Annotated in this window: 32 protein-coding genes (1 of these 32 running past the window's edge); 13 read left to right on the top strand and 19 right to left on the bottom strand. The window is 49.0% G+C overall.

Features of this window, described 5'->3' with window-relative positions:
* Positions 1 to 117: IS3 family transposase (locus L1285_RS23985; RefSeq protein WP_442960521.1), on the top strand; the 117-nt coding region annotated here is incomplete at its 5' end.
* Positions 118 to 426: 309 nt separating this feature from the next.
* Here L1285_RS23985 and L1285_RS18685 read toward each other — a convergent pair.
* Genes L1285_RS18685 through L1285_RS18695 form a run of 3 tightly spaced genes read right to left on the bottom strand, consistent with a single transcriptional unit; the run spans position 427 to position 5,462 of the window.
* Positions 427 to 1,083 (bottom strand): hypothetical protein, encoded by a 657-nt coding sequence (locus L1285_RS18685; protein WP_235413672.1) that lies wholly within the window; start codon positions 1,081 to 1,083, stop codon positions 427 to 429.
* Positions 1,083 to 4,712, bottom strand: coding sequence for a DUF637 domain-containing protein (locus L1285_RS18690; RefSeq protein ID WP_235413673.1), 3,630 nt, complete (start codon positions 4,710 to 4,712; stop codon positions 1,083 to 1,085). The genes L1285_RS18685 and L1285_RS18690 overlap by 1 nt, the downstream gene beginning before the upstream one ends.
* 12 nt (positions 4,713 to 4,724) lie before the next feature.
* Complete coding sequence (locus L1285_RS18695; RefSeq protein ID WP_235413674.1) at positions 4,725 to 5,462, bottom strand: hypothetical protein; 738 nt, start codon at positions 5,460 to 5,462, stop codon at positions 4,725 to 4,727.
* Positions 5,463 to 5,931: 469 nt separating this feature from the next.
* On the opposite strand from L1285_RS18695, the gene L1285_RS18700 reads away from it, so the two are divergent.
* Positions 5,932 to 7,764 (top strand): PKD domain-containing protein, encoded by a 1,833-nt coding sequence (locus L1285_RS18700; RefSeq protein ID WP_235413675.1) that lies wholly within the window; start codon positions 5,932 to 5,934, stop codon positions 7,762 to 7,764.
* Positions 7,765 to 8,029: 265 nt separating this feature from the next.
* Here the strand turns inward: L1285_RS18700 and L1285_RS18705 are convergent, their stop codons facing one another.
* From L1285_RS18705 to L1285_RS18730, 6 genes are all read right to left on the bottom strand, one after another.
* On the bottom strand, positions 8,030 to 10,888 hold the full coding sequence (locus tag L1285_RS18705) for a TolB family protein (protein ID WP_235413676.1): 2,859 nt from the start codon (positions 10,886 to 10,888) through the stop codon (positions 8,030 to 8,032).
* A 163-nt stretch (positions 10,889 to 11,051) separates the two neighbouring features.
* On the bottom strand, positions 11,052 to 11,291 hold the full coding sequence (locus tag L1285_RS18710; protein WP_046004159.1) for a hypothetical protein: 240 nt from the start codon (positions 11,289 to 11,291) through the stop codon (positions 11,052 to 11,054).
* 97 nt (positions 11,292 to 11,388) lie between these two features.
* A complete protein-coding gene (locus tag L1285_RS18715) occupies positions 11,389 to 12,684 on the bottom strand; it encodes a sensor histidine kinase (RefSeq protein ID WP_235413677.1) in 1,296 nt (431 codons plus the stop codon).
* Complete coding sequence (locus L1285_RS18720) at positions 12,674 to 14,038, bottom strand: sigma-54-dependent transcriptional regulator (protein ID WP_235413678.1); 1,365 nt, start codon at positions 14,036 to 14,038, stop codon at positions 12,674 to 12,676. Before L1285_RS18720 ends, L1285_RS18715 begins: the two co-directional genes overlap by 11 nt.
* Before the next feature lie 736 nt (positions 14,039 to 14,774).
* Positions 14,775 to 15,629, bottom strand: coding sequence for a D-hexose-6-phosphate mutarotase (locus L1285_RS18725; RefSeq protein WP_235413679.1), 855 nt, complete (start codon positions 15,627 to 15,629; stop codon positions 14,775 to 14,777).
* 107 nt (positions 15,630 to 15,736) lie between these two features.
* Positions 15,737 to 17,695, bottom strand: a complete 1,959-nt coding sequence (locus L1285_RS18730; RefSeq protein ID WP_235413681.1) for a methyl-accepting chemotaxis protein — start codon at positions 17,693 to 17,695, stop codon at positions 15,737 to 15,739.
* Positions 17,696 to 17,935: 240 nt separating this feature from the next.
* Here L1285_RS18730 and L1285_RS18735 point away from each other — a divergent pair, with 240 nt between their 5' ends.
* Together L1285_RS18735 and L1285_RS18740 are read left to right on the top strand one after the other, a co-directional pair.
* Entirely contained in the window at positions 17,936 to 19,207 is a 1,272-nt protein-coding gene (locus L1285_RS18735) for an OprO/OprP family phosphate-selective porin (protein WP_235413682.1), read from the top strand.
* 243 nt (positions 19,208 to 19,450) lie between these two features.
* Positions 19,451 to 19,849, top strand: a complete 399-nt coding sequence (locus L1285_RS18740) for a YbaN family protein (protein ID WP_046004154.1) — start codon at positions 19,451 to 19,453, stop codon at positions 19,847 to 19,849.
* Positions 19,850 to 19,864: 15 nt separating this feature from the next.
* Here L1285_RS18740 and lspA read toward each other — a convergent pair whose 3' ends face one another.
* Positions 19,865 to 20,371, bottom strand: coding sequence for a signal peptidase II (lspA, locus tag L1285_RS18745; protein ID WP_235413684.1), 507 nt, complete (start codon positions 20,369 to 20,371; stop codon positions 19,865 to 19,867).
* Between the two features lie 194 nt (positions 20,372 to 20,565).
* Here lspA and L1285_RS18750 point away from each other — a divergent pair, with 194 nt between their 5' ends.
* The 7 genes from L1285_RS18750 to L1285_RS18780 all read left to right on the top strand — a co-directional run bounded on the left by L1285_RS18750 (position 20,566) and on the right by L1285_RS18780 (position 34,737).
* On the top strand, positions 20,566 to 21,327 hold the full coding sequence (locus L1285_RS18750; protein ID WP_235413685.1) for a substrate-binding periplasmic protein: 762 nt from the start codon (positions 20,566 to 20,568) through the stop codon (positions 21,325 to 21,327).
* 276 nt (positions 21,328 to 21,603) lie between these two features.
* The gene (locus tag L1285_RS18755; RefSeq protein WP_235413687.1) at positions 21,604 to 22,917 is read left to right on the top strand and encodes a tetratricopeptide repeat protein; all 1,314 of its coding nucleotides are present in this window, start codon (positions 21,604 to 21,606) and stop codon (positions 22,915 to 22,917) included.
* Positions 22,907 to 24,169 (top strand): FecR family protein, encoded by a 1,263-nt coding sequence (locus tag L1285_RS18760; RefSeq protein WP_235413688.1) that lies wholly within the window; start codon positions 22,907 to 22,909, stop codon positions 24,167 to 24,169. The genes L1285_RS18755 and L1285_RS18760 overlap by 11 nt, the downstream gene beginning before the upstream one ends.
* 11 nt (positions 24,170 to 24,180) lie before the next feature.
* Entirely contained in the window at positions 24,181 to 29,991 is a 5,811-nt protein-coding gene (locus L1285_RS18765; protein WP_235413690.1) for an Ig-like domain-containing protein, read from the top strand.
* A 33-nt stretch (positions 29,992 to 30,024) separates the two neighbouring features.
* On the top strand, positions 30,025 to 30,843 hold the full coding sequence (locus tag L1285_RS18770) for an MBL fold metallo-hydrolase (protein ID WP_235413691.1): 819 nt from the start codon (positions 30,025 to 30,027) through the stop codon (positions 30,841 to 30,843).
* Positions 30,840 to 33,068 (top strand): CHASE2 domain-containing protein, encoded by a 2,229-nt coding sequence (locus tag L1285_RS18775; RefSeq protein WP_235413692.1) that lies wholly within the window; start codon positions 30,840 to 30,842, stop codon positions 33,066 to 33,068. The genes L1285_RS18770 and L1285_RS18775 overlap by 4 nt, the downstream gene beginning before the upstream one ends.
* A gap of 10 nt (positions 33,069 to 33,078) precedes the next feature.
* Positions 33,079 to 34,737, top strand: a complete 1,659-nt coding sequence (locus tag L1285_RS18780; protein WP_235413693.1) for a GAF and HD-GYP domain-containing protein — start codon at positions 33,079 to 33,081, stop codon at positions 34,735 to 34,737.
* Between the two features lie 972 nt (positions 34,738 to 35,709).
* On the opposite strand, the gene L1285_RS18785 is transcribed toward L1285_RS18780, so the two are convergent.
* From L1285_RS18785 to L1285_RS18800, 4 genes are all read right to left on the bottom strand, one after another.
* Complete coding sequence (locus L1285_RS18785; protein WP_235413694.1) at positions 35,710 to 37,896, bottom strand: winged helix-turn-helix domain-containing protein; 2,187 nt, start codon at positions 37,894 to 37,896, stop codon at positions 35,710 to 35,712.
* 454 nt (positions 37,897 to 38,350) lie between these two features.
* A complete protein-coding gene (locus tag L1285_RS18790) occupies positions 38,351 to 38,521 on the bottom strand; it encodes a hypothetical protein (protein WP_235413695.1) in 171 nt (56 codons plus the stop codon).
* Positions 38,522 to 38,607: 86 nt separating this feature from the next.
* Positions 38,608 to 39,648, bottom strand: coding sequence for a ribosome small subunit-dependent GTPase A (gene rsgA / locus L1285_RS18795; protein WP_235413696.1), 1,041 nt, complete (start codon positions 39,646 to 39,648; stop codon positions 38,608 to 38,610).
* Positions 39,649 to 40,055: 407 nt separating this feature from the next.
* A complete protein-coding gene (locus tag L1285_RS18800; RefSeq protein ID WP_235413697.1) occupies positions 40,056 to 40,955 on the bottom strand; it encodes a response regulator in 900 nt (299 codons plus the stop codon).
* Between the two features lie 99 nt (positions 40,956 to 41,054).
* On the opposite strand from L1285_RS18800, the gene L1285_RS18805 reads away from it, so the two are divergent.
* Together L1285_RS18805 and L1285_RS18810 are read left to right on the top strand one after the other, a co-directional pair.
* A complete protein-coding gene (locus L1285_RS18805) occupies positions 41,055 to 41,825 on the top strand; it encodes a chromosome partitioning protein ParA (protein ID WP_235413699.1) in 771 nt (256 codons plus the stop codon).
* A gap of 85 nt (positions 41,826 to 41,910) precedes the next feature.
* Positions 41,911 to 45,789 (top strand): two-component regulator propeller domain-containing protein, encoded by a 3,879-nt coding sequence (locus L1285_RS18810; protein WP_235413700.1) that lies wholly within the window; start codon positions 41,911 to 41,913, stop codon positions 45,787 to 45,789.
* A gap of 327 nt (positions 45,790 to 46,116) precedes the next feature.
* Here L1285_RS18810 and L1285_RS18815 read toward each other — a convergent pair whose 3' ends face one another.
* The 5 genes from L1285_RS18815 to L1285_RS18835 all read right to left on the bottom strand — a co-directional run.
* Complete coding sequence (locus L1285_RS18815; protein ID WP_235413701.1) at positions 46,117 to 47,016, bottom strand: hypothetical protein; 900 nt, start codon at positions 47,014 to 47,016, stop codon at positions 46,117 to 46,119.
* Positions 47,010 to 51,779 (bottom strand): RHS repeat-associated core domain-containing protein, encoded by a 4,770-nt coding sequence (locus L1285_RS18820; RefSeq protein ID WP_235413702.1) that lies wholly within the window; start codon positions 51,777 to 51,779, stop codon positions 47,010 to 47,012. The genes L1285_RS18815 and L1285_RS18820 overlap by 7 nt, the downstream gene beginning before the upstream one ends.
* A 57-nt stretch (positions 51,780 to 51,836) precedes the next feature.
* A complete protein-coding gene (locus tag L1285_RS18825; RefSeq protein ID WP_235413703.1) occupies positions 51,837 to 54,353 on the bottom strand; it encodes a hypothetical protein in 2,517 nt (838 codons plus the stop codon).
* Positions 54,354 to 54,957: 604 nt separating this feature from the next.
* Positions 54,958 to 55,380 (bottom strand): hypothetical protein, encoded by a 423-nt coding sequence (locus tag L1285_RS18830; protein WP_235413704.1) that lies wholly within the window; start codon positions 55,378 to 55,380, stop codon positions 54,958 to 54,960.
* A protein-coding gene (locus L1285_RS18835; protein ID WP_235413705.1) for an RHS repeat domain-containing protein crosses the window boundary here: on the bottom strand, positions 55,381 to 57,671 show its end. It continues 2,551 nt past the right edge of the window; only the last 2,291 of its 4,842 coding nucleotides appear in the window; its start codon lies beyond the right edge, outside the window; it ends in the stop codon at positions 55,381 to 55,383.

The raw sequence follows: 57,671 nt of genomic DNA on the forward strand, positions 1-57,671 counted from the left end.
TCCGATGTAGAGAAATACATCAGGTATTACAACAAGATCAGACTGCACAGCTCACTGGATGATATGAGTCCAATTGAGTATGAAAATTACAAAAAGAAAGTGTCCGGTTGGACTTGACCAGTACACATCATAGCAATAATCAGGAGTTTGAATTCGCATATCCAAATTTATGGGATCTTTAAAAACTCTAAACCCTTCAAGATCTTCGGGTAAACGAGCTCCCAAGAAAAGACCTTTCAAAAAGACGTCTTGCGTGTAAACCTGTTGAACCAAATCCAGTTCTCGTTTTACTGAATCAGAGCCTATTTCTTGATAATTGAGCAGCATTGCTGGCTTTCCTTACCCTGATTCACAAGTGATAAGTTGGTCAAATCGAAAGGTAATAACCCAAATCTACTTACCACCAGTGACGCTAAAGTGATTATGCTATTCACCGAGATGATATAGCTCCATGCATTGCTCTGGTGTCCCGCCATCTTCAGGTAAAGGGCCAACCCAACCGCCCGGCATACCACCAAGCCGGTAGCAATCGAGCAGCCTTTTGCAAATAGGCGAATTGTCTAAGCCTCCAAATATTACGGCATCCACGATCGTTACGAAATGTTCATCTACAATATCAGGTATTAAGTGGTGAAATATATACTCAACATTAGTGCTGGTTAATGAGAATGCGTGTTGCATTACCCGGTCATGTTCTTTGGTGCGCAGAGCTGATATTCGCTCATGGAAAAAGTCGCCAAAGCAGTCACTAAGTACTTTTTTATACTTTTTCTTTCTAGCAACTCTTGTATTGAAATCAGAATACACTCCCTCGTACATAACCCGGCCTTGTTCTTCGTCGAGAATATGTGGAAGGTTCTTAAAATCCCATTTTTCCGGTTCATCGTTACAATAGTCAGGTGTCTGAATGCGAAAATCCAAATTAATCGGGTCTTTAAATATTCGAAACCCCTCTAAATTCTTCGGTAAAGATGAACCTAAAAAAAGCCCTGACAGAAACAGGCCATTTTCACAAACATGTTCGATACGTTCCAGATCTTCTCTAATAGACTCCAAGTCTATACTTTGATAATCAAATAGCATTAATTACGCCTTCTATCTATTGCAGGTCTAAGAACCTTTATCCATTTATCTTCTGTTGCACCATGCTTTTTCATTAATGGCGGTTCATTCATCTCAAGATGAATCTTAGCACGTTCAATCACCTCTATTAGCATTTCCCTCTTAACTTCTTTGCTGTGATTGGAAGCATGAATTTCATCTAGTATTGATGTCATTGCTTTGTTGTACCTAGGATGAGCACCATGTAACTGTTTATCTGATTTGAGGTCCTCTTTATAGGCTCTATTTGCCTTTATTACTTTGCCATTGATTGAGTCACTTAAGTTGAAGTCTAGGTCTTTAATGAGCTCATGTTTGTTACCAGCAGTCCATGGTATAACGTGATGGACATCCTCATCAGACTTTCTGTTAGGAAAGTGTTTTTTCAGGTCGTCATGTACACCTGTATTCCCACTAAACGCCTTACTTGTATCCACCCCTTGCAGCCAGGGATCGATAGGGACATCTGATTTTGGGGCTGAGTATTTGCCGGGTTCCAGCGTGCCTTTTAGTTTTCCGCCGGGAGCATTCTTTGCATAATGTTCTAAGTCGTCGGCCCAAAGGTGCTTGCCTTTTTCTCTGAGCTTCTGAATGGCTTTCTCAAAATGCTTATTGCCAGGGATCAGCCTGTCGAGTGTTAAGTCAATTAATCCGTCGGTTGCCAGCTCGGCCAGCATGTCAGCAGCTTCGGCTTTGTTGCCTTTTTTAAGTGCTTTACCAAATTTAATCAGCGCCCTGCCGGTATCCACGGTATCAACGATGCGCATGCCAACAACAATGCCAGCCCCAACCTTGCCAAGTGCTTTAACTAATTTATCAACAGCGCCCAGCGCGTTATGTTCTGCAGCATTTTCAGATGCATTGGCAGCGATATTAACATCGGCATTGAGTAATAACGCAGACAGGCCACCCATCAGCTTGGCGATATCAATACCCGCAGCTCTTAAGTTCAATATCTCCGCTTGTTGAGTCTGCCAATAGCTAAGAATGTCTTCCTGTGTTAAATCGGGATCGTTGGCGTAATTAAGTGACGTACCCAGCGTTCTCTTTACTTTCTCAATTCGAGCATCAATTTCTTCGCGAGTGAGTTCACCAACATATTCTCCAACCACGCCACCCAGCGCGCCTGAACCGCATGATTTTGAAGAGCCCGACTGGTTCTGGGCTTCAGCGGTTGCCAGCCCAATAACGCAACCCGCAGCTGCATGGGCGACATACTTTATTGCGGTATCAAAATCAGCAGCCTTGATCTGCTCAGCCATCGTTTTACTGAGTTCATTTACGGCAAATGTGCCCAGTGAGCTTACGAACTGATCTTTGAAGCTGGCCAGATCGCCGCCATTAATAATGGTCGATATTCCTGCCCTGACAGTGGACGTCACCAATGCTTGTGTCGCCTGATTGGCGATATCAATGGCTTGCTGACTTTCAAAAAACACAGACCCTACATCCGCGTTGCCGAAGAATGGAGAGTTAGTGAACGCTTCGCTGTTCAGAACACCCGCGGTTGCCATTGAAATAGCCAGAGATCGTAGGCCTTCACTGGAATAGATTTTCTTCATCGCGCCATCGAGGCCTTCACCATTGGCGATACTGGTTGCAGCCTGAGTGGCCAGAGTTACTGCACCGGCCTGCATGGCGGCGCCTGAGATCATACCATTTAACGCAGGACCAATCGCATTAGTGCCAGTACCAATCCACCCTGCACCAGCCGGCCCCATCGCCACAGATACCGCAATGGCTATAATGGCCATGGCTGCGGGGCTGAGGGTGCTTTTGTTTTCATGCTTGTGAATTTCAACCAGCTTTTTATAAGCAAGGTCGATGTTCCCCGCAAACTCCGGATCGTTATGCAGGTCTGACATCCAGCTTAGGCTTTCATCACCGCTAAATGCGTTCAATGTATCCTGGAGTGTCTCTCCTTCATACTGCCCCAACTCCAGCGTCACGCCATGCGTTGCATGAACCTTAACCCCGCCAATGATTTCGTTATATACCGCTGTATCGACCGTATCCTGTATGGTTTCGGTCTTGATTTTCCAGGTGCCTTTTTTGACCTTGTTATAGAAGTAATGGTCCTGCTCTGTGGCCAGTAGCAGATTTACCCGGCCGTTGCGGGCATCAATACTGGTGCCGGTGCCTGAGGTTATTTGTGTGGCCTTTAGGGTGATATCACCAAATTCAGAGGCAATTCGAACACCTTTACCGGCCTCCAGCGCTGAGCGGATAGCAATGGTCTGGAACTCTTGCTCTTCTTCTGTGGTTTTACCCCACTTGCCACTTTTGCTGCTCTGTGACTGGTTGAACTCGTTCAGAATATACACACCCTGACCCGCCAGAATATCAATCACGCCCTGATCGGCATGCAGCTCTGCGGCTTTAAGCTCAATCGCACCAGAGGCCATCAGGTAAATGCTGTCGTTGGCGGAGAGTTTGGTGGTCAGGTGTTCAATTTCACTGCTTGTGTGGTCGTATTTGCCAACGGGCGCGTTGTTCACGTAGCTGGTTTGCTGAGAGAGCAGGCGAATATTGCCATCGGCACGCAGGCTGATGTTATTGCCACTGATGGTGCCGCCCTGAACAACAAGGTCGCCCATACTGTAAATGCTGATGTTCTCACCATTCACAGACGCTATCTGGCCAAATCGGGTGCCTTGCTCATAGCGATTTGAAAAGCGGTGTACCAGGGTTTTTTGTTCATACTGCCCGGCAATAATCCGTACATTTTGTGCGGCGCTGAGGTTACCGGAGTGGTTTCTGAGCGTGCCGCCAACAAACAGGTTTAGGTCGCCGTCTGAGGCCACTTGTGCGCCTGGGTTGACAGTTAAATCGCGGGCGGTTCTCAGATAGGTATTTTTGCCAATGCGTAAAGTACCGCTATTGACGGTAATATCTCTGAAGTTGACATCACTACCGGTAAATTCGGCCAGGTGTCCGTTAACAGAGCGCGTCTCTATCGTCGTTGCACTGAGGTGAACAACCGGAGACAGCACTTGTTCTCCGTTAATTTCTCTCAATTCAGGCCAGATAAAATCTTTGCCAAAGCTGTCATAAACAGATTTGGAAACTTTCTCACCAAAGATTATGCCACCTTTGCCAGCCAGCTCGTAGGCATTTTGATAGAGCTGGATTATCTGGTCGGTTTCATCAGCATAGGCCGATGAGATCAGGTTGCGGCCCAGCTCAGCATAGATTTGGGAGCGGATCAGGCGCGTCTGTACAAAGCGGTCACCCACTTGCTTTGCCAGTGGGTAATTCGGCAAGATAACTTTGACGCGACCATTCATTATAGGAATGTACTGAGGTGCAGGCAACGCGTGCTTTCTGTTTTTAAGCAAGGTCTGATGGAAACCAGCAATGGTTTGAGCTGCCTGAGCCCGGGCCTGCTCAACAATATGCTCTGACTTCACATACTGAGTCTGGCTGCCAGAGGTTTTTGTGAATGTTGGTGAGCTATTGAGCACATGCGCCGCATCTAGCTTGTCAAACGCGTTATAGGCGTAAGCCAGGGTTGGTAAGCTCATCTGCCCCAGCAGCATAAAAATGTTCACATAGGCTATTGCCTTTTTGTAAAAGGGGACTGGTTTATCTGGTGTCTCATTTTTGTTCATACTGACCTCCTTTTACTGCGCAGACATGAGTTCTGTTACATTGACCGTTAAACTGTGTGTGACCGCGATAGTCGTACGCTTGTTGTCACATTTCATGTCACACGCTTTTTCAATATAAATTTGGTAGTGATAACGAATGGCCACTTGATCACCGTCGCCAATCACCACAACATCCTGATAGCTATAATTTTGTGGGGTACAGGAATACAGATCGTCACTACCGGGTTGTGTGTCACATCGAGAGTCTTTGGAGCGGGTTGGCAAACGTGTACTGGCATAACGTTCGGCGGCTTCGTTCAGTGCCGTAAAGGTATGTCCAGTGCCGCCAAAATCTGAGTCGGAATTAAATCCTATCACTGTCGACAGTGGCACCCTCAAGGTGTCATATGTATCGCAATTTCTTTCTTCAATCAGACCATGCTCAACCATTCGATACCCGTCACATCGATACAAATGCACCAGAACCACCGTGCCCTCATCAATGATCCGTGGTGCGTAATACCCCTCATAAGTATCTTCATCTGTTCTGCTGACATATTGCTGAAAATATTCGTTAATTTTGTCTCGGAGGTTGCAATCATCAGAGTCCACGTTGGTCTGTGAAAACTGGCTTTGCGTGTCTACATTCGGGTTAATACCGTATACATTGCCATGTATCGATAGCAGCGTTTCCCCTTCTACTGAGGTGGTTGCATGAGTATTGGACTGCCCGCCGTCACAAATACGATGAGCAACGCATGTTGCAGTCACTGACCGGGCAATAGGCACAGCTACTATGTGCAGCGCCAATAAGTGCGCTGCGGCAATGCAACTCCAGCATGGTTACCTCACGGTAGTACTGTACAGGTCTCCCCCTCTCGAAGGTGTAAACTCTTCGTTAAATTTATCAGTCGACCCCTGAAGCACGAACACAGCGGCTGACGCAACCTGAAGAACACTAAACCTTGGTGCTTTTTACCTATAAAACACCGAACATCATGTCTTTTAGTACCTATTTAAAGCCAGATTTGTCGTGACAGTCCTCCCAAAATAAAAACTTTGAACCCCATGGTACGACGCCACACAGCCTGAAAAGCGAGTGATGGTTTACTTATTTAATTTTTTATTATCACTTTCTTTACAATACTGTTTTTTGTGATTACCTTTGTACCTGTGCGAAATTTATTCAATAACGTTTTATTCTAAAAATTATTCAACAACAAGTGAAAAAGGAACAGCAATGAAACTCACCTATCTTGTCTCTGCGCTAGGCTTACTCTCTACCGCGGCACTGGCTCAAAACACCGCGCCACTGACGGAAGCACAAATGATGCAATACACCAGCAAGGCCAGTAAGGCCATCATTGGTGCCCGTGCCGATGCCAATATTTCGCTCGGTCAGGAATTTGCCACGCTGAGCAGCACAGGCAGCACGGTTATTACCCGTACTATCAGCCACCCGGATGCCAGCTACATCAAACTGCACTTCAAAAATGTCAATCTGGCCAATGGCGGCAAGCTGGTTGTGCGCTCGGTTGATGGCAGTGAGCGTTATGAGTACACCGAAGCGAATATGCGTGCCGCAACGGTTAACAGCAAGCTGGGCGATGACGGCGTAAGCAGCTTCTCGGCGATGTCTATCTCTGCCGACACCGCAGTAGTTGAATATACTCCGGGCAGCGCGTCTGGCTCAGAGCAGATTGCGACCCAGGCGATGATGCCAGCCGTTATTGACTTCTACGACCACGGCACCGAAAACACCCCGATGATGGAAGCCATGAATACGTCAACGGATGTGGGCATTGAGTCGACCTGTGGCGTGAATGAACGCCGTGACGTACAGTGCTGGGCAGGTTCAAACCCAACAGAGTTTGAGCGTACTCGCCCGGTTGCTCGCCTGCTGATGAACGGCAGCGGCCTGTGTACCGGCTGGCGTGTTGGCCCGGACAACCGCATGTTCACCAACGAACACTGCGTGGGTTCGGCGTCTGAGCTGGCGAATACTGAAGTATGGTTCAACTATCAGCACACCAGCTGTAATGGCTCAAACCTTGAAACAGTCGTGAAAGTCACAGGTAAAGACTTCCTGTCTTCTGACTACACGCTCGACTACACCCTGTTCACCATCAACGAGTTCAACAAAGCCCAGCCGTTTGGTTACTTTGGCCTGGATGTTCGCGATGCCACTCAGGGCGAGCGCATCTACATTCCTCAGCACGGCGCTGGTAACCCTAAAGAGCTGGCGATTGAATCTGATCAGAACAGCAACGGCCTGTGTCAGGCAGACGTGGTGACAGCGAACGGTCGTGGCACAGGCACAGACATGGGCTACTACTGCGACACCATCGGCGGCTCTTCTGGTTCACCGGTACTGGCGGCGGCAAGCAACAAGGTCATTGCACTGCACCACTTTGGTGGCTGTACTAACCAGGGCGTTAAGATCAGCAAGATCTGGCCTCAGGTATCTAGCCACTTCAATGGGATCCCGGATGGCGACAACAACAGCGAGCCAACTCCCACCGCAGACTTCACAGCCAGCTGTACTGAACTGGCGTGTAGTTTTGACGGCAGCGCTTCAAGCTCACCAAACGGTGCTATCTCTCAGTATGAGTGGAGCTATGGTGACAGCGGCACTGGATTCGGTGCAACCGTCAACCACACGTATGCCGCAGCGGGTAACTACACCGTCTCACTGACTATCACAGACAACACCGGCGCCACTGCAACCACAACGAAAGAAGTGCCAGTGTATGGCCCGGGTGGTGAAGATCAACTGCAAAAAGGCGTTGCCAAAACAGGCCTGTCGGCAGCACAAGGTGAAATGGTATATTTCTACTTCGATGCACCAGCTGGCGCAACCAACATCACCTTTGATATTTCAGGTGGCAGCGGTGATGCAGACTTGTACGTACGCAAGGGTGAGCAACCTACAACACAAGCCTATGACTGCCGCCCTTATCGCTGGGGTAACACGGAAAACTGTACACGAAACGACGGTGCTGGCCGTTACTGGGTCGGTATTCGTGCCTATAACGCTTATTCAGGCCTGAGCCTGGTTGCAAATTACCAGTAATACTGCGTTAAACTTTTCTCCCCAAAAGGCAGCCTCCGCTGCCTTTTTCGTTATACCAATTTGCTTGATTAAGTGTTCTATTTTGAGGCGAGAAAATAGGGTCGATAACACCGCTCACGCGTCCTGCTATCGCTGAGGTACCTACGTCCATGTAGGCAAGGCAAAAATTTTGCTATTTAGTTGTTCTAAATGAGAAATTTTTAACACAGTTAGCGTCATATTTGCTCCTTCAAATTGAACAGGTATTAAGTGAAATTGGTATTAATTAAAGCGCATACCACAGCCCCAGCCAGGCGCGTAAGGTATCGTCGGCCAGGTCGCTTTCTACCCGGGCAATACCCAAATCAAAGCGCAAGTCGGTCACCCCGGCAGGTGCAAACCAGTTTGCCCACCCCAGCGCCTGCTGGCTCAACTCGAGCTGCCACTTCACGCCGTAACTTTTAGCAATGCGCTGACCATCAAAACGGTGATGTTTGATAAACACTCTGGGCTGTCCGAGCTTCCAGCTGGATGCCAGCTCATAGCCATAATAATGTCGGCCCGTTGCAAACTGAAACGGCAGCTCAGGGCTTAATACCAGATCGCTGCGTGTACGCCCGCTCAGCAAGTTGTTATCAAATCCGCCAAGCCGCATGGCCTGCGAGGTACGATACTGAGACTGCACACCCACAAACCAGGGCCAGTCCCAGGCTTTGCCAAACCCCTGCCAGTCATAACCATGCCCTGTGGCATCGCCACTGAGCAACCCACCCTTTACCCGATACCCCAGCGCAAAATCCTGGCGGTAGTTATGCCACCCGTGATCTAACCCGGCCCACTGTGTGGTGTTGGCCTGCTGGCCGTCATCATCGTAGTGGGTGATCGCGGCAAAAGGCGCAATGGTCAAGGTATCAAAGCGCCATTCATGACTCAGGCGGCTACTCATTCCCATGCCATTTAATCTTGCCAGCTTCGCCTCACCGTGCTGACGGTGGCTATCAAAACGATAGTCGCTCAGGTGGGCATCAAAACGCCAGTCTCCCGAACGGTAGCGCAGGGCCGCAAAGCTGCCATTAAGCACATTATCGCTGCTCTGGGCCAGCCCCAACTGCCAGGACAACTGTTGTAACAGATCGCTGCCTTTTAGACCGACACTCAGCAGCTCACTGCTGGCCGTACTGGCCTGGGCTGATATGGCCGCCGACGCGTTTTGCGCCAGCCATTGATAGTCACTGTGCGTCACAGCCGTATCATCGGGTTCATAGATCTGCGCATCGGGTAGCACCACCGGATCTGTCTTACCCAGCGGCACCGCAAAATCCTCGCTGAGCGCGGTCACTCGCTGCTCACTGACCTGGCTATCCAGTGCATGTAATCGGGTACCCACAGGCGTAGAGTGGGCATAAAGCAGCGGCTGCGCGGCACGCACTACCAGCTGCTCAAAAACGGCTTGCCCGGAGGTCACCTGATAGAGGCGATTGTGTGTTAAATCGTAACGATAGATGCCAAGCTGAGCGTCCAGCCCGGCGATAAAGTAGATCCCCTGCCCGTCTTGCTGCCAGGCAGGCGCGGTCAGATACTGATATCCCTCAGGCATTGGTACGCGGCGTGTTTCAGCCGATTGCAAGTCTTGTATATACAACTGCCAGTTGCCATTGAGCGCGGTTTTGAGATAGGCCAGCTGACGTCCATCCGGGGCAAGCTGAGGATAGTCGTAAACCGTGCCCAGGCTGCGCTCGCTCAGGGGCGTCACTGTCTGACTGCCTAGCTCAACGCGTACCAGCTCAGAAAAACCATCGCGCACCTGCTCGGCATATAGTGTATCGCCATCAAGCAAGGTAAATCGGCGGATCCCCAGCTCCCTGGTGAGTCGGGTGACCTCGCCTGTCGGGATATGCCAGCGATAAAGATCGTTAACCCGGTTGCCCCGCGCTTCGTTCACCCGGGCACGGGCCACAAAATATAAGGTCTCTTTATTCTGCCACTGCGGATACTGTGCCCCGGCAAAATCAATAGCGGCCAGCTGTGCCACCCGTTCACGCTTAAACACAGCGGGCGGCTTATCTTTTATGTCTTGGGGATCGGCATCTATAATCGCTTGCTGTGCGCTCTCAAAGGCTTTTTTTGCTGCGCTATTTTCTTCGGTTTTATACACTCTGAGCCAGCGCTCGCCATCCCGATTGCGTTCAGTGACTGCCAATTGCGTCCCATCGGGGGATAACACAGGGGAGCTTGCCGCGTAGTCAAATTCGAGCCATAAGGGGCTGTTCAGCACGCTCAGCGAGCGCTCTTCGGTCATCGCCAGATAGGTGTATTCGGCAATAAAACGACGATACAACTGCGCCGCACTTTGCCCAAATACGCCTTTAAAAGCACTTTCAAAGCTGCGCTTGTGCACCCCGTGTACACGCGTCCAGACGCCGTCCAGCGTTTCTTTACCGTGATTATCCTCCAGCCAGGCCAGAAAGCGCACGCCCAGCAAATAAGCCATGGCACTGGAGCGATAACTGCCATCCCCATTGCTCAGCGCGCCGTAAGACAACAGCGCCCCCTGGCGGGCAAAGGCGCGCAGTAATGCCTCGCTGTAGTTATCGTAAAGACGGCCACGCCCCGTCAGTCGTGATTCCAGCAAAGTGGCATAGCCTTCGGCCACCCAGCGGGGCAACACGGCACTGGACAGGTCATAGATATCGAACCAGTCACGCAAATGCTGACGCCAGCGACTACGACTGGGCTGAGACAAGTGCACCAGATGGATATATTCATGGAGGATCAGCAATTGCTGCCAGCCGGGGCTATTCGCAATGACGGAGTCCGACTGAGGCGGCGTGGTAAACAGCGCCATTAAAGGGCTGTCGGTACTTGGCAGGGCAAACCCGTTGGCGCCATTGATGGGATCAAACACCACTACATCGGCAATGCTATCCAGCGCCCGACCCTGCTGCTGTAGCACCAATGTTCTGACCAGTTCCAGCTCTGTGGCGGCAGAGCGCGCCCAGGCCTGCTGAGCCGGGGTATAGTGCACTCTGAAATGCTCGGTATGAAGTGTTTGCCAGTCACTGGCACGCGTGTGGGTAGTGAATATCAGTAACAACAATGTAGCGTACCATGCCACAAAGTGGGTCGTCGTCAAACGCACAGCCATGCTCATCCTCGATTGAGTGATCCTAAACAGACTTAAGTATGACAAACAATGTGCTTGAAAATCAGTAGGTATTTATCTTTTGAAACACTTTAAAACAACTTGGGTTAGGCCTTGGGTTAGGCCTTGGGTTAAACCTTAGGTACGCCTTAGGTTATGCCTTAGCTCAGGCATCTGTGTGCTTATCCGATGAGCCTATCATGTGCAATATCCCCCCCGCCACAGCAAACACCGCCAGTGCGGCGGGCAAACTCAACCCGGCGTAAATCTTAGCCAGTGCCAGGATGCCCGCGCTGCTCCAGGCAAGCAATACCCTGAGTTTGGCCGTCATCAGACTGGCCAGCCTGAGCTGGCTGACACACGCAGTCGCGATAATAAATAGGATTAAAGGAATTAAAACCAACACAGTCCACTCCCGGGTCAGGGTTTGCTGGCCTTATAATACGGCGTCAGCGCAGGTTAAGATCAGTCTGATCTTCATTATACGCAAATGATAACTATTATCAACTAGGTAAAGTCATCTTGATCACCGCGCCTGATCGCTCACCTTCGTTGACATTGGCCACCTCGAAGTGGCCATCATGGCATTCGATCACGTGCTGGCTGAACGTCAGGCCGATACCCTGACCATCGACCTTGGTGGAGTAAAACGGTGTCAGGACATTGTCGAGATTGGCAAATCCGCCCCCTTCGTCTGCAACTTCAATCACCACCGCCGGGCTGAGATAATAGCTGCGCAGGCTCACCCTTTGACCCGCCGGACTGGCCGACTGATTCGCCTCAATGGCATTTTTAACCAGGTTGATCAGCACCTGCTCAAGCAAGTGAGGATCGCAGTGACACTGATGGGCCTGACAGTCCAGATCAATCTGCTGTGTGGGGTGTTGCGTTGTAAACAAATCGCGGACCGACTCAAACAAGGGCCCCAGCTGAGTATTTTGGAGCTGCGGTTCTATGGTTTTGCTTACCTCACCATAACGTGCCACAAAGTGCTGTAAATGCAGGCAACGCTGCTCAATCACGCTCAGTGCCTGTTGCTCTCTGGCGGATGTTGCACGCTCTGCCAGGCTCTGCGCCAGCGAACTGACCGGCGTCAGTGAGTTACGAATCTCGTGGCTGATCACCCGGATCAGCTGTTGCCAGGCCGCCAGCTCTTTCTGCCGTAACGCCTTGGTGATATCGAGCGCCACCAGCAGACTGTGACGGGCCCCCTGCTCGTAAAAGTAGCTGCTGTGGAGCTGCCAGCGGGCCACCTGGGCATGACTGATAAACTGCCAGCCCTGCTGTGCTTCTTCCAGCCCAAGCGAAGTGGCCGTGGCGCCTTTATAGTGTTGCCAAGGTTGTCTATACAAGCTTTCAAATGCTTGATTTGCATAACTTAACCGAGAATCCTCGGTAAACACCAGAATTGGTGCATTGAGCTTGTCGATAAGCTGATAAATCACGAATATCTGTGAGTTATAACGCGATTTCTGATGATGTAACTGCTCGCCCAGGGCAATCAGTTGCTGTTCAAATGCCGCCACCTGGCCGGACTCAAAATGTGGCCGCAGCTGCTGGCTAAAATCCGCCTGCAACATGGCTTCTAGCTGCCAGTGCGCGCGGGAAAAAATACGCTTCAGCTGTGCCAGCCGCTGTTTATGCAGACGCCACAATACCCCGCTGACTGCGCCACTAAAGAGCACAATCTGCCACCAGGGCAGCGCCAGTTGCCACAACAGCCCGGACAGCAAAGCCACGATTGTCAGCCCCAGCATGGCCAGATACCAGTGTAAGCTGCGCTCAAAGTTAGCTTTCACTGCGTAACCCGTATTTGTCCAGACGACGATATAAAGAGGACTTGGTTAGCCCAAGTGCTTTAGCCGCCTCGCTGACCTGCCCCTGATGGAGCGCCAGTGTTTGCTCAATCAGTGCTTTCTCGACCTCGGCCAGCGTAGCGCCTGGCGCGGGTGATACTGGGTTATGCGCCTGCTCGGGCTTGGGACTGGCTAAACGCAACTGACAGTCGGCAGCACAGATCTGTGCCCCTTCGCTGAGCAATAAAGCCCGCTCCATCACATGACTGAGCTCACGAATATTGCCGGGCCAGCGATACGCCAGCAATGCGGCCTGCGCCTCGTTGTCGAGTGGCTTGGTAGCAAGCTTATAACGCGCCGCATGACGCGCCAGCAGATGCTCTGCCAGAGGCACAATATCATCCAGTCGGGCACGCAGTGGCGGTAATTCAAAGGTAAAAGTATTGATGCGATAAAACAGATCGCTGCGAAAACGCCCTTGTGCCACATCCTGCTCAAGGTCGCTGTTTGTCGCACAGATAAGGCGAATATCGGCACGTTCGGTACGGCTGCTCCCGACCCGTTCATATTCACCGCTTTCCAGCACCCGCAGCAGTTTGGCTTGCTGGGTCAGGGGAATGGTCGCCACCTCGTCGAGGAATAAGGTGCCGCCACTGGCCAGCTCAAAACGGCCACTACGCTGTGACTTGGCGTCGGTAAAGGCCCCTTTGGTGTGACCAAACATTTCACTTTCGAATAAGCTTTCCGGGATCGCGCCCATATTGACGCTGATCAGCGGCCCGCCACTGCGTGCCGACTGTTGATGGAGCGTTTCCACCAGATGGCTTTTACCACAGCCACTTTCGCCACACAGCAACACACTGGCATCTGTGGCCGCGATCCGCTGCAGCTTGCCAAGCAGCGTTTGCATTGCTGCAGAGCGCCATGAATAAGTGGGTAACGCTACTTCAGACTCCAAAGTGTTACTGCGCTTTGCCTGCAATACACTGAGTTTACTCTGCTTGCGGATGGCATCCAGCAGTTGCGAGTTTTGCCAGGGTTTTTCAATAAAATCAGCAGCTCCCAGACGCATTGCCTCGACAGCCAGTGTCACGCTGCCCCAGCCGGTCAGGCAGATCACCGCGGGTGGCCGGGGCTGAGTCTGTAGCCAGCTCAGAAAGGCCAGCCCTTCATTACCGGATGTGGTGTCCCGCGTGAAGTTCATATCCAGCAAAATGAGTGCTATCGGTTTACAGCTCAGAAATTGCTTAGCGACCTCCGGGTGCTCGGCTTCAAACACTTCAAAACCATGATCTTCTAGCAAAAATGCAGCGCTTAGTCGCACCTCTGGGTTGTCATCAACAATCAGTACTGCCATCGTATTCCCTGTTCGTTTATCACTGTGTGCAGAATACGGGAAATTGGCAAAGACGAAAAGCACCTGACAGGCGCTTGTCTTCTCTGTGGCTTGTATTGGTAAGTTGGGGGCGCCGAGCTGGGGGCGCCGAGCTGGGGACGCCGAGCTGGTCACTGCTGACTGACTTGTTTGCTGAGCATTCAAACAGCTATATGGCTTTAAGTAGTTCCCGTGTCGAGCACGGGATGACGAAGTGTCGAGTGTAAGATGGCAGTGTAGGGTTTCATCGCAAACGGCGCTACACTCGATAAAGAAGCCCATTTCATCTCACGCAAAGGCCGCGTAAAAACATGATTTTACAAGGTATCTGCGAAGCACACTGTCATCCCGGCCCGCGAGCCGGGATCTGCTCACCCGCAACTTAGATGGTCATTCAACCTAAATACTGAAGTCATTTCAAACTCGGGGTGGTAAATATCGTTCATACTGAGTGGCGCAGCGTTCCAATGTGGTATCCACAAAGACGTGTCATATAGCGACGAGTGGATGCACATCCATGTGGGAGGCGTCTGGTTCGGCCATCTCGATAATTGCTCCTGCATTATTCTACTTCCCCACATATATGTGGGTCCACGGCCTCACGTTCGCAACTAATCTTGCTGCGCGCACTCGCAAGACTCGAGACGTTGCTCACCCTTGCGCAAAGGCCGCGCTAAAGCACGACTTTGCACGATCGCTGCGAAGCGTTGCTTCGGTCTTACTGAAGCCAACAGAGTTTGGTGGTTAGGGTGTGGGAGTCACCCGGGGCCAGGGTGACGGCGTCGTCCATCACATTAGCCGCTTCAAGGCACAGCATAGTGTGATATTCGTCATCACGGAAGTTGCTCAAACGTTTCGACTTTTCTATCCAGGGGTTCCACAACACACAGGAGCTTGAGTGCTCGCGGCCGACGTGAATCTTACCATCGGGCGTTTCAATGACTTGTACTTCAGGTGCCTGGGTGTAGACCATATCGGTTTCGCGGGCAAAAGTGACCACTTCATCCTGAGTAAAGGGTCCTTCACCAAACTCGATATACTTTGCGCCCTGTAAACCATCCACTCGGGTTTGCGCAATTGCCGGGGTTGGAAAGTAAGTATGCAGCGCCTGAGTCAATGAGAAGGTTTCGCTGCCGGTGTTGGTATTAGTGAGTTTGACTTCAAGCTGATCGCTGAGCACAAACTCGACCGTCAAACTGGATTCATGGGGCCAGAAGGTGCGATCTATGCTGACCATTGGTAAAGACAAGACAATGCGGATAGCCGACTCGTCTTCTTCAACCCGCTCTGCACGCCAAACCTGCTTGCGCGCAAAACCGTGTGCCGGCCAGTCGGGCTCAGCATGTACACCAAACCAGGGCCAGCAAATCGGGATACCGCCACGAATAGACTGACCTTCGAGATAGGTTTCGTCCTCGGAGACCCACAGCAGGTTTTTCTTCCCTGCTGGAATAAATTCGGTGATCTGTGCACCCTGAAGATAAATTTTGGCCTGACACAGCGGTCCGTTAACGTCAAAATACTCCAGGCCGGACTCGGTACGTGCCAATTTTACTGAGGCAGAAAGTTCCATATAACACCTATTTTTAAACTAAAACTGGCACTACCTTACCTAAAATGTCTGGGCGGCGTAAGAGCCACCCAGCGAATATGAATGATATTCATCACGTGGGGCTGCCATCACACTTTAAACTGGCCAACCAGCTGGGTTAATTGCTCGGACAAACGCTGCATTTTATCGCCATTTTCGCTGGTGTTATTCGCCACATCGCTCACGCTGTCTGCAGCATTTTTTATTTCAATTACATTGCGGTTAATGTCTTCTGCAACGTGCTGTTGCTCCTCCGCTGCGGTGGCAATTTGCGTGTTCAGATCACTAATGGTCTGAATAGACTGAGTGATTTCGCTAAACTGACTTTGCGCAGAGCCGGTCAGCTCGACCGTTTTGTCTGTGCGGGTCAAACTGCTGCGCATATCCTGCGATACGCCTTCTGTCATTTTTCTCAACTTGTCGAGCTGCGAAGCAATTTCTTCGGTCGACTCTGAGGTGCGCTGCGACAACGCCCTGACTTCGTCGGCAACCACCGCAAAGCCACGACCATGCTCACCCGCCCGGGCAGCCTCAATGGCAGCATTCAACGCCAATAAATTGGTTTGTTCGGCAATCCCCCGGATCACGCTCAGGATCGACATAATGTTCTCACTTTCACTGTCCAGCTGGTTAATGTCTGACGTGGCCCGTTTGATCACATCCGACAGCGCCGCCACACTGTCTACCGCTTCCGTCATCACAGACTGGCCCAGCTCCGAGGCTTGCTGGGTTTGCGTTGCTAAGTCGGCGGCATTGGCACAGCTGGACGCCACTTCGTTAGCAGTCGCCGCCATCTGATTAATGGCCGTTGCTGCCATTTCCAGCGCCTGTTGCTGCTGGGCGGTGGAGCTGGTCAGCTCTTCCGACTCCGTCGCCGTCGCACGCGCGGTTTGATTGAGCTGCTGGGCACAGGCGTTAATGTCAATCACCAGTTGCGCTATCAGGTTGAGAAAGCTGTTAAAGCTATCGGCCAGCTTGCCGGTTTCATCTTTGCTGTCGACTTGCAAACGCTGGGTCAAGTCTCCCCCACCCTGAGAAATGATGGTCAGGCCATCGCTGACTTCTACGATAGGACCGGATAATACATGCGCAATGTAATTCGCCAGCACCACAAACAAGGCCACCAGCACCACGCTGAGGACCACCAGCGTCCAGGTCATGGCATTGGCTGCGGACATCACTTCGCTTTGCTCCACGAAGGCAATGAACTTCCAGCCCAGTTTCTTTGAGGTATAAATGCTGGCAAAGTAGTCGACGCCTTCAATCTGGATTTCATATAAGCCAGACTGATTGGCAGCAAGGGTCTTGTACAAGCCATTCTCGACCTGTTTTACGTCTTTAAAGCGGTAGTCGCTGTGTTTGGCATCAACCAGTATTTTACCTGTGTCTTCCACCAGCATTAGGTAGCCGGTTTCGCCCAGTTTAACCTCTCGAATTATCTTGGTCAGCCCCTGCAAAGACACATCCATACCGGTCACGCCAATCTCCCGGCCATTCGATCTAACCGAGCGCACCGTTGATACAATGGCCATGTCATCGGGGGCCCAGTAATATGCATCGGTCATGGTGGTTTTACCACCAGCCGCTTGTCCGCTGCGATACCAAGGCCTTGGCCGCGGATCGTAGTTTGCGCTTACCTCACCCTGTGGCCACTGGATATAGCCGCCTTCGGTGTTACCAAAATAGATATAAGCAATGCCCGGATGGGTATCACCAAAGCGCTCAAATAGGTCATAGGCTGCTTGTTCAACCTCACTGCCTGCGCGGGAGTTCAGCTGACTGGCGGTGCTTTTATTGGTGTAAACCTGCACCTCGCTTTGTGCCCGGGTAAGCTTAGGATTAGTGGCCAAAAACTCCACATTTTTGGCTATCTCATCGAAAAACATGCCAATCCCATTATCAACCTGCAAGGCTTCCCGGCTGCTCATCTCGACAAACTTATCGAGCGCCAGTTGTCGGGTTTGGGTCACAATCAAAACGGCAATAATTAAAATAGGCGAGACGATGGCAACGATAAAAGCCAGCCTGAGCTTTTGCGAAATGGTCATAGGGTGGATTCCTCACTGGGCTAATTAACTGCGCCAACACGCTGAAAATACACATACCGACTGTTGCTAATTAAAGCGCACAATACTAGTCAAAAATATAGTTGATAGTTACGCAACTATCCAAAGATTCAAGGAAATTTCCTTCCACGCACGGCCAATTACTTGGAACCTGGGCTCGAATAGTCTAGGCTATTCAGAGATAATTTATTCTCACTAACTCAAACAAACGGGTGTCCTCCCATGCTAAAACTCTCTCGACTCATGACGGCTCTGTGCGGCGCTATGATGTTGTCTTCTGGCCCTGCCATTGCCAGCGAAGATGAACTGGCACAGCTAAAGAAGCAGCTAGAAATGCTCCAGCAGAAAGTTCATAAAATGGAACGTGAGCAAGCACGTGAAAAAGCACAAGCAAAGGCCGATAAAAAGGCACAGCAGGCGGCGCCTGCCAAACCCAGTATTAAAGTGGGTGGAGCGGTGCGCACCAACCTCAGCCACACCTCCTACGATGACGACAACAAAAATCGCGGCGGTGACTTTGACTTCGATATTTTTCGGCTTAACTTTTCGGGCAACGTAGGCGGCTTTGGCCTCAATGCCGAGATCCGCTTTTTCGACTACATGACCGCCGTCAAATATGCCTATTTACATTATGACTTTGCCAAAGACTGGCAGGCTCAGGTGGGCATGACCAAAGTGCCTTTTGGTAACTGGCCCTATAACTCTCACAATTACTTTTTTAACACCACTTATTATATCGGGTTAGAAGATGACCACGATATGGGTGTGCTGTTTAAGCGCAAAGTTGCCGACAACTGGCAGCTGGACTTGGGCTTTTTTAAGAATGACGAACTCGGTGGTGTGGATGGCTATGTCGAAGATCGCAGCGATCGCTATTCCTACGACATCGTCGGTTTTCGCAAAGCAGGAGACGGCGTATACGATGACCCCACGCAGCCGCTGGGCGAATACAATACCTTTGCGGGTCGTTATGCTTATCACTTCAAGCACAAAGGCGGTACCACAGAAGTGGGTGTGTCGGGCCTGAGCGGCGGCCTGCATGACGGCACCGACAATGCCGGTGATTATATGGCCTGGGCAATTCACCTGAACGGTAACTATGGCCCCTGGAATTTACAATTGCAGCACGGTGAATACGAGTATGACGTCGACACACCAGCCACACGCATGGCGGTTGGCGCGTATGCATTTTTCGATTCTATTGCAGCCGAAGCCACCATGAGCAATGCCAACCTAGCCTACAGCCTGCCGGTGGAGTTTGGGCCTATCACAGGCCTGCAATTCTACAATGACTACGGCATTATCTATGATAAGTCGGACGACAGCGAAGACACCTGGATGAACGTGACTGGCGTGTCACTCTCTGCCGGTGCCTTCTTTACTTATATCGATTATGTGCTTGCGAAGAACCAGCCGTTTGTGGGCGGCTCCATCGCGGGTAACAGCGATGAGACGGAGCGTCGTTTTAATATCAATATTGGTTATTACTTCTAAGCGCCCGCATAGCAGCGGCCCATCGGCTGCTGCTTCCCCCTGCGTTTTAACACTCAGCAACACTACCAGATGTGACCACTGCAATCCTGCCCTGAGATACAATCCGATTCACCCTGCGCAAATTGGTTAAATATTACACGCAACGCAGAAATATTACAGTGGCTACTCGTGCGTGCGTTTTTGGCTATAATGAAAAAAGTAACAGCTAGATAAACCCATGGGATAAAACCGGGAAGGACAGCGATGAAAAAACACGCTCAAAAACTCTTTAACCGTTGCTTCTGGTTGCATCTTGCCGGGATCTTATGCGTCGCACTGGGCTTTATTGGCATGGCCCTGCCGGTCATGCCAACCACCATTTTTTTTATCCTGGCACTGGCCTGCTTTACCCGTTCGAACCCTAAGCTGGCCAACTGGTTACTGGCTCACCCTAAATTTGGTCCCACACTGCATGCCTGGCACACCCATCAGGTGGTACCGGTCAAAGGCAAATGGGGCGCAGGCCTTGGAATGTTGTTTGGGTTCATACTATTGTGTATGACTACAGCGCCCTGGTATGTGCTGCTTGGTGTGGCGCTGACCGAGTTGCTGGTCATGGCCTATCTGCTCAGTAAACCTTCCGAGTTACCTGTCAGCCAATGAAGCAGGTGACTGATGTCAGGTTTTCTGCGTGGCCACATGTTGATTGTGGCTGGTGAAGAGGATCACCATCACTGCACCGCACAGGATCGCAACATCGGCAATATTGAACACCCCCGTTCGCAACTCACCAAGCCCTAGATTAAGAAAGTCGATCACCGCACCATTGTTCAGCACCCGATCAATTAAATTACTTACTCCGCCTGACAACACCAAAGACAGGCCCGTGACTTGATTGCGGTTTAGCTCAGCACCTTTTAGCGTGTACATTAATATCGCTACAAGCAGCAAACCTATCACCCCAATAAACAAGACGCTGCGCAGTGGCGGCGGTAACTCACTGCCCAGGCTCAGAAACACCCCGCTGTTTTCCCGATATCCCAGGCGCACCAGATCAAACCAGTAGCTGGTCATCTGCCAGCCATTGAGGTAATAGCTGGCAAACCATTTGCTAAGCTGATCCAGGCACAGACCCGCTCCGGCTATCAGTGATACCCAATATATACGCTGTTTTGTTGTCATCATGTGTTGTCTTTGTTTGTTGGCCATAAACCAATATAAAACGCCCATTGTGACATCCCCATGACGGGCAAAGTGAAATCTACATTGTTTAGCAGATCCGAAACACAAGATTACAATTACGCCTAATACTTGCCAGTGCATATCAATTGAGGCAATTTCAGCTACACTAAAACCAGTCTGTAAGTAGGGAGGTTGTTGTGCGCAAGTTGATATTCATGGCACTGTTTTTATGCCTGCTTAACGCCTTCCCGCTCGCTGCAAAACCTATGCTGCTGGGAAGTCATAGCGTGTGGCCACCCTATGTGCACAGCGATGATAGCGGCCTCAGTTATGAGATTGTTGCCGCCGCCTTTGCGCGCAGCGGCGAAACCTTTGCCCTGGAGGTTGCCCCGTTCAGCAGGGCAATGCGGCTAGCGTTAAACGGCGAGATAGACCTGATCCCGGCGCTTTGGTATACCCGCGAAAGATCGGAGCAATTCCTGTTCAGCGACGTCTACTTACACAATGAGCTGATATTTATCTCGCGCGCTGATCAGGCTCTGTCTTTTTCCGGACTAAGCTCTCTGGCTGGCAGACGGGTATGCATGATCCGTGGTTTTGCCTATCAAAACCTGCTTAGCGGACACCCAGATATCAGTGTTATCACACAACTGCATTTAACTGAGTGTCTGCGCCAGCTGGACCTTGGCCGGGTCGATGGTTTACTCGCCGATCGCATTGCAGCGGCCTATGCCATCAGCCATCATTTTCAGCGTGACACCTTTACCTTACACACTCAGGTGGTTGCATCCTGGCCACTGCATATTGGCATTGTCAAAAGCCACCCGCGTGCCCGTCAGCTTATCGCACAGTTCAATCAGGGCCTCAGCGATATCATCGCGGATGGCACCTACCAGAAACTGCGCGCACACTACCCCCTGATCAAAGCAGACCAGCCAGGCAGCACTCAGCCTCAATAAACTCAAGTATTCACACAAACATGTTTTGTACCCGTAACTTCGAGTGAATTATTGCAAGCACTGTCTATAATTTAATCACACTCTCTTGGTCCGTTAACTTAAAACTGATAGAGGTTAAGCGGTTATGCCTTTACCAGTGATACTGTGGCGCGTTGTCGGTGGCTTTATATATGGCAACTTAAGGTCGCCGCTGCACTGTGCCTGAGTATTAAATAATGCTTACAAACAAAGTTGACCGGCAGTACCAGAGAATAATCGAACCTTGGGTGATCTGTTATGCAGCTATTACTTCATCGCGCGTTTATTCCGGTCGTTTTACTGGTTGGACTGCACAATAGTGCCGCTCTGGCCGCAGCGACGCCGCTCACACAACTCAAATCAGCACTGGATCAGGGCCAGTTTGAACAAGCCTACGCACTGGCGCAGTCACACTTCGAAACCGCCGCAGGCGATGCTGAATTCGACTTTTTGTACGCCAGAGCCGCGCTCGAAACGGGCCATTATAACGAGGCCGTTTTTGCCCTTGAGCGCGTGCTTGCTGTCAAGCCTAACCACCAGTCGAGCCTGTACTTGCTTGGCTTAACCTATAACAAGCAAAAGAACTACCCACAAGCAGCCAGCACATTCAACAGCCTGCTCGCGACCTCACTCAGCGATGAATTCAGACAAAGAGTTGAGCGCGCGCTGGATGCCATTGAGGACAATCAGGCCAGTATGGCGCAACAGCTCAAGCATCGGGTATCACTGGCGTTGGGTCACGACAGTAACGTCAACAGTGGGACCACCGATGACCGTATTGTGATTGGCGGCCTGCCAATTTTACTCGATGACAGCAGTCGCGAAGCCTCAGATGCCTTTGCCCGCACCAGCTACCGTTTTGATGGCCGCTGGCAACAAACTCAGCACCAGGCATGGCGGGCCAATATACAACTGTCGGATCAACGCCATCAGGACAGTGATGAATTCGACAGAACCCAGCTCAGCGCCAATGTCAGCTATGTTCAGGATATCGATGACCTGCAGCTTCATGTAGGCGCGCAGTTGGGTGTAATGTCACTCGATTCGGCAACTTATCAGCAGGATGCCGGCGTGTTTGGCGCTCTCAGATATGCCATTGATGAACACTGGGCAGCCACACTGAATATCAGTGCGTTTAACCTCAATAACGTCAGAGACAGCGAGCTCGACAGTCGTCTTTATACCTCCGGGTTCGCCATCAGTCGTGCGGCCCGCAACTGGCTGGTCCGTGTCAGCGCAGGATATACCTGGCAGCCAGCAGAAGAGCCGACAGCAGAGCACTATGCGCGCGATTACGCTCATATAAGCGCCGCTTTGGTATATCGGCTCAATGATGCACACCGCCTTAACGCCAGGGTGCAGTACCGTGATATAGAGCATCGCGCAGCACATCCCTTCTTTTTACAGGTGCGGGACGAAACGCTCCACATCGCTCACCTGGGCTGGGTATACCAGATCACCCCCGCCTGGGGCCTGGAAACCAAGCTGGCTTATTACGACAAAGACAGCTCACTGCAACTGTACAGTTATGATCGCACTGAATGGTCTTTAGGAGTACATTATGATTTCTAATCCTCGCATCCGCTGGCAGCCACTCAGACACGCCACACAGTTGACTTTGCTGCTGTCCAGCTTGCTAACCGCTCATACCAGTATCGCAGCTCCGGCGGGCAAAACCCTGATGTCACGGGGGCAGGTAGTAGCGACCGCCAGCGACAGCGCCGCGCAGCGGACGCTCAAACGCCGCAGCCCGGTATTTGATGTTGATGTGGTCAATACCGGCCAGCAAAGCAATGCGCAGCTGCGTATGCAAGATGGCGCCCTGATCGCGCTGAAAGAAAACACCCAGCTCATTATCAATGAATATACCGGCGCTTCCGAGGAGGATGGCTCGGTGGTGATGGAGCTGGTAACAGGCGGGTTACGCACCATCACGGGTAAAATAAAAGGCAATAAAGACAATTACCAGCTACGCACCCCGGTGGGCAGTATCGGGATCCGTGGCACCCACTATGAAGTGGAATGGCAGGGCGATACCTTACTGCTGGCTGTCTGGGATGGCACCATTGAGGTGGATATCAATGACGAACCATTACTGCTGGGCCAGGAAGGGAATTTCTCCTTTGCCACGGTCAGCCAAAGTGGCGAAGTCACTCCGCTGCTCGCGCCACCACAACAACTGTCACGCCTGACACCCAGCGCTCAGGCAGCCGCCGGCGGCAGCGATCCGGATGCACAAGACGATGCCGCTAATACGTCAGACACCAGCGAGTTGGATGATGCCCCTGGCGAGACAACTACACTGGCCATAGCACAAGCTCCGGTTGCCACGGCTCCCGCCTCTGAAGCTGCTTTTGAAGCCGCCTTACCGGATGTTGGCCGTGATATCTCAGAAAACAGCTTTATCACTGAGGAAAACCTCGACACAGTGGGGATTGATCCACTCGAAGATCTGCTGGCCGAACGTACCGGAACTGCATTGTATTCACAGCTGGAGCGCGCCGAGTTTAGCGCTTCCGCAGGTGCCGTCAGCAATATTCAGATGCAGATCAACGTCGACTTTGACAACGGGACTGTGCCACAAGGCGTTTTGTCTTTTAACGATCAGCAGGGCGAGTGGTTTGCCGCCTTTAACGGCCTGATAGACGCCAACGGCATGACCTTAGGGGTGAACTTTGCGTCACACGGGCAAAACCTCGCTGAAGGCACGATCGACACTCAGTTTAGCGATGAGCTGAACAAGTTACGTGGCAACTTTAATTTGAATGAAATTGATGAGCCGAGTGTCACCGCTTCGGGCTTGTTTATTTTGAGTCAACCGTAGGGGGATGGGGGATGAAGCGCTCGCAATTACACCAACTGGGCATTCTGACACTACTTTGCGCCGGGCTGTTAACGGGTTGCTCAGGCGATGGTGACAAGGCAACCACCACATCAGCAACCCCTGATGCAGGCACACCACCGACACAAGATCACAGCGATCAGCAACCAGATGCGCCATCAGGCCAGGCAAACCTGATCCCTTTTGACTACCAGGCCAGATTTGCTAACCGTAACCTTGCCGCCCGCCAGGTAGTCAATACGCAATTCGTTAATGGTACCGGCACTGTGCTTTTCCCGGAAAATCAAAGTACTTACCGGGGCAACCTGACCGTCTCTCTGGATGCCATTACCGATCCCGATGGGGTGAGCCGGGTGCTACTTGGCTTTGAAAACGCGCAACAGGCTCAGGTTTTGTGCGATGGCAATTGCAGCGATCCATTCGCGTTTACGGAAACAGGGATAAACCCGGCCAACTTCTCACAACAACCCGGCAGTCTGCAATTACAGGTCTGGGTAGAAGACAACGGCGGCAATCTGAGCACCGTTGCCACCCAGCAAATCACCTGGTTACCACGCAGCATCGCATTTAACAGCACCCCACGCAGCGACGGCAACGCAGCGCTCGACTGGCAACCATTGCCCAGCTTTTTACGCTATAACGCGTATCTGGCAGAGTCGCCCATTGATGATGTACGCACCATCACTACCTTGCCGGGCGCTCAGCGGGTCATTGCCCTGACCGACTCCACTCATACCTTCAGCGGCTTAGACCCCCAAAAACACTACTACACCCGGATCACCGGCATAGATGGCAGCGGTGAAAGCGCTTTTAGCGAATCACGGATGCTGGCAGCCACCAATCTAATCACCCCGGTGGCCATTGCTGACAGCTTTAGCGGCGTACAATTTGAATCTATTACAGGCAACCTGCTTAGCAACGATAACGCCAATGGCCTGACGCCACTGACACTGGTCACTACCCCAGTGCGGGTCCCGCAAAACGGCACCGTAACGCTGTTTGCCGACGGCCGCTTTACCTATGTCCCCCGGGAGGCCTTTTTTGGTAGCGACAGCTTTCGCTACCGTATCGTGAACAGCCAGGGGGTGACTGCCGAGGCCGAGGTGAGCTTGCTGATTGAACGCGTCAATCAGGATCCCATCGCCTTTGACAATCACTACGCACTGGCACAAAACAGCGTGCTGACCATCAGCGGCACAGGTTTACTGGTCAATGACTTCGACTTCGATGGCGATGCACTCACGGTGAACACCACACCAGTGACGGATGTGCAACATGGAACGCTGACACTCAATTCGGATGGCAGTTTTAGCTACCAACCCGAGCCGGAGTTTATTGGCACAGACAGCTTTGAATACCGCGTAGAAGATGGCAATGGCGGCTCAAACACGGCCACCATCACACTACTTATCGAAACCGAAGTCAGTAACTTCCCTCCGGTTGCCGTGAATGACAACTACCAGACCAATGAAGATGAGCAGCTGTTTGTTGAGCTCCCTGGCGTGTTGGAAAACGACAGCGACGCCGATGAAGATCCGCTCACTTTATCAATTATTGAACAGCCCAACATGGGCACGCTGGAACTCAGCGAAACAGGCAGCTTTCGCTATACCCCGCAGCAGAACAGTTACGGTCAAGACTATTTTGTGTATCAGATAGACGACGGCACAGCCAGCGTACAAGCGTTTGTGATAATTGAAGTTATTGCCGTGAATGACGCGCCGCTGGCCAGCGACGACAGTGTGACCGTGGCACAGGGGCAAGCCATCAGCGTTTTAGTCGCAGCCAATGACCAGGATATTGATGGCAGCCTGGACCTGACCAGCCTGGCCCTGGTTGAAGGGCCCAGTCATGGCAGCGTTAGCCTGAGCAGCGACAATACCCATTTTATCTATCAAAGTGACGCCGACTATCGCGGCAGTGACAGTTTTACCTACCAAATTAAGGACGATTTGGGTGCCGTTTCTAATATCGCGAATGTGTTTATTGAAGTGACGGGAGACAATATCGCCCCGGTCGCCGCAGATGACAGCGCAACAACACAGCAAGAAAGTCCAGTCACCATAGATGTGCTGGCCAACGACAGCGACAGCGATGGCAGCCTGAATTACAACAGCCTGAGCGTGGCGACGGCACCTGCAAATGGCAGTGTGGCACTCGATACGGTGAGTCTGGGTGGCTTTATTTACACCCCAAATAATGGCTTCTCGGGCAGTGATACCTTTACTTATCAGGTACAAGACAATGAAGGCAGTGTATCTAACGCAGCAACGGTGACTATCACGGTTGAGCGACTGAATATGGCCCCCGTAGCCGGCAACGACAGCGCCTCCGTCGAAATTGCCCAATCCGTTACCATCGCAGTACTAGATAACGACAGTGACACCGATGGCACAGTGCAAGCTGGCACTGTTGAGATAGTGCAAAGTCCGCTAATGGGCAGCACAGAGATCAGTAGCAACGGGGCAATCACCTATATGCATTCCGGCACTTCTGAAGGGGAAGACACCTTTACCTATCGTGTCCAGGACAACCTAGGCGCGTTCTCTAACACCGCCACTGTGACCATCACTATCACGGCCCCGGATACCACCCCGGTGGCCGTGAATGATAGTGCGCAAACCGACAAAAATGTCGCCGTGGATATCACCATATTGAATAATGATCAGGCCCAGGGGCGCGACCTGCTGATCAGCAGCATTGCAATAGTGACAGCGCCCAGCCATGGCAGCGTGTCAATCGATAGCAGCAGCGGCGCGGCACAGTACAATCCTCAGTTTAACTTTGTCGGTGATGACAGCTTTAGCTACACAGTGAGTAACGATCTGGCCGAAACATCCAATGTTGCCACCGTGACTGTTACCGTCAATAACAAAAACTACGCGCCTTCTGTGGAGCCCGGCTCGGCAGAGATAGAAACCAATATCAGCAACGGTGCGCAGGTTTTGCAGATCAGTGCCTCAGATCCGGATGGCGATACCCTCAGCTATCAACTCTCTGGTACCAATGCGGCGCTGTTCTCAGTTGATAGCGCAGGTAAAGTCACCGTTGCCGATGCAGAGCAACTTGCCAGCAATGGCGCACAAACCTATGTGCTGACGGTCACCGTCTGTGACTTGGGCACACCCCAGCTCTGCGCCGAAAGCGAGATCAGTATTTTTGTTACCCAGTCCGCACCGCGTTACATTGCGACTAAGCGCAGTGAATTTGGCAATGATGGCAGCTTAACATTAGCGCTAAACGCCAGCCTTGAGTTCCATAGCCCGGGGCAGACAATTTTACAAAGCGATGGCAAGTTAGTCAGTGTCGGAGCCGTGGGTCATTATAATGATACAGCCAAACGCAATATCCATCGTGCGTACGTCAGCAGACAGCTCAGTAATGGCCAGCCGGATAATGGCTTTGCCGTATCGGGTAACTTTGACAGTGACTTCGGTATCGTCATTGACGGCATACCTCATGATGTTTGGGCAAAAGTTGCAACCATCGACGATCAAGGGCGTATTTATGTCGCCGGGTATGTCAGCTTCGCAGAACCAAATGAAACGGTCAGTTCGCAGCAGTTATTGCTGTTCCGTTTACTGGGTAACGGTACTTTGGATACCAGTTATGCCAATGGTAATGGTTATATGACGTTACCGCTGGGCAGCAATGTCTTTGTGACCCCGGTTGCCATTGCGCTGGAAGACAATGAAACAGTCACTGTCCTGAGTAATATCAGCGCCACCAGCACTGCCACCTCAGGCACAGTCACGCTATCCAGGATCACGGCACAAGGCGAAGTCTCTGCAACCCAAAGTCTGGCAGAAACACCCACCAAATATGCACGTGGCATGGTTACCTTACCTTCCGGGGACTATCTGGTGTTTGGTGAGATCACCTCAGATACAACTGCCGAGGACGTCATGCTAATGCGCTTTACCCAAAGCTCGCTAGAACCAGACACGACCTTTCAAAATAATGGCTTATTACAGATAGATGTAACTGATTTTACCGGTGTGAAATACAAAGACACAACCCAGCAGGTACTGATAAAAGACGCAAACACGCTCCTGGTGACCGGTGCTACAGAACTGGGGAGCTTAGGTGAAGTGTCTGCCTATATACTGCAACTCAGTATGGACGGCGTACTTGATAGTTCTTTTGCCGGTAACGGTAAACGTGTTTACCAGCTGAATGAACTGCCAACCGACTCGGCTAATGATATATCCAGCTACGACGCCACAGGTATAGGAATAACGGCTGACAGCGATACTTACTATCTTGCCATCCAACGCAGTTTCTTTGGCACTAACCAAGCAGTACAAGTGATTAAAGTGGGCCTCAATGGTGATGTTGATACAAATTGGCTGCCAGGCAACAACGGCTTCAGTATTTATCACAGCACCGGGCTCAAGGCACTCGGCATGCTGGAAACACAAGGCGGTCTGTTGCTCTGTGGCCAGAAATTTAGCCGGTTGGGTAATAACTACCTGTCAGATCACTGGCTCGGCGAAGTGGCCACAACCGCTGAGTTTAACCAGAACTTTGGTACATTTGGCCAACGCTCTGTTAGCGTCGGTCGTCGTGATGAAACCTTCGTTGCCGGGAAAACGTCCAGCTTTAGTGCATCACTGGGGCACCTTCTGCTCGCCGGTCAGGCGGATAACTACCAAAGCACACCACAAGCCATCCCCTACGTCATGAAACTGGATACCACAGGCCAAAGAACCAGCAGCTTTGCCAATCTTGGCATGCTCTCTACAGTGCCGACCGAGGTTGCAGCTGAGCCTTTCATGGAAGATAACTATATATCCAGTGCAACGCTAGGGGCCATCAGCGAAGAGAGCTCTGGTGCTATCTTGCTTAGCGCCTCAGGCACTTTATCTAGCTATGACGGTCCTGAACAGCATAAGGCGTCCCTGAGCAAGTTCACTAACCTTGGTGCACTAGACTCAGGTTTCGCCAGTAACGGAGTGCTCTTCCTGACGACCAGTGAATATAAATCGAATGCCTCATCCCTGGACCTTACACAACTCATTCCACTACCCAGTGGCGATATTCTGGCTCTGGGGCAGTTACAGACGGATCCAGCCTGCTACACCCACAGTATGGCCTTCGTCATTTCCAGTTCAGGAGCCTTATCGAATTTCTTTGAGTACAGTGTCCCTGTTACGCACAGTTGCAGCGCCAATGCACACAAAGTATCTATGATCCATACTGTAGGGAGCGCCCTGGTTGGCGTTGGTCAGAGCCAGCCGGGACCCACACCGCCGCAGTTGCTGCTTGCCAAGGCCAGCGTGACAGGCACACCAGATACCAGCTTTGGGACAGACGGCCTGGCCTTGCTGGATATTGGCCTGAGCGCGGGAGATGACATCACCCTGAAAGGATCGGTGGTCGATGCCAGCCAGGGCTTTATTGTCTTTGGCTACGCGGGGAACAGTAACTTTGTAGTGCGGGTGACCAGCTCGGGGGCACTCGATACCAGCTTTGCCGATGGTGGTGTGCTTAAGTTTGAGCAACTGTCAGGTGAAACAGTGCGACTGCATCAGGCCTGGATAGATAGCAACGGCAAATTATTATTGTTTGCCCAATCCAGCAACTCTAACGCTTTATATGTTGGACAGTTACTTCTGAGCGAATCACCAGGTAGCTGGGATACCAGCTTTGATGAGGATGGCGCCCAGTTGTTCAGTAGCACAGTTAGTGGCGAGCTGAAAACGGTACTACAACAAAGCAGCAGTACAGAGTTTGTCTTTGTAATACAGCAGTCGTCTCCCGCCAGGGTGAGTTTACAAGCCGGCCAGGTAGTTCAACAGTGACAAAGTAAGTTAAACGTCACCAAAGGGTTAGGTATGAAAATAAAGTTTTATGGTGTGCGGGGGTCAACCCCCACACCTGGCCCAACAACCGTGCACTATGGGGGTAACACAGTGTGTGTCACCCTTGAAAGCGACGCCGGTAAGCGCATCATTCTGGATGCAGGTACCGGGCTGAGAATACTGGGCCAGGAGTTGATGCATGTCCGCCAGCCTTTCTATATTTTATTGAGCCACAATCACTGGGATCATATTCAGGGCTTTCCCTTTTTTATTCCTGCATACATTGCCAAGCGTCAGATCACTATAGTGCCCGGTGTCACCGAAGAGCACGCCCCGGACGCCATCTTAAAACAAATGCTGGGGAGCTACTTTCCCGTGCCGCACACCACTTTAGCGGCTGACATTCAGGTTGTGCCGCAGGCTCAGGACCACTGGCACTACGAGTGCTTTGATATTCAACGCTGCGCAATGAACCACCCAGGCGGTGGCAGCGCCTACCGGATAGCCGCTGACGGCATTGACATAGTCTATGCTACCGACAATGAGCTCAATCCACCTGGCCTGCCTGTCACCTCATTTCAGCAATGGGTGGACTTTGTCAAAGGCGCAGATTATTTGATCCACGATGGTCAGTTTGTACCGGATGACTACCCACTCAAACATGGCTGGGGACATTCCCTCATCAAAGATGCCCTGCTGCTGGCCGAGCAAGGCGCGGTGAAGCACCTTGTTTTAATCAGCCACGACCCGGACCGCAGTGACACAGCCTTGGATCAGATAGCGGCGGATATTAAGCGTCAGAACAGGCCCTTTACCACGATTCTGGCACGCGAGGGACTGACTCTGCCATGAGTCTCCCGCGATTGTGGCGTAAATACTATCAGCAATGGCTGTGCGGCATTTGCCTTATCGCCCTTTTTATCCTGCTGCAACTGCTGACTCTGTCTCCCGCCTCGCCCTATGGCGATGCACTGAAACGTCTTGAAGGCCTGGGTTATGATCTGCGCCTTAAATCAACACTCTCTATGCAGTCTCGCTCTTTTTTACCGATCGTGATTGTCGATATTGACGAGCCCAGTCTGAAACAAATTGGCCGTTTTCCCTGGAGCCGTCATGTGATGGCACGCATGCAATCTCAGCTGGCCGATGCTGGTGTCGCTGTGATTGCCTACGATATCTTGTTTTCCGAACCGGAATTGAACCCTGCACAACAAGTGCTGGGGCACCTCAGCAATACGGCTACGCCAGACGTTACACACGCATTAAACGCTCTGGCACCGAGTATTGACGCCGACGAGGCATTTGCCAGCCGTCTTCAGGATACAGATACCGTACTTGGCCTGCTGTTTGAGCATCAACCTGAGATCCAGGTAGGCACATTGCCTGAAACCATATTTTTCAGCACCATTTCTGCCACCGCCTTGCCCGTTCCGTCCTTTGCCGGACATGTCGCCAATGTCACAGAATTACAGCAAAATAGCCCGGGGAGTGGCTTTATTAACAGCGCGCCCGACAGCGATGGGTTTATTCGCAATTCTATGCTGCTGGCCAGACATCAGGGGCAGCTCTATCCGGCACTGGCACTGGAAGCCGCGCGGCTTTATACCATGGCCGAGCAGGTTGAAGTGGTCACTAAGCCCTTTGGTACAGGGCATAGTGTGGCCGGGATCAGGCTGGGTACTGCACTGATACCGACGGATGACTATGGCCGGGTAAGTGTGCCCTATCGTGGCCCGGCTTTTAGCTTTCCCTATGTCTCTGCCGCAGACGTATTGAATGGTGAAATTGATAGAGATTTGTTTGATCAGGCGATTGTGTTTGTCGGCACGTCTGCCGTTGGCCACGCCGACCTGCGAACAACCCCTGTGGGCGTGCAATACCCCGGTGTGGAAGTGCATGCGAATGTCCTTGAAGGCCTGGTGTTTCCGGAGCTGTTACCAAGCAGACCAAACTGGATGGATGGCGCCGTCATTATGCTGTTGTTGTTACTGGGCTTTCTGTGCGTTCTGGTTTTGCCCAGACTCGAGGTGCTCGGGATAGCGGTCTTTACACTCTGCCTGAGCGCCTTATTTATTTTACTGAGTATCTACTTATGGGTTGCCCTCAGGCTGGATTTACCTCAAGTTGCCATTCTGGCCATGTTAGTCAGTCAGGCGATGATCCTCGGCAGCCTGGGTTTTGTTAGGGAACACAAAGAGCGGCTCCAGATCAAATCAATCTTTGACCAATATGTGCCACCGGCCCATATTCAGGCCATGCTGGATAACCCGGACAGCGTTTCAATGGAGGGTGAAAAGCGTGATATTACTGTGCTGTTTGCCGATATTCGCTCCTTTACCACCATCTCAGAATCCCTCGATGCCGGGCGGCTCAAGTCTTATCTTAACCAGTACTTTTCGCCCATAACGCGGATCATCTTCGAGCACCAGGGCACCATAGACAAATATGTCGGTGATATGGTGATGGCCTTTTGGAATGCACCACTGCCTGTTGAACAACATCCGGAGCTGGCAGTACGCTGTGCCATGGCTATGCAAGAACAGGTGGAAGCGCTACAGGCCCCGATGCGCGAGCAGTCCTTGCCTCCTTTTAAAATTGGCATTGGTCTCAATACCGGAGATATGAACGTGGGCGATATGGGCTCTGAGTATCGTCGTGCCTATACCGTTCTGGGCGATGCGGTTAATCTGGGCTCCCGCCTTGAGGGCCTGACCAAGTTCTATGGCGTCGGGATCCTGATCAATGAAACCACCCATGCCCAATGTCCGGGCCTGATATGTCGCCCCATTGATAAGGTTAAAGTCAAAGGTAAAAACCAGGCAGTGACCGTGTATGAGCCGATTTGTAACCAAGATGCGATCACCCCTGAAATAAGCGATGAACTGGAGGCCCATAAGCAGGCCTGGTCACTTTATTTATCGCAACAATGGCAGCAGGCACTGTCAGCTTTTACTAAACTTAAAGAACGCGCACCAGAGCGAAAAATTTATACGCTAATGAGCGAGCGGATCCTGGTATTACAGGCAAATCCGCCCGGTGCGCAGTGGGATGGCAGCTACACCCATACATCGAAATAGCAGGTGAGTTATGGAACAGCATATTCGAAACATCGCAAGTAAGTTTGAGCAGGCAGGTTCGCAAGTTGCACTACAACACCTGCTCAAACTGGCCATTGAGCTGGCATCTGAGCACGATACCGACAGGTTGCTGGAAAACATCCTGCTCTCTGCTATGGAGCTCAGCGCCACCGACGGCGGTACAATTTATTCCGTATCTGACGACATGCAATTGCAGTTTGCCACGCTGATAAACGGTCCTCTGGATATGCATATGGGCGGTACGTCGAAGCAGCCGATCCCGTTTCCTCCTATCCCCATCTATCTGGAAAATGGCCAGTGTAACGAAAGCGCGCTGGTCGCACTGGCTGCGGCAAAACGCGAGGTGATTAAAATAGACGATGTCTATCAATGTGAGGAATACGACCTCTCGGCAGCGCGGGCAATGGATGCCAAAACCGGGTATCACACTCAGTCTGTATTGACTATTCCATTACTTAACCATGAGCAAGAGCTCAATGGCGTATTACAGCTCATTAACCCACACAGTAAAGGGCTAATAGTTCCTTTTTCACAGCAGCAAACGGAGATGATTTGCTCTATTGGTGCACTGGCCGCTGTGGCACTGACTAACCGCCAGTTGATTGATGGTATGGAAACGCTGTTTCAAGCCTTTACCCGCTTGATAGCAAAAGCCATTGACGAAAAATCACCTTATACCGGTGGCCACTGTCGCCGGGTGCCAGAGCTCACTATGATGATTGCTGAAGCAGTGCACGAGGCGCAATCAGGCCCCATGGCCGACTTCTCAATGACCGAAGCCGACAGGGCTGAGTTGTCGTTAGCAGGCTGGCTACACGATTGTGGCAAGATTGCCATCCCCGAGTATGTGATGGATAAAGCCACCAAACTGGAGTCGGTGAACGACAGAATCGCTCTGATTGATACCAGAATTGAGCTGGCAAAGCGGGATCTCGAACTCGACTATACCAAGCGCATACTCAGTTTTGAGCGAGATGATGAGCAGGCACAGGTTAACCAGCTAAGCGCTGAATTAGAAGAAAAACTTACCCAGTTAGAGCAAGATCGACAATTTTTGCGCCACGCCAACATAGGAGGTGAGTTTATGCGTGAAGAAGATCAGCAGCGCGTTAAGCGCATCGCCGAGCAAACGTCGGTCAGGATCGGTACAGAAGAGCACCCCTTACTGACTGACAATGAAGTCTATAATCTCAGTATAGCGCGCGGCACATTGACCTCTGAAGAGCGCCAGATCATCAACCGGCACATGGATATCACGCTGGAAATGCTCGAAGCGCTCCCCTTTCCTAAACATTTACGTCGCGTGCCGGAATTTGCTGGCGGCCATCATGAAAAAATGGACGGCACAGGCTATCCAAGAGGACTGACACGCGAGCAGATGTCCATACCCGCCAGGATCATGGCCATAGCAGATATTTTCGAAGCGTTAACAGCAGCAGACCGGCCCTATAAAGATGCCAAAAAACTCAGCGAATGCCTATTTATTATGGGAAAAATGAAATTGGGGGACCACATAGACCCGGATCTGTTTGACGTCTTTGTTGAGTCAAAAGTGTATCTGAAGTATGCCAGGCAATTCCTGAAACCCATTCAGATTGACGAGGTGATCCACGAGCAGATCCCTGGATACGAGAAAAAACAGGGCTGACAAACGAACGCCGATTGAGGCGTATTGACGAGTAGCTGTGACGACTTGTCGTTTGACAACCCTACATATAGTGATGACATTGTTATTATTATTTTAGTACGGAAACAATTTTCCTGTTACAGCAAGCATAACCTGTTAATGCTATTGATGAATCTGACCAGCGACGCAGTGGCAGTAGGACCACTGCATCGCCGGCAATCACTCCCTGACGCTCATCGATCTATCCTTGTAAAAAATCCCAGAGCGCTGATACTGCATGTGACAGGCACTCACTTCAGCGCTTTCAACACTGTTCCTGTTGCTCTCCCTGTGTTGCTCTGGACATTATTGTTATTATTGTTATTGCGCCTAAATGTTGCACAGAATGCAACAAAAACCCCAAAAAAGACAACAAACCAATTTTGAGGCTTTTATTGAGCTAACACCAAGCACTGCGTTGTCGTTCCTTGTGCGCTTGGTACTTATCTCTTCCTTTCCTTGCAAGAGACATTGTCGCATGTCAACCATCTTCCCTGACAGTGTTGGCAAACTGCGCCAGACTGCAAACTCAGTTACAACCTTTCATCAATCCCTGCCCGGTTGTTGCTAACTCGGATGAAAATATAAAAACTTATCTCAATTTTCTAAACAACTGTTACATCTATTTTTTATAACCAAAAAAATAAGCCTTTATATCAAAGGCTTATTTTCTTTTTCTATTCAGTATTAATAGCAATGCTATTCCTTCGGATTAGCCACTTGTACAGGCCATTCGCAGAAAGGCCCTACGCGACACTCTTTGACTGGGCCTACATTATCGTCATTGGAAGCTAAGGAGGTTGTCGATGTCATTGATGTGCATACCACAGTCAACGCATAGGCAATACTTTTAATTGCTTGAGTCAAAATGATGATCCTTTTATTTGATTGGGTAAAGTACAATCAGAGGTCAATAATAGTTATTAGAAAGGGGACCTCTTTCAGGGATCTATGTTAGTGATTTATTGTCATTCCGACAACAGCGGTATCATTTATTTGTACAGATAAGGCCAAGGCTTTGCTGCCAGCGGCATCTGCGGATATGGTAGGATAAAATGCGTAAAGGCGATGTGCATCATGGCTGTATTCACCGGTACGCCAGTTAAGTGTATGAAGGTAAGTCTTGCGGGAATCAAATGTACTCCAGATAACAAGATCCCCCCTGACATACCAGCGGCAAATATATCTGAAGTCAATTTTATGATTAAGGGCGATTGCTTCACTGTCCAAATCACTGAAGTAATACAGTGGGCCATCACCTGCGGTTGCTTTAGCTGCTATATATCCATCGCCAACCGGGCGGATAGAGCGGTACTTAGGCAGCAGTAAAGCGCTCATTTTAGTCTCGATACTGTAACTCTGTATTTCCCATGCCCCAGCGACGTTCACGCCATAGTAGATATGCTGGTTATCCATACTAAATACGGCATCACTGGTTATTTCTGATGAGGAAGTGATGTACTCAACTTCCCTGCTTTCCATAGATAAGAGCGCTAACTTGCCCCCTTGTTTCAGCAGTATGCCTTTGGCAGCATGAGAAATGTTTAACAGCTCCAGCACTTCGTTACTGACCAAATAAGGGTCTACCTTACGTGTATCAAGTGACATCCGACCTATTGTAAAGGTCTCATTTTGCAGGATTAAAACCCATTTGTGCGCTTCAGAGCTGTCATCATAGTACATGTTTACAATCTGAGGTTCTGTATCAATGACATTCAAAACCTGGCTCTGTGCCCCAAGCGATTGCTCCAGATACAAACGATTGGCCCGAGTCAACGCTTGTTGAGTCAGGAAAATATCGGTCCCATTGTGCGAATCCATAGCACGCAACAATGTCTCTTTGTCCTCAATCAGTTTGATTTCTTCCCCTGTCTCCAGGTCGAGCTGGATAAGGCCCGTTCTGCCCAGTAACAATAGGGTTTGCAGATTTTTCCATTCCACCTTACGAATCGGTGCCTTCCTGCTATATATTAGCGTTTGCTCTTTATTTTCCAGGTTTAGCAGTACCACATGATGATGTCCCTGGCCTGCTTTTAACAAAGCTAAATGTCTCAAATCTGGAGAAATACTGACATCATACAAAGCTTCATTAGGCTCACTGAGGGTGAATAATCGAGAGTATTGGCGAGACTGTAGATCCAGCGCGTAAAGCATACTATCTTCTGCCCCAGCCTGGATCATGGGAAACAATATTTCAGTAGGGTACCGCCCTTCTGAAAGGGAACCAATAGACTCAACATCTTCAAGCAGGGTAATCTGACCCTGCTCTGGCTCTGCCATAGTCAGAGGAAGCAAACGTAAGGCTGTCTTTCCGTTTACAAAATCCACATACACCAATACCTTGTCGTTCTGAGCAAACTGTACAGAGACAACATTCACTGCATTATATGTTAGCTGCCTGGTGGTACCATTTTGTCTATCAAAAATATAGACCTGACGATCTTCCTGTATCGAGGTACGACCGCTGAAAGCAACATAACGACCATCGCTAGAAACAGAAAGATCCAGCTTTTCACCATTAAAAGACGTTACCTGATCTAAATCGGCCACCTTCACCACCTGGGCTTCCTTGATAAAGGTGCTAATTGCATCATACTTTACCCAACCCACGACCGTGGCCAACACCATGGCAAAAGCCAGCCAAGTAGTAAACCACCTCTCACCAGCGGGTTTATCAGACCCTGGGGTTAGTTCAGAAGCGCCAGAGGTTGGATTGGGGTTCGTTTTCGCACTCTCTTTGGCGCCCCCGGGTGATGTGTCATTGATGAGCACGTCATTGGGTGGCACGTCTTCTGGCTCAAGACTATCAACAGCTGCTATCTCACAAACGAGTTTGTAGCCACGTTTTGAAACCGACTTCACATAACGCGCATTGGCGATATCATTATCACCTAAAATTAGCCTGAGTTTTTTGACTGCACTGCGTACCGCAGTGTCAGACACAATGCGGTCTGACCAAACCTCTTGGTGCAGCTCTTCGATGTTTACGTATCTGTCGCGATTTTCGTACAAATACAGTAACAACGCCATGACCTTAGGCTCTATAGCAACCTCGTCAGCATCGCGATATAAAACCTGATCGCTCAGATCCAGAACAAATGCTCCGAGTTTTGTCAGTTTAATATCTTTTAGCGAAGACATGGCATTCAATCAAAGCGGTTAACTTTCCAAAAATTGATAGACGGTCAATCAGCCAAACCAAGTGATTACTCAGGGCCAATGAAGTTACCTCTGGCAAGGCATTATTTCAATAAAAAAGAATATTTTACAAATTCAAATCATCACAGAGCTCTAGACTAACAGGGAAAAGAAACGAAGTTCAACAAAAACCAGACAATATCCGCACTCTAAGCGTTAAAACCTGTTACAAATATGACGAATTATTTCAAAAATAGAAATTCTATGCTGTTATCTGCCGCACTTCACTAATTTATGTCCAGCGCCTGAAACGCGCTCCTGATTTATCGCTTACCACGTTGGTAAGTACATACATTGGCATAGATACTGAGCACATCGCTCTTTGCAAAACTGACTACCACCTGAGTGGGGGTGAAAAAAGCCGCTGAGGTTGGCGATTTTGCCCCCGCGACATGAATCAGCTCAGAAAACTGCCAACGCCGTTTTGATTATCTGTGTAGCGATGCACCAAAGATGCCCCATTAACTCGCTCATCCGTCGTTGCACATCCGGCAATCAAGCCTGTGATACCAACAGCAAGCAACTGGACTGAAAGACAGAGCCTTAAATTACGGTTCTTAAAAAGCATAATGCACCTTCAAATCAGATAGGTAAGTAGTTGTTCTATATTTAAATAGTATAAGGTCATGCCAAAGGCATGACCTCAACCCCGAACTAGCCGTCTTTTAAGCGGGCTTTGTTTTTCACCATCCGCTTCACCATCTTACCAAACGACTTCTCTTTGGCACGCCGTTGCGCCAGGCTGGATGTGTTAAACGCATTTTCCCGGTTCAGCTTGAGGTAGTTAGTAAGCCGCCTCTGGCTGAGTGCGCCAGACTCAATCGCGCCTTGTACCGCACAGCCCGGCTCCTGCTCATGCCGACAATCATTAAATCGGCATTGCTTACCCAACAATTCAATGTCAGCAAATGCCGAACTGATCCCTGTCTCGCAACCACCGAGTTGCAGCTCCCGCATGCCGGGCGTATCGAGTAACAACCCACCCGATGGCAGCGTTACCAACTCACGATGCGTGGTGGTGTGGCGCCCTTTGCCATCGTCCTCTCGGATCCCGCCGGTGCGCTGATGCTGCGTGTTCATCAGGGTATTTGTCAGCGTTGACTTCCCGACCCCAGAGGAACCAAGTAATACCACCGTCTTGCCTTCACTAAGCCAGGGAGACAAACGTTCAACACATTCGGAGGAGTGCGTATTCAGCGCCAGCACATCCAAAGCGGTGTCAAGCTGATGTACCTCACTTAGGGCCTGCTCGGCATGCGCAACTTGATCGGACTTGGTTAACACTACCACGGCTTGTGCACTCGAACTGTGTACCAGGGCCAGGTAACGCTCCAGCCGGCTGAGGTTAAAGTCTTCATTCAGTGCACACAAAATAAAGGCGGTATCAACGTTCGCCGAGATTAACTGCCACGCCAGATGCGTACCCGGCGCCTTACGCTTGAAGCAACTTTTGCGCTCCAGCAGCCTGATATATCGCAGCTCACTATCAACCAGGATCCAATCGCCCACGACGAGCGCGTCCATTGCCGGTGTTAATGGCAGAGAATAGGTCCCCGCTTCGCCTTGTGCTGAGATGCAGGACCTGTGCTGCGAGATGATCCGTAGCGGGTGAGCATCACTCCACTCTTCCAGTGTCAGTTGTTGTTGAAAATAAGGTGTCCAGCCTATTTTGGCCAGGTTCTGAAAATTGGTCATGACGACCCCCTAATACCAATTTCACTTAATACCTGTTCAATTTGACGGAGCAAACATGACGCTAACCGTGTTAAAAATTTCTCATTTAGAACAACTAAATAGCGAAATTTTTGCCTGGTTATCGAACATATTTGCTCGCCTCAAAATGGAACACTTAATTAAGCAAATTGGTATAACAATAATGTTAATAACTGAGAAAGGGGCTGTTTGCCCCGGCAGATACCGGGCGAAAAGGAGTGCTGGCTAGATTAAACTCGCTTTTAAGTTAGATTAGTTAAGGCCAGTCTGCCCGGTTGGTTTGGTTACTATCATCATTATCCTCCTGGGTGTTTTTCCGTCAATGCTGAGCACATGATATCGCAGTGCGGCGCAGAGTCAATGTCTCTTCACACCAAGGAACGGCGGCCTTACACCCCAACAATCAGCATCTTACCCTGCGCCATGCCTTCACGCTCGCAACTTAAGTCGAGCCGACTATCGAGCGGGTACTGGTATAAGCGCTCAAGTTTAGGGTGGCTTTGATATAAAACAGTGCAACTTCTGACGAACAAGCTCATTTTGCTTTGTTTATCGAGGAATGCGTACGTGGTTTTTGCCAGCGCTTCTTTACACGCCGCCATAATCTCTGGGTTTATCTGATTTAAATGTATGGCTTTGTGGGCTTCTTCTTGCGGGATCACTTGCAGGCTGCTGGCCAGCACACAAGCCGCATACACATCCAGCACGCCAATTACCCGAGGTTTCTGACTGCCGCGCTCTGCGTAAACTACCATCACACAGGGCACTTTGCTTTCATCTAATTGCTGTGCCTGAATCGGTTTTAACATCAGAGAATCGCTGATGTTTTTCTGCATCAGGCGTTCCAGCAAGTCCGTTTTGGGTAAAGCCAGTTCTTCTCGAAGCGGTACCGCTTCATCTTCACCAATCACTTCGTTGGCTTCTTGCTCCAGCACCAAAGGCATAATGGCGCTGCGCAGTGCATCATCGCTGAAAGGCTTGGACAGAAAAAATGCGCAGCCCAGTGAGGTGGCATACTCAATCTGCGTTGCATCGTCCACCGTCGAGATCATCGCCACCGGCAGCTCGGGGTGGCTGACACGGAGGGTTTCCAGCAGTTCAATGCCGGTTTTATCCGGCATGTGCCAGTCGGTCAGAATGATCTGCGGCTGCCAATCAGCTATTAGCGTCATCGCCTCATCAACACGACTTGCGCAGCGTAACAACAGCTTGCGATACTCAAACTGTTGCAGGGCCCGCCGGATGATCTCACAGGTTGCATGGCTGTCATCAACGATCAGAACTTTCATTCTTTACCCTAATGCAATTATTCTTCTTCAGTATAGGCAGAATTCTGAACGAAAACTAAACTTATCTTATTGATAAACAAACGCGGCATAACTCAGCGCATGGTTCCTCTCGAAGTTTACCAATATCTGGCAGTGAATGTAGGACTGTTGATCCTGGCGGCCTGGTTTTATATTTTATTGTTGATTTTAAGAGAGTTTCGCCACTTTGCCGGGGCTTTTTTAAACCACAAACAAAGCACACCAGAGAACGACGAACTACTGGCGCAGTGTCGCGAATCGGTCGCACGGGCCAGCCAGTTTACTCAGCAGCACAGCAAGACCATTTCAGAGCTGTTGCAGGTACAGATGACGCTGGAAAATCAGCTCTCGCAGATCCGGGCGTCCACCGCCGACCACATCACCAAAGAAGAACAAGGCTCCATTAACGAGCTCAACAAAAAACTAATCCGCTCCCATAAACTCATCAAACGCCTTAAAGGGGAACTCGATAATAGCGGCAAGAAACTGCGTCATGTCAGCTCCAAACTGGAACACCAGTTCCAGTCCACCGACACACTGCGCCAGGCCAATACCCAGCTGCAAGAAGAGATAGAACAACTTCGGCAAGACAAAGCAGGGGCATCTGACAATGCGATGAGCGACCAGCAAACACAAACCCTGCTTAACCAATACAAACGCCAGATAGAGGAGCAAAATCAGCTGATAGATCAACTCTCTGTAGAACATGAGGGCGACGGCAGCAGCGCAGAAGTCGCGGCCCTCAAAGCTGAGCTGGAACAGACCCGGCAAAAACTAACCCACCTGAGTAAAGAGAAAAACTTTGTTGAGAGCCGCTATCTTGAAGCCATCAAGCAAAATAAGCCGCAATAAACACGGCGCATACCGTGCCAGTTTATCTATACTGGATAGGCATATACCGGTATTACCTCAGCGTATTCAATCTGGGGGAGCATAAGTGATTCGATTACCAAACCAGCGGCGCGTAGTGGCTTTATTATTACTGCTATGTAGTTATCTGATGGCCGCTCAGCCCTTTGCAGCAACTGAGACAAGCACAAACCCGTCGCAACAACCGGCGACCGGCAACTCTTTTTTCGAACTGGGCGAATTAATTTTTCAGACCATAGGCGACAACGAACAAATTCCTCAGGGGGTAGTTACCGCACTGGCACAGGACCGGGAGGGGTTTATCTGGATCGGCACCCAGTTTGGTCTGCTGCGCTTTGATGGCTACCGCTTTGTGTCATTTCTGCATGACCCGAAGGATGATACCAGCCTGTCCGGCAGCTTTATCAGGTCATTATGGGTGGCGCCGGATGGTCGGATCTGGATAGGTACTTTTGCTGACGGAATATCCGTCTACAACCCTGCAACAGGGCGCTTTAAACGTTATGAGCATACCCGCTCCGATAACAACAGTCTGTATAACAACACGGTACGTGCGCTAACCGGAGATGATCAGGGTAACATTTACGCCGCAACGGATAACGGCCTGAATCACATCGAGGCCACCACTGGCCGGGTCTCGCGGCTCAAAATAACCGGCTGCGATCAGCCACTTATCCAGCAGCGCCTGCGTTCACTGTTACTCAGGGGCGTAAACACACTTTGGGTGGGCAGTAAAACAGGCCTCTGCCGCGTTACCTTACCAAACGGGCACGCCTCCGGGGAGGCCAATTGGCAGCAACCACTGCGTGGTGAAACCCTGGCCGCATTTAACCAACAGAATGTGTTTCGCCTGTTTCAGGACGCCAATCACGCTATCTGGGTTGGCACCACAGATCATGGCGCTGCTTTTTTCATGCCGGGCTCGGATCAGGTAACCCGTATCCACCATCGTCCTGGCGATCCAACCAGCCTCAGTCACCACTGGGTGAATGGCATTATACAGCCAGATCCCGATCATATCTGGCTCAGCACCTCCGGAGGCGGGATCACTGTGGTTAATGCCAACAGCGGTGCGGTGATCCGACATATTCGCCATGATCCGCTTAACCCCTATAGTATCAACCTCGACTCTATGGGTGCCCTGCTTGTTGATGCCTCCGGGTTGATCTGGGCGGGCACCTGGGGCAACGGGCTGAATCGCCATAACCCGCACAATGGTGCGTTCAGAACGTTTGTCCGGCGATTGTCCTACCCCCACTCGCTCAGTCATGAAGATGTCCGCAGCATCACGGAGCTGGACAATGGCCAGATCTGGGTTGGTAATGCACAAACAGGGATCGATATCATAGATCCCAGCATTGGCGTTATAGCTGGTCACCGGCCTGATCCTAGCGATCCAAGCAAGCTCGCCGACGGCTATGTCCGGGTGATCCGGCAAACCTTTGATGGCAGCATCTGGACCGGCTCGGCCAATACCGGATTGCACCATTTCGATCCTCTGAGTCAGCAGTTTACACGTTACAGCAAAGCCGATGGTCTGCCCGGTTATCAGGTTGTGATGTTACAGGAAACCGCCAATGGCCGGCTGTGGGTTGGCACCGACGAAGGGTTAGCGCTGATGGACATTCAAACCCGCCAGTTACAGCCATTAAGCGCCTTTAAAAATCATACCCTGCTAGCAGGCAAGCCGGTCCTGACGATGGCCTATATGGCCCCGGACCTTCTGTGGGTCGGCACCCGCATTGGTTTATTGGTACTTGATCTGAAGGCGAAAACCGTGACCGAGATCAGTCCCCGGGCACAAACCACTGACACACTCTCAGACAATTATATTAAAAGCTTGCTGGTTGATAGTCAGGGACGCCTGTTGGTCGCGACCCCGCACGGGCTAGACAGACTGGTTCACTTCGATGGCCATCAGGCACAATTCGAGTCACTGGATCAATTGACGGGCAGACCCACAGGTACCGCAGGGAATCTGATGGAAGATGCGCAGGGACGGATCTGGAATGGCTATGGCTGGCTGGACCCGTCAGCGAAAACCTTTGAAGATTTGGGCGTTGCCGATGACTGGGACACCGGGACCATGTGGACGGGTTCCTATACTAAACTGCGTGATGGCACGCTGGTGTTTGGTGGCACAAAAGGGATCCTGTTGCTGCGCCCCGAGCGCTGGACGCGTTGGTCTTATCACCCGCCACTGGTGATAAGCGAGCTTGCTGTCAATAATCAGCCCGTCACAGTACCCAAACAATTGGTGCTACCTCCCAGCACCCGCAGCTTTTCGGTCGAATTTGCCGCACTGGACTATACTGCGCCACACAGCAATCGTTATGCCTATCAGCTGGTCGGTTATGACGAGCAATGGATCCCGGTCGATGCGAGTAAGCGCCATATTACCTACACCCGCTTGCCACCCGGTGACTATCAACTTAAGATCAAAGGCAGCAACCGCAAGGGACAATGGAGCCAGCACCAGTTAAGCCTGACAGTAACCCAGTTACCGGCCTGGTATGAAACCTGGTGGTTTCGCCTGGGGCTACTGCTGCTGATCACCTCTTTGTTATACCTCGCGTATTTATGGCGAATTAAAGAGCTCAAACAGCAACAAGTCGCCCTCGACAGCCTCGTGCAATCGCGCACCGCCAATATCTCAATGCTGGGCACCATAGGCAAAGACATCACCTCTACGTTAGATCTGTCGTCGGTGCTGGAGCGTGTCTACAAACACGTGAATGAGTTGATGGGCGCAGACGTCTTTGTGGTTGGGATCCTCGACCGTGAAAATCAGCGCATTTCCTGTCGACTGGCAATTGAAAAAGGGCAAAAGCTACCCGAATTTGAATATGCCTTGTCCGACACCCAGCGCCCGGCTGTGTGGTGCGTCACCCAGCAAAAAGAGCTCAGGGTCAATCAGATCAGCGAGCTGACGCAGTACGTCAACCACATTGCAGCGCCGGTCAGCGGCGCCGAAAGTGAGTCGCTGGTTTATCTGCCGCTGATTATTGATACCCGGATCATCGGCTGCTTGACCGTGCAAAGTTTTCAGCCGCATGCATTTAGCGACAACGATGTACAAATGCTGCGTACGATCGCTAACTATACCGCCATTGCACTGGCCAACGCCGATGCCGTGGCGCGGCTTGAAAGCACCTTCAACCAGTTGCAAACCGCCCATGAAGACCTCAAAGTTACTCAACAACAACTGGTACAGCAGGAAAAAATGGCCGGCCTTGGCCGCTTAGTCTCTGGCGTTGCCCATGAGATTAACACTCCGCTTGGCATTGGCATAACCGCAGGCTCATACGCCAGCAAAGCACTGGCAGAGTGTGAGCAGAAACTGGCCAGTGGCAAGCTCAGCAAAGACCATTTGGAGCAGTTTTTTGCCACCTTGCAAGAGAGCCTGCAACTGCTTGAGTCGAATCTGGGTCGTGCAGCCCAGCTGGTGAAAAACTTTAAACAAGTGGCGGTTGATCAGTCCATAGAAGAGCTCAGCACCATCAACCTGCCGGATTATCTCAATGATGTGTTAACCAGCTTGCACCCCAAGTGGAAGCACACTCAGGTCACAGTGAAAACCGACTTTCCGCCCGAGGCTCGCTTATCGACCTACCCCGGCGCAATTGCCCAGATCCTCACAAACCTGGTCGACAACGCCATTAAACACGCCTTTGATGAAGGTACACAGTCCGGCACCATCCGCATTACCATAGAGGACACACCAGAGCAGCTCACCTGGATTGTTACTGACGACGGCGCCGGCATGAGCGAAGAAACACGGGATAAAGTTTTTGAACCCTTTTACACCACCCGACGCAGTCATGGTGGCACTGGGCTCGGGATGCACATTGTATTTAATATTGTGACGCAAAAGCTCAAGGGCACCATAGAATGCCACAGTGAGCCAGATCAGGGCTGCCGCTTTACACTGGTGCTACCCAAATGATGTTGGTTGGCCACTACAGGCCACCATTTCAACGACAAACAACGAAAAGATACAGTTACCAAGCTGTTAAAAGTTACCTAAAAAATCATGCGCCAGTTGGCTAGAGAAGATTTATGAACACCCTCGCAAAGGCCAAGAGGCGATAGTCGAATTTGAAGATTTTGAACTGTTGAGGAACGGCTTTAGTCCTAAGCAAATTAAGCAAATGAACCGCAACTCTGGGTAAACTTCATTAGATTTGGATTGCCTCCCAAGCTTGCTACCCCAGAAAAAGCAAAGTCCCAAAGCCAGAAAAAAGCCCCGCTCTCAGAGAGCGAGGCTTTGGATTCAAAAATTATTTGTCCGTAATAATATCTCTTTACTAGTAGATTTTCTAATTTCTTCCAAGCTATGAGAATACGACTTTTTTCTATCGAAAAAGAGGCTACTAATTCTCATACCTACAAGTTCAGACAAGTCACCGTCCATTATCGTAGTCGAAGCTATTCGTAATTTTTGAAGTTTACTCAGCGTTGAAATGCCAGAAATAGATTCAATGTTCGCACAATTCTCAATTACTAAACTTTCCAACCCAGATAAAGTGAGCAATTTCGATAACCCTTTGACCTGTTTACACCCTTCTATTTCAATAGAAGAAAGGCTCAACGAAGCAATGGCATCAATGCTTTCCAATTTTCTACATTGATATAACGAAATAGAATTTAGTTGACTTAATTTTTCTAAACCATCTAAGGTCTTTAACTTGCTTGGTCTTATGAGGTCTAGCCTACTGATGTTTAGTGGTAAGAAATCAGTTAATGACTCCTCTTTAAACCCACTCAATAATAGAACCTTAATTGAACTGCTTTCAGCAATATTTTTTAAGCAAGGTTTCCAGTCGATCCGAACATCTTTTAAGTTACAAAGTCGTGAAGCATTAAACCCAATCTTTAATCTGGGGCACTCTAAATAAAGAACTTCTAGATTCACTAAATCGGATACTTTTGAGATATCTTTGATTGTCGAGTCAAAAATATATAACGCTTTAAGTTGGGTTAACTTTGACAAAAAATCCAATTGCTCATACTTCCAACCTAACCATTGACTTAGCATCAAAGAAACTACATTTTCTCGGTCAATAACCTCAGCAATTTCATCGTCGAAATTGCTGAATAATTGCATCTTTACTCCGTTTACTGAGTCATCATGTAATAGCTTATATTTGGCATTGCTTTCACTCACTAACATCCCCGCCTTCTACAAGGGTTAACTTTATTCGTAACTTTATCAGATTTTGCACCGTCACCGTCAGTGGCTTTATCCAATACTTTTTGTTCAAATTTTTCACGAGCTTCCTTACCACCACTGACTTTTGTAACACTTAGCTCTTTCACTCCATCTGTATCCAGCTTTCCTGAACGTTCATGCTGTTGTAGCCTTTTAAGTACATCTTTAGATTGACCTATATATTCTTTGTCGCCTTCTTTAAATTTATAGACGCCCTGAACTTCTGGTCGATCTTTAAGCGTTTGTTTCATAACCTGCTTGGCAGCAGCTTTGCTCAAGTTTTTAATAGTTGGTGCTGGTACTCCAGTTGCTGCTTCAAACGCTTCACCACCTGCTTCTTTTAAAATCCAAATAGCTAGCGGAACTAAAGGTATTTCTCCACTAGGGTCTGTATATTTGTAGGGGTTGTTATAAGTGTATGCATATCGATTGAATCCATGAACATTTTCACCACGATACATGTGCCCCAAGACATCAACTGGATCATTCGAATAGAAACGACCTATAACTGGATCATAGTATCGTGCCTGCATATAACTTAGGCCAAGCTCTTTATCGAACTTGTGTCCAGTATAGCCTATATCGTCCTTTGGCTGCTCTAGCGTTTCACCAAATGGGCGGTAATGCTGACGACTGCCTGCTTCTGATACTGGCGTTACATCGCCGTATTTGGCTATGAGTTTTTTGCCTAGGTAAATATAGTTAACGCCATCACCCGTTATTACATCGCCTTTTTCACGATACAGCAAAGTGCCATCCTGCGAGTATAAGCTATAGCTTGTACCACTTTGTTCCACTTGTTTAACGCGGCGATTATGACCATCGTATAGGTAGGTGTTATTTTTTGCTGAAGTAAGCTGGTTTGCTAAGTTAAAGTTAAGCTGGTAAGCGCCATTGTTGGTAATATTACCGCGCGTATCATAAACTAAGTTTGCATACTTGCCGTTAGTTCCTGCTCCCGTTACGCTGCTTAGACGGTTTGTTACCCTGTCATAGGTGTAACTCAGGTTTCTGTCTTTACTGGTATATGACTCAATATTCCCTAATGCATCATATTTAATACTGCTGTTGCCAATGGCCGTGCCGCCTTTGACAGAGGTCAATCTATGTAGATCATCGTAAACCAGACTGGTCAAGCTATAAGTGGGATGCACTTCGTCCAAAATAGCGGTGACATTACCCACCTTATCAAAGCTGTAGTCTAACTTGATGAGATTGTTAGTATCTCGGCTGTCCTGGATCACATCAGGCAGTAGGCTGGTTTGATCAAGGGTTAAACTATGTGTAACGTCATTACCATACGTAAAGCCCTTTAACATCCCATTTGCGTAGTAACTGGCACCTGTAGCAAATGTGAGTTCGACGTCATCTGTGCCTGCTTTATAGGTCACTGCGCGCGTAGGCTCACCATACCCATTTGGGCTAAAGTGTACCGATGTGCCGTCAGGGTAAGCCAAAAACTCACGTTGCTGTAATGCGTTATAACCATAGTCAACCTCTAAGTGAAGCTGCCCCTTGATGAGAAGCTGCTCAACCTCTAGTAAGTTTTGGTTGTTATAAGCATAGCTATGCGTGACATCTCCTGCTGTCAATCCAGTCAAATTACCATTGTTATCATGAGTATAAGTAACTGAAGGTGTGTTACTGTTTTCAGGGTAGTTAATCTTATATAGGTCACCAACGTTATCGTAAACATACTCAATTGCATCAGCTGGTTTTGTTGCGACACAATCAGTATCTGTAACCCCTTCTTTTTTCCAAATCATTTGCCCTAGAGCATTATGTCCTAATAATGTATTACCTACATCCGGGCGCGTAATCAAACAAAGCTGCTGGCTAGCGTCGTAAAGCCTCTTTTCGACGGCTGAGATTTCCGTTCCATTACTGTCATGCCCTGATTGTGTAACAGATTCCACCTGACCAAATAGGTTAACGGCTATACTTGTATCTACCTCTTCGGGTGAATCGATAAAGGTGGCAACCTTATATTCAGGAGCCCCAAATGCCTGATACGTTGTCGTGGTAACTTTAGAGAGTGGATCCGTCACTTTAATTTTATTGCCAGCTAAGTACTCATGCTTAGTCTCACCAAGGCCCGATACATCGACTGATTTGATGCGCCCTAACGCATCATAAGCCGTACTGCTCCCTTTTAATTCAGTACTATCCGTGCTAACAAATGAGGCAAAGGTCTGACGATTTTGATAATCATACTCAAAGTTTTGATAACGGATGGGAGTACTTAGATCTGCATTTGCAGTGTTATCTGTCGTTTTAGTCTGCGTTAGCCTTAGTAAACTATCGTAGGTTTCTACCGTTTCTAAAGAAGGCGTTGATTCACTGCATTCTTTGTCTTTATTTAGGGTGCAACGCTTAATCGTACGAGTATTACTTGTATCATCCCAGACAAATTTTGAGTCTAGCCATTTATTGGACACTTCATCAGTTAAGTCAATTGCCGTGATACGACCAATAGAGTCATAGTCAAACCATGTTGTTACGCCATTGAAGTCAGTAATCGATTCAACCCAACCGTTGCCATCAATGCTCTTTGTTAACGATACCTTCTTGTTACTATCATAACGCTCCGAAACAATCACTTCTTGTGGTTGATTCAACTTATAATTATTGAAAGAAAAATAAAGATTATCGACGTTATAGTCTACTCTTTTCAATGCGCCAAACGAGTGATACGACGTAAAGGTTTTCTTTAAATCGCCATGAACACTCAACGAGTGTTGAGCTTGAATATTTTTATTAGCACCAAATGCTTTGGTTTCATAAATGAACTTAGAAACTGTTTTTAGCTTATCTTGTTCCTTACCCACTTTAAGCAGAAGTGGCTGGTGGTAGTGGTGAGTATCAACATCATGAAAATAAGAATACTCTAAGTACCTCTTATTATTACCAAATGTATTTTCAAATTTCAGCGGCTTGTCAAAAGAGTCAAACTCTAACGTTTTGGTTACGAACGTATCGCCATTCGTTACTGTCTTTTTTGTTAGTATTTCAACGTTAACATCTGAAGTAAAATCTTTCCTTTGCTTCTCGAAAGATTCTGGGGACGAGCCTATATGGATATATGAATGATCCGTACCATAGCTACTAGGGCTATACCTATATTCAAATTCTGTTTTTTCAAGTAAGTGATTTTCGCTGCTGTAGGTTTCAACACTTATTAAGTTGTTATAACTTAATCCGTACTGTCGACTGTAAGTTCTCTGAGTATAAGAACCATCAGGTTTTATCTCACTTGTCATTTTGATGTGTTGAACATCGCTGTCACCAGCAAAGTGTCCATTGGTGTTATTGTATGTATAGCTCCAGTTTATCTCTTTATCATTAAACGTTATTTTCTTATTAGTTAAAGAAAATAAAAGGGTACTTTTGGGAAGATAATATTCCTGGTGTGGGCTGTTCGGATTGGTGGAATGAGGATTATGCATCTTAATTTTAGGTACATTTGTTTGTGCTTCACAGCGAGGGCTCCCAGTAAACGTACCAACAGCACCTTTAGGGTGTGTCATTTCAACCCAAACAAAAGCCCCCTCGCTTTGCACACAATTAGGGCCACCAACCGGCAATTGAGATAGTCTGCGAACAGTTTTCACCTCATCAGGGTAACTAAACTGCCATTTACTAGTATTAGGTAACTGAACGTTAGTTAAAAAGTCATACACTTTAGAACCTTCCTTAGTTCCTTGCGCAATCGTATAGACCCATTTCCTATTATTAAATGTCATGGAGCCTATATACTTACCATCATTAATAGTGGTGAATTCGACGTTTTGCTCATCAGATGTTGAAATAGATTTTAGCAATCCGTTATTAAAGTAACTAAACTCTATTGTATTGCCATATTTGTCTTCAATCTTTGACGGGTATAAAAACACATGCCTTTTAAGCATATTTATCTGATATGGATGAGAAGCAGGTTCACCTCCCACTGTTGGGGGAGGGCACTCACGCGTACATGGCTGCTTTGGGTACGTTGCCATTTTGTGAGTTGCATTGTCAGTTATTACGCGCTCAATATCAAAGTAGTAAGTCACTCCAGAGTTAGATACAACTTGAAAGCCTTCTTTGCCCGTTGTATCACTGGTATAACAAGATATTTTGGTATTACCTTTGGTCACCTTTGTGATCTTGCCTGACGCATCAGTCTTTTCTAATATTTTATAACTTTCACCATTTAACAATTGAATGGAGTCACCATTCCAGTAATGATCTTTTGTATAGATGTACGCTGTTGAGTCAAATACGCCTGTACTTTTTTCACGAATTTCGGTGTGTGAGAAGTAAGGTTTATTACTTATACTGGTAGAGCACCATGAGCCAGTTGCCCATGCTGCGCCCTTATGGTTTCCTTTCAGATCTTCCACATATACACTTCGAATGTGTGGTAATTTAAGACTCCAGTTGCCCAACTCTTTTGTCTGTATATGCCAGCTGTCTGGGTCTCTCATGGTACGAGCAATCGGAAATTCAAGCCCGCCATTTAATGTTAACACTAAATCTGACTGACTGAAGCTCGCAGCCCCACTGGCATAATCAATGCTATCACCAAATAAATCTGTACTTAACGTTGAGACCTCTGAGCTGTTATTCGTGTACTCTCTATAGTTATAACTAAAATCAGGAATTTTATCTTCAAACGTTTGCGCCCCCTTTGATATCACGACCAGTGCAATAAATCCTAGCCTAAATATTTTAGAAACTTTCAAAACTTTCTCCTTAACTGTGAGAGGCGTAATAAATCGCCTCCTCCAAATGCTGTACAATTATTGACTGTTAGTCTCTAAAATCGGACTACCTAATAAGTCGGTATGTATAAAAATGATTTTTTTGACAACTGGTAGAAACCGTTTTTCTGCGAAGGAAATATACTGTTGGTTATACACAGCCTTGGCACAAATTTTGGGTTTATTGCTATTGGCGTCAATGGCGATGGCTGCGATATACTTCTTCCATGTCACATTAGCTGCGTTGCAACTCGTTGCTTTTTCAACAATGGCATAACTCAATTCGGCGTCAGTGATGGGGTGGGTTATGGTCATTGACGTTTCGCCCTTGATTATTAAAGGCTTAACTAACTTGTTTGATACAACCAAATCAGCGCTCAAATACTCTGAAGGATTTGCAGGAAAGCGTTGAGTCTTGGCTTCGTCAACAAAGCACTCCCACTGCGTTGGATTACTGCGAGGCTCAACAAACAGATGCCTGCCGTTATCACCTTTAGAGGCGCGCCAGCGCTCTTCTGGTACACCATCTTTAATAGCTCTACATGCATGTACGCCTTCAATATCCCAATAGAATGTTCCCACTTCACCTAAGTCATAACGTGTTTTAGACCATTCAAAGCGCTTTTGAACTGGGACTACATCCATGCCATACGCGACAAAATGCTGACTAGTACCACACCCTACACCTTCCGGGTTACACGCAGCCACCTCGTAGTTGTTACGACCTAATGAGGCAACGGTAACAGATGCACTCATAGCAGAACTTCGCTGAATCTCCTTTCCATTTGCAAATACCACGTATACCACCCCAGGGACTTCACCTCCTGCATGCTCCCAATTTAACTGGATCTTTGCGCCCACTTTTGCAGTATTAACTGAGCCTGTTAAGTTGCTTACTGAACCCGGTGTTGTATAAAAGAAGATAGGAAGTGCTTGTGAGCGAGGCGCGCAGCCTCCCTGATTACACGCCTCTACACTATAAAATCGGCGACCATAGTTATTATGGCTAATGCTCTTACTGCGACTGCTACCTTGATAAACAAGAACATCGTCTTCGTATAGTCGATATCTATCCGCACCCGTTACCGCGCTCCAGCTAACCGCTATTGGCTTATTAACAGGCTGATAGCCGGCGTTAAAGGTGACTTGAGGTGAAGTACTTGGAGGGTCAATCGTGCCTGTTACCGTGTGTCGCTGAGATGTACCACACCCGGTACCTTGAGGGTTGCACGCTGCCACCTCGAAGGTGTTGCTACCCACTGAGGTAACCTCGACTGATGCACTCATAGCAGAACTTCGCTGAACCTCTCTTCCATTTGCAAGTACCACATAAACCACTCCGGGTACTTCGCCTCCTGCTTGGCCCCAATTTAACTGGACCCTTTCACCAACTTTTGCAGTATTAACTGAGCCAGTTAAGTTGCTTACTGAACCCGGTGTTGTATAAAAGAAGATAGGAAGCGCTTGTGATCGAGACGCGCAGCCTCCCTGATTACATGCCGCTACACTATAAAATCGGCGACCATAGTTATTATGGCTAATGCTCTTACTGCGACTGCTACCTTGATAAACAAGAACACCGTCTTCGTATAGTCGATATCTATCCGCACCCGTTACCGCGCTCCAGCTAACCGCTATTGGCTGATTAACAGGCTGATAGCCGGCGTTAAAGGTAACTTGAGGTGAAGCACTTGGAGGATCAATCGTGCCTGTTACCGTGTGTCGCTGAGATGTACCACACCCGGCACCTTGGGGGTTGCACGCTGCCACCTCGAAAGTGTTGCTACCCACTGAGGTCACCTCAACTGATGCACTCATAGCAGAACTGCGCTGAACCTCTCTTCCATTTGCAAGTACCACATAAACCACTCCGGGTACTTCGCCTCCTGCTTGGCCCCAATTTAACTGGACCCTTTCACCAACTTTTGCAGTATTAACTGAGCCGGTTAAGTTGCTTACAGCTCCTGGGGTGGTATAGAAATAAACTGGAATGGCCTGAGATTTGGAGGCGCACCCTCCTCGATTACAGGCTTCAACGCTATAGTAACGACGCCCGTAGTTGCTGAGATTTACAACAGTGCTTCTACCACCGCCACCATAGATATAGGTGCCATCCTGATATACACGATATGAAGTGGCACCGGACACGGCTCCCCAAGTAATGGTAAGCGGTTGATTTATCGGTTGATAACTCGAAGCCGGGCTTGCAACGGGTGAGTATGACGGGCTGGGGGGAAGTGGTTCTCGAACAATTCTGGTTGCTCTTAAATCTATACGATTTCCGCGATAGTCTTCACAAAACCAATGCGTCGTGTGTGCTCCTGCACTTGTGTATCGGTGCGGTCCTGAACGCCCAGAGGTAGCTCTTGGACTTGTATTTCCGCTGCTGTGTGCATAAGCCTGACAATACTTTGCCCCTTCAACATCCCAATAAAACGTTGTACTGTCACCTACATTAATAACTGAAGGCGACCAGCTAAACTGCTTTACGCTCATCTGAGCGTTTACTTGAAAGCTGCCAAGCAACAGTACTAACGCTAGCTTTTTGATATCCATGCTAATTCATCCAAATTTTTAAAAGCACAGGATTGTATATGAAGCTGAACAAAAAAAAAGCTTTTTTGGGAACTAACGGGCTTGAATGATAGTTAATTTGAAAAGCACCAGCCACTTTCTAACAATGTACTGTATCAAGTGTGACGATAGACCCTGAAATATCGAGCCTCCCATATCTTTCCAGCCTGTACATCCGGATAAGGTCTCCGACATGATAGGAAAAGATCAGTAAGGTCTAGAAGTTGGTTGATAAAAGAGCGCTTATCTTCAACATGTTCAAGATGACTAAATAACGAAACAGGAGTAAGTAGATAGTGATAAGGTGAACGCTAATGGATTAGTTCAAACAAGAACCGGGTAATATAGCCTTGTTACTAAGAGTGAAACTTCCTCTGATCTGTCAACGGCGTCTTAACAGGTTTGTAGATATAGAAGTTTTGGATCTAGTATCTCTTCTATTGTTTATAGTGTTGAAGTTACAAAGGACTTTATGCATAGCTCATATTATGGCAAAACGCACATCGAGCTTCTCATTGCGGATTGACAACAAAAAGCCCCGCGAGTGCGAGGCTTTAGATTCAAAAGTATTCAAATTAATATGTGATTAATCGTAGTAGCCATCTTTAAACAAAATAACACTCTCACAAACACTATTGGGCTCTTCGTCGAAGTTAGGAGCATAACCTCCAACCCCTAGAGAATATGAGGTAAATGATTCTCCTTCTAACTCAATTGCGTTATCAAGAGACTTAAGAAGCTTTACAATATCCTCAAAGCTGGAAGTAACTAAATCAATACCCTTAAAGTTTAGCTGTGCAGGTTCACAAAACTCTAATGCCTCTACAGTTGAAGAGCTATCGTAATATACAAACAAGCCAATATTTTCGTAAAAATCACAAGGGTGCGCAGCGGTAGGGGTCCTTTTAAATGACTTATAAGAGCTGTTGATCGCGTTTCGAGCATCATTCAACGACATTCCAAACTGAATCTCATCTATACCTAACAATGGTGTTACATTAAATTTCATTTATTTATCCAATTTATCGGTATAGTCCTGCATTTCTCTTATAGCAGAATCATACTTAGTTCCAAACTTAGATTGAACATCATTTACATCCATTTGCTGAGCTTCTTTAAACTGTCCATTATCAATCAATTGCTTCTGTTGCGCCCTATATGCTTTAGCTTCCTTAGAGTTCCCCCAGCTAGCTGTTTGCCTATGATCTGCCTTGTCCATAGAAATTGCAGGTCCTTTATTTTTGGATAAAGGGCTTACAGAATCAGCAGGCATATGGTGTGACTCATTTCCTTTTACACCTCTCACTTTACCATGCGCTCCACCACGATATAGCTTAAGTAACTTTTGCCCTTTTGCGATAGATTTAGCTGGGTTCAGTATTCCTTGTGCTGACTCCTTAATTGCACCACCAAGGTTTACAGAACCCGTAGTGGCATAATTAATTGCAGCTCCCATGGCAACATCTGCAACAAACTTAACAGCAAAATTTAAAAATTCGCCATTAGGATCAGTATACTTGTACGGATTATTATTGACGTATAAGTAACGGTTAAACGACATTACTGGGTTAGATGCAGTATACTCAACCGGATCATTCGAGTAGAAGCGACCTATGACTGGATCATAGTATCGTGCCTGCATATAGCTTAGGTCAAGCGCAGTATCAAACTTGTGGCCGGTGTAGCCTATATCATCGCTTGCTTCACCAATGGTTTCACCGTATGGGCGGTGCTGCATTGCCTCAGGATCTGTATTTAGCTCTACATCGCCATATTTTGCTATCAGCTTACTGCCCAGATAGATGTAACTGGTTCCATTCCCCTCGATCGAAGTCCCTTTTTCACGGTAAATCAGGGTGCCATCTTGGGTATATACCGAATAACTACCGCCATTATCTGACTGGTAGACGCGACGATGATGACCATCATATTTATACGAGAACCCACGCGCAGCAGCGATCCGGCCTGCCTGATTGAACGTTAAGCTAAATAGACCATTGTGGGTAATATTACCTTTACTGTCATAGTCAAACTTTGAGTACTTGCCCGACACACCAGACACGCTCGTTAAGCGGTTTTTAGTATAATCGTATGTATAGTCTAAATTACGATTTAAGCTGGTGTACTTTGTAATGTTACCAAAGCCATCGTAGCTCATGCTACTTGAGCCAGCTTTAGTACCACCCGTGGTTTCTTTGAGACGGTTTAAGCCGTCATATGTCAGTTTAGATAAACTATAACCTGGGTCGACCGCATTGGTAATTGACGTAACATTAGAGTTATTGTCATACGTGTATTTAAGATTAACAACATCCGCTGAATTTACGGAGTCTATAAGTGACTTTGGCTGCTGAGATGGGTGTAACTCCATAGAGTGAGTGACACCATTTCCATAGGTGAAGCTTTTTAGTAATCCATTTGCGTGATAACTCGCATTTTGCGCAAAATCAAGCTCTACTTCGCCTAGCTCATTATAGACACGCGCTTCTGTGGGTTCACCAAAACCATTTGGCTTGTGGCTGATTGTCAGCCCTGTAAAATCGGGATAAGTTGTATAGCTGCGGTGTAATAACGCATTATATTCATAATCCGTTTGCAGCGACAGGTTGGTACCTACGGTGACGGTTTCATCTTCGAGTAAACCTTGGTTGTTGTAGTTATACGTATGTGTTACGTCACCCGCTTTTAAGGTGGTCACATTGCCATTATTGTCTCTTGTATACTCTACATCTCCACTGTTATCCGCATAGTCAACCTTGTCTAAGTTACCCTGATTGTCATAAGAATAAGCAATCGCTTGGCTTGGTTTGGTTGTGGTACATTCAGCATCTTCTACACCCGACTTAGACCAGGTCAGCTCACCCAGGTTATTTCTGCCATAAATCGTCGTGCCCAGCTCAGGCCGTTTTAAAAGACACAAGTGTTTTGAAGACGTATACAAACGTGTTTCGGTAATCGTATGAGTGGTATTGTCCTTTTTAGATCCCGTTTGAGAAATAGTCTTAGTAATACCAAAAACATCAACATCAATATCCGTTGTGACACCTTCTGGTGACTCTATTTTGGTCGCGATTGAATAATCCGGCGCACCATAGGCAAGATAAGTTGTCGTTGTGCTATGAGTCTCATTATTCTCATTTTTACCTGCATCCGTAAAGCGGATCTTATTACCCTCAAGGTAATCATACTGAACCGTTCCCCGGCCAGTTGCTACCTCGGAAGTCTTGCGGCCAAAAGAGTCATAATAAGTACTTATGCCACCAGAAATGCCATCTAAGGTATCCGCTTTATAGGATTCAA

This window comes from Pseudoalteromonas sp. DL2-H2.2, from assembly GCF_021532535.1.
GTDB classification, from domain to species: Bacteria; Pseudomonadota; Gammaproteobacteria; order Enterobacterales; family Alteromonadaceae; genus Pseudoalteromonas; species Pseudoalteromonas rubra_A.

Coding starts and splice junctions, on each gene's coding strand:
- L1285_RS18685 (WP_235413672.1), bottom strand. CDS start 1,083: ATGCTATTTGATTATCAAAGTATAGACTTGGAGTCTATTAGAGAAGAT.
- L1285_RS18690 (WP_235413673.1), bottom strand. CDS start 4,712: ATGAACAAAAATGAGACACCAGATAAACCAGTCCCCTTTTACAAAAAG.
- L1285_RS18700 (WP_235413675.1), top strand. CDS start 5,932: ATGAAACTCACCTATCTTGTCTCTGCGCTAGGCTTACTCTCTACCGCG.
- L1285_RS18705 (WP_235413676.1), bottom strand. CDS start 10,888: ATGGCTGTGCGTTTGACGACGACCCACTTTGTGGCATGGTACGCTACA.
- L1285_RS18720 (WP_235413678.1), bottom strand. CDS start 14,038: ATGGCAGTACTGATTGTTGATGACAACCCAGAGGTGCGACTAAGCGCT.
- L1285_RS18725 (WP_235413679.1), bottom strand. CDS start 15,629: ATGGAACTTTCTGCCTCAGTAAAATTGGCACGTACCGAGTCCGGCCTG.
- L1285_RS18730 (WP_235413681.1), bottom strand. CDS start 17,695: ATGACCATTTCGCAAAAGCTCAGGCTGGCTTTTATCGTTGCCATCGTC.
- L1285_RS18735 (WP_235413682.1), top strand. CDS start 17,936: ATGCTAAAACTCTCTCGACTCATGACGGCTCTGTGCGGCGCTATGATG.
- L1285_RS18740 (WP_046004154.1), top strand. CDS start 19,451: ATGAAAAAACACGCTCAAAAACTCTTTAACCGTTGCTTCTGGTTGCAT.
- lspA (WP_235413684.1), bottom strand. CDS start 20,371: ATGATGACAACAAAACAGCGTATATATTGGGTATCACTGATAGCCGGA.
- L1285_RS18755 (WP_235413687.1), top strand. CDS start 21,604: ATGCAGCTATTACTTCATCGCGCGTTTATTCCGGTCGTTTTACTGGTT.
- L1285_RS18760 (WP_235413688.1), top strand. CDS start 22,907: ATGATTTCTAATCCTCGCATCCGCTGGCAGCCACTCAGACACGCCACA.
- L1285_RS18765 (WP_235413690.1), top strand. CDS start 24,181: ATGAAGCGCTCGCAATTACACCAACTGGGCATTCTGACACTACTTTGC.
- L1285_RS18770 (WP_235413691.1), top strand. CDS start 30,025: ATGAAAATAAAGTTTTATGGTGTGCGGGGGTCAACCCCCACACCTGGC.
- L1285_RS18775 (WP_235413692.1), top strand. CDS start 30,840: ATGAGTCTCCCGCGATTGTGGCGTAAATACTATCAGCAATGGCTGTGC.
- L1285_RS18780 (WP_235413693.1), top strand. CDS start 33,079: ATGGAACAGCATATTCGAAACATCGCAAGTAAGTTTGAGCAGGCAGGT.
- L1285_RS18785 (WP_235413694.1), bottom strand. CDS start 37,896: ATGTCTTCGCTAAAAGATATTAAACTGACAAAACTCGGAGCATTTGTT.
- L1285_RS18790 (WP_235413695.1), bottom strand. CDS start 38,521: ATGCTTTTTAAGAACCGTAATTTAAGGCTCTGTCTTTCAGTCCAGTTG.
- rsgA (WP_235413696.1), bottom strand. CDS start 39,648: ATGACCAATTTTCAGAACCTGGCCAAAATAGGCTGGACACCTTATTTT.
- L1285_RS18800 (WP_235413697.1), bottom strand. CDS start 40,955: ATGAAAGTTCTGATCGTTGATGACAGCCATGCAACCTGTGAGATCATC.
- L1285_RS18805 (WP_235413699.1), top strand. CDS start 41,055: ATGGTTCCTCTCGAAGTTTACCAATATCTGGCAGTGAATGTAGGACTG.
- L1285_RS18815 (WP_235413701.1), bottom strand. CDS start 47,016: ATGTTAGTGAGTGAAAGCAATGCCAAATATAAGCTATTACATGATGAC.
- L1285_RS18825 (WP_235413703.1), bottom strand. CDS start 54,353: ATGGATATCAAAAAGCTAGCGTTAGTACTGTTGCTTGGCAGCTTTCAA.
- L1285_RS18830 (WP_235413704.1), bottom strand. CDS start 55,380: ATGAAATTTAATGTAACACCATTGTTAGGTATAGATGAGATTCAGTTT.